Origin of the sequence: Bacillus sp. Root131, from assembly GCF_001429475.1 — a bacterium.
In the GTDB taxonomy this organism is placed as follows: Bacteria; Bacillota; Bacilli; order Bacillales; family Bacillaceae_G; genus Bacillus_A; species Bacillus_A thuringiensis_S.
In genome coordinates this window covers 57,266-111,631 of the sequence record NZ_LMJQ01000041.1, presented here as the reverse complement: position 1 = coordinate 111,631, position 54,366 = coordinate 57,266, and the positions used below count along the sequence as shown (strand labels likewise).

Below are 54,366 nucleotides of genomic sequence, written 5' to 3'. Positions count from 1 at the left end.
AAATCTGTCATTTTGAAGCCCCCTTCATTCTTTTAAGTAAATCTATTCTACCAGTAAGGATATTTAATCCATGATGGCTCAGATGTGGAATTACATCATGAAGAGTCATTAACATGATTTCCTCATATTTCGGATGATTAACAATTGTATCATCCATGTACGTCTTCTGTAACTCTTTTACAGCTTCCTCTTTTCTCTGTAACGAAAGAGAACCGCAGCACTGTCTGAATCCTGGGTTTCTATCACTTCCACAAACACACATACTAAGCTACCTCCTTTAAGGAATGTTGCTCCTTAATTTGTTCTGCAATAGCTGAAGCAACGGCTGCAACATGAATACATTCCATATATAAATTGTCTGCATCTGTATCTTTCACACTAGCTAATCCTAATTCACTTTGAGCGGCTTGGCATACTTCTCCAAACTCTTCTCCTAAGATAGATAGCCATGTACCAATAGGGTGTCGTTGAATACCCCACTTTTCATTTTGACGAAGACGTTCTTGATATACTTCTTCATTTACACTATCCATTAATTTTTCATTTTCAGTCACTTGAATCACCTTCCTCATAAAGAGCATCCAATAACTTACGGATCTTCTCCTCTAGCTCTTCACCTTCTTCATCAAACCACATATATCTTTTCCATTCTAATTCATCTAGGATTTCTTTCTTTGTTTGGAAAACATACTCGCCAATTACTATTGGCTCAGCATTTTTAAATACTGCAGTTACATCAAAACTAGAACCAATGTACCAATTCAATAGACTTACAACATCGTCGTTATATTCCTTTGTTCGAAAGATACTTATTGAATCATAACTTTTAAGAATAACTATGTAATAATCCATTTCCCTTCTCCCCTCTTATTACTCTTTTGGACAATTTCCGCATGTGCAGTTTCTTCTAGCATTCATGTAATTGTGCCATCGTTGCTCCGCCATTCCTGGTGGTGGTTGACCAAATAGATATTTCTTCGCTTCTACTACTAAACATTTCTTTTCAATTGGTCTTGTTTCCATATCTCTATTCCTTCTTTGTTTTGTCTATCGTAAGCACTTCATACGAAACGTCAATAGGTAAAATAAAAAGAGCCCCAAAAACAGGGCTCTCGTTCTACCAGAATATAGCGACTGCAGCAGCATCTACAAATCCCCAAAATAAGAAGAACATGATACCGATGAATTCAATAAAAGTTCGAATCCAGTTTCTATTCTCTAAATGGTAAACTGTAAATGCTAGGCTACCTACGAACCCAAAAGCTGCAACAACTAATAGGCACATGGCACTAATCAACATCATTGTGCACCTTGGTACAGGTCGATAATTTCTCCTAGCTGGCCAGAGTTATAACCAGTAGTACGCATGATTTCCTTGTCACCATCTTTTAGAATTACCACTGGAACAGAAAACAGTACGTCGTATTGAGCTGCTTTTTCAGGTTCTTCTTCTACATTAACAGATGTAAAATCTACACCCTCGTCTTTTAAAAATCTTTCAACTGTTACACAAGGGCCGCACCCATTTAAACCAAATTTAAGAATTTCCATTTTAAATACCGTCCTTTTTCTTGATGTTTTAATTAAGCTGCATATGATGGAAGGCCTTCAAACACAAAATCTTCGTCTCGTACTTCTTCAACGTTAATGGCTTTTACATATCCATTTCCTTTAACAGAGAAGAAATCATGTTGTTTCGTTTTTGTTTGTAGTCCATTTTGAACGATTGGATTTACATACTCATCATCAAAGTATTGGTCGTATCCTAAATTCATCATTGCTTTATTTGCGTTATAACGTAGGAACTTATTTACTTCTTCGATCATGTCTTTTCCAAGTGGAGCATACACATCATTCGTGTAATCTAATTCATTCGCGTATAACATTTCTAATAATTGAATTGCTTCTTTATCTACCTCTTGCTGTTCAGCTTCAGTAAGTTGGTTTTCATAAATCTCTTGAGCGAAGATACCACCTGTTACCCCGTGGATTGCCTCATCTCTTAAGATTAATGCAATGATTTCACCGGAAGCAGTTAGCTGTCCTTGTCCCGCTAAGAATAACGGATAGAAGAACCCGCTGTAGAATAAAAAGCTTTCTAAGAATACTGATGCTACTATAGCCATATATAATTCTTTTGGATCCACATCAGGTTTTAATAACTTACGATAATGACCTGTTATGATATCAGCTTTCTTTTGAAGGAATGGATTCTCTTCAACCCAGTCAAACACCGCATCTACTTCTTCATTTTCACAAAGAGTCATGAAAATATGAGAATACGATTTCGCATGGATATCCTCCATCATTGCCATGAAGTTGATAATTGCTTTCTTTTGAGGGTCTTCCATATGTAATGAGACAAGTGGCATACCCTCTCCACCCTGCTTTGTATCCAATAGCGTTAAACCGCCAAGAACTTTCTTGTATACTTCCTTCTGATCTTTCGGAAGCATATCCCAAACGTTCTTATCTTTTGATACAGGTATCTCATTTTCTAGCCAAAATTGTTGGCGCATTTGATTGTAAATGGACTCGATATACTCTGTATTGTATTTGGTCCAGTTAACAGCTTTATGTTTCTTTAAATCTACTGATCTAGTACTAATCACCACTACTACTCCTCTCTCTTATACTGCACAAGCAATACATTCTTCTATAGTTGAATTTGATGTACGTGTATAGTAAAGGCTCTTAAGCCCTTTCTTTTCTGCATAGATGTAATAACGAGCAAGATCTCTTGTCGAAGTACCATTTGTAACGTGCAGAATACATGAAATACCTTGGTCTACGTGAGGTTGGATTTCAGCAATTAAATCAATAACCTTCATTTGGTCCATCTCATAAGCAGACTTGTAAGAGAAGAATGTTTGTTTTGATAAGTAAGGCATTGGATAGTAAGTAGTCGCTTTATCAGTTGAACGAGTTTCTACTTTATCAACGATTGGCATTACGCTTGGTGTAGCGTTCTGTACATATCCTGAGCTTTGATTCGGAGCAATTGCAAGTCTGTAAGAGTGGTACAAACCATCACGTTGAACTTGCTTCATTAGACGTTCCCAATCCGCAGTTGTTGGAATTTGAATACCTTCAAATAGTTTCTTAACTTTTTCAGATTGAGGTAAGAATTCTGTTGTTAAATACTTCTCAAAATAAGTACCTTTTGCATACTCAGATTTCTCGAATCCTTCAAAAGATACTCCTCTTTCTTTAGCAATCTCTGTAGACTTTTCGATAGAGTGATAGTTCAGCATTGCAAAGAATACACGAGCAAAGTCTTTTGCATCTTCTGATTCGTATGGAATGAAGTTCTTAGCAAGGAATCCATGAAGGTTCATTGTTCCAAGACCTACTGAGTGTAATGTAGCATTCGCTTTCTTAACACCAGGAGCGTTTTCGATACAAGACTTATCTGTAACATCTGTTAACATTTCCATACCAGTATGTACAGCTTCTTTTACATCTTTGTTCTCCATTACATTTACAATGTTTAGTGAACCTAATACACAAGAAATATCATTCTTGATCCAGTCCGCGATATTGTAATCGTTAATTACGCTTGTCTCCATATACTGAAAAATCTCAGTACAAAGATTAGACATTTTAACGCCGCCTAAATCTTTTAATGGATGTTGTTCATTCGCGTTTGTTTTATTCATAAAATAAGGATAGCCAGATTCTAATTGAATCGTTGCGATCTTAACTAACATCTCACGAGCTGTAAGGTCTAACTTACGTTTACGAACCATAGGGTTTGCAACTAACTCGTCATATTTCTCATCTAAATCCATATCGTCTAGGTGAACTCCATAAGCTTTATAAACAGTAGCAGGTGCAAATAGATACATCTCTTTGTTTTGTTCAGCTAACTGGAAGAACTTTCTCGGTGTAACTAATCCAATAGATAAAGATTGAATACGTGTCTTCTCATCGGCATTTACTTTTTTTGAATCAAGGAATTCAATTAAGTCCCAATGGAAGATGTTTAAGTATGCAGCTCCGGCACCCGGTCGTTGTCCAAGTTGATTAATGTAAGAGAATGAATCCTCCATTAACTTCATTACCGGTAATACACCACTAGCAGCGTTCTCAATACCTTTAATAGCTTCAGTACGACCACGTAATTTACTTAAGTTAATCGCAATTCCTCCACCAATTTTAGATAACTGTTTTGCTACTGATAAGTTGTAGTTAATACTATTTAATGAGTCATCCATTTCTAATAGGAAGCAACTAACTAATTCCCCAGCACGAGCTTTACCAGAATTTAAATATGTTGGTGTAGCAGGTTGGTAATTTTGCTTCATGATTTGGTTCACATAACGTAGTGCTTTCTTTGTATTACCTGATGCTAAGTATAAAGCTACGATTGCAGCACGATCCTCATAATCTTCTAAGTAGATTTTCTTATCGTCTGAACGTAATGAGTAGTCCTTATAGAACTTTGTAGCAGCCATATAGGATTGGAATTCAAACTTATGAGTATAAGCAGCTTCATAAATACGTTGTACTTCTTCCTCCGTATACTCTCCAAACACATTGTAGTAATAATTGTGTTCGATTAGGTATTTGATTTTGTCTAATATCGAAGCAAATTCTAATTGCTTTGTTTTTACTTCGGCAAGGAATACCTCTAAGGCTTCTTTGTCTTTTGCAAGTTGATAGAATCCATCCTTTAAGATCCCAACTTCATTGTTTAATGCAACGTGAGACATAGTTCTTCTATCCTTTCTTTGGCTATTTGAATATCTTTTCTTGTTCCACTCAACTCAAATTGATGAATCAGCGGTACGTGATATTGCTCTGAAATAATTCTTCCTGCAGCTGCGAAGTGTTCACCCCAGTTACGGTTACCACTACTAGCAACTCCTTGTAAGAATGAGTTATTGGCTTGTAGAAATGACTGTGTAGTTTCTGGAACTTGACCAAATCCTGATGTGTAAGTAATCAATATAAAAGGCTGTTCCATAACTAAGTCGGGTGTAATTTGTACAGCTGGAATACCGAGCTTCTTAATGAATCTCTTTACGTTTCCAGTCTTGCTGTCAAATACAATCATGTTCATCACACCTTCTTTGAAACTTTTTAAAATACAACCATTTGATTTCTAAAAGTCAATTCGAGATATGGTCTATTTTTAGATTTTCATATGGGCATAGCCCCACATATAGATTTCTAAAAATCGAACATTCATTCTTGATAAAGGAAAAAATGAGATATAAAATAGAAGTGAGGTGAAAATAATGAGACTTGAACGCCAAAAGGATAGTGAGAAGCTAGAAAAACTACGTCCTTCGTTTCCTTACTATATTTCTGAATACATACAAGTGAGCTTAGATCAACTCACGCCTACAACAGTTCTCTCATATACAATAGATATCCAAGACTTTTTCGAATGGTTTTGGCATACTTTCGTACCGGAAAAACCGGGAATAAAAGAAATCTCCCTAGAAGACCTAGAGAGATTGATTGAGATTGATATATCGCATTACCGTTCACATTTAAAATATCGCGAGGATTCTCACAATATAGGTAATAGATATTACAAAACAAAAAATAAGGACACCACAATCAGCAGAAAGATTAGTGCCCTTAGAAGTTTGTTTGAATACTTAACTAAGAATACAAATCGTGAAACAGGTAGACCTTATCTTAGTAAGAATGTACTTGAGAATACAAAGGTGTTCTCTACTAAAGTTTCAGTTAGAGCTAAAGCTCAGAAACTTAAAAACAATATTATAAGACTTGAGGAACTAACTGAGTTCCAAGACTTTATCCTAGAGGGATATGGTAAAGAACAAATAAGCAACATGGAAAAAGCCTACTGGAAAATTAATCGACATAGAGATGCTGCAATCATCTCCCTTCTATTGACCAGTGGTATCCGTGTCGGTGAGTTATCTAGTCTTAGACTGAAAGATGTTATCTTTGATTCCCGCAAATTAGTCGTAGAAAGAAAACGAAGTAAAGAAGATGTTGTTTTCTTTTCTAAACAGACGTTAGAATATATAGTACAGTACCTTGAAGTTAGAGAGAGTCATTACAAAGCAGACGATAAACCGACCTCACCTTTATTTGTTACGAAATATGCGGGTAAGATAAACCCTATCAGTAAAAATACTGTTCAAAAAATGATAATGAAATATGCTAAAATCTATGGAAAGCCCGAACTGACAGCACACATACTGCGTCATAGTTTCGGGACGAATGTATTTAAAAAGACCAAGAACATTCGAGGAGTACAAGAAGCTCTTGGTCATTCATCAATTAATACGACTCAAATCTATACTCACATGTTCGAAGACGACGAACGTGAATTAATAGATGAAGTATTTGAGTAAAACAAAAAGGCCGGGGAATTAACCTCAGCCTTTTTGTTTTATTCTTTATTTTTATCTGAAGCCAAATCCCAAGTGTTTGTTCCAACATCAAGAATATGTTCTTTACTATTTTGTGCCAGGGGTGTACCAACAGGTATAATCACATAAGGATCTTCTTTTATGTAATCTTCTAAAGCTTTCTTATAAATGTCTAGATCATCTACATTTATCTCCTGTACCCCCTTGATATCAGAAGTAAATATCATCTCAGTTATCTCCTTGCTCTCATTGAGCGAAATATGTTTTACAAATTTGTTACCTACAGAAATAATAAACATGTATCCCCCTTATATTCTTAGCGAACTGGACCATAATGATCTTTGAGCGCCTTATCAAGCAATCCTTTGCAGCGTTCCAATTCTACTTTCATTTGTTGTTTGTATCTATTATACTCTTTTTTGCCTTCGTCAGTTAATTGATAAAGAATAATTTCTTGAAAATCTACTCCCTCTTCCCCTTTTATTCTTTTCTCCCGTTTTACATATCCATCCCGTGTTAATTCATGTAATGTTTTATATAGTTCTGTATGAGTTGGATGATAGCCTAAAAACTTAAACTCTTCTCTCAAGTCATTAAGATACTGTGAACCATATCCTTTATTACGATCAATTATTCTATAGATATATAACTTTAAGTATGAACGCTGTTTTAATAAGAACCCTCTATTTTGATATTCCTCCACCTATAACACCCCTTCTAAATGAAAAAACCATATTCTTATCTTTCAGTAGTTAAATTAATTATACAATTCATAGCAGATTTTGTAAGCTTATTTGCTACTGACTATGTATTTTAAATAACTATTGAATATTTGGAACATGGTTGGTGGTGAACATCTTATTCATTACCTTCTACTTTCCCTCATTTTATGACTACAGATTTCACATCTATAATCACTAACATAACAAGGACATTTAGGTTTCTTTCTTTCCCCAATTTCAGCAATTACAATGGGTACAATGGTAATAACTATAATAATAAAAAGGGTCGTCATACTATCACCTCGCTTATTAAACAGCGACTAACTTCTGTTCTCTTAATCGTTTTAAGCGTTTCTCTACGCCGTTTACTGATCTAGCCAATAATGTAGCTATTTCTTTTTGTGTCATCCCCTCTTGGTAATACATAGACCATAGCTGAGCATCCTGCTCTGGTGTCCAAGGCCTTCTACGATTAGCCCATTTATAGTAGTCAGTTTTTCTCCGTTCCTCTAACCACTCTGGTTCAGGCATTAAAGCATATTTTGGAACTTGATGCCAGTTAATTAGGTCCTTGTTTGCTTCAGCCCACTTCCAAAAATCTGTTACATCTATATAATAAAAAAGTCTTTTGCTTTTCTTTTTACCGTTTTCATCTACTTCTTTATTTTTTATCCTAAAATCTCTTTGCTTACCTGGGAGACCATGATTTGTGATAAGTCGTTTCACTGTTTTATCATCTAAACATAGGGCCTGCGCCATTTCATGCATAGTATAAAGACCGCTTGCAACTTTTGTATTTGCAATCCCTAATGATTCAGCTTTTTTCAGAACGGCTTTAGGAGTTTTGCCTAACTTTTTGGCAATCCTATCAAAATCCCAGACACCTATATTGGATTCTAAATAATCGACTTCCTCTTCAGTCCATCCACCTTTATATTGATTAGCCATAAAGCAGACTCACCTTTCTCGTTGATTTTTCTCATGATGTATAGTAATTCTGAAATAACATAAGCTATTCAGAAAAAAATTCAAGATGTAAATTTTAACAATAAAAAAGAGAGCCGAAGCCCTCCCTTTTTAACTAGTTTTCATTAATTCATGAATACTTACTAGTCCATTACCGAACATGTCATCAGTACCCTTTTGTCCAAGATCGACCGAATGTTCACGAATTAATTGCATGATTTGATCAGGAGTTAACTTCTTACCAATGTCTCGATAGCGAGCTAGAATAAGAGCAATTACACCCGCAACCATTGGAGTAGCCATAGACGTACCAGATAGTTTCGCATAACGACCTACAGGATATGTACTATAAATGTCTACACCTGGAGCAGCTATATCTGTCTCACTACCGAAGTTAGAGAAGTTAGCTCTATCAAGATTTTGATTAATTGCACCAACTGCAATTACTTCATCGTATGATGCTGGCCATCCAACATGAGTATTCTCATTACCAGTAGCAGCAACAATAATAATGCCTGCTTCATGAGCACGTTTAATAGCATTGTGCAGAACAGGACCAGGATCAGCTGAAGAACCTAGACTCATAGAAATGATATCTACTTGTTCAGAGATAGCCCAATCAATTCCTTTTACAATTGCTTCAACCGAACCAGAGCCATCGTCTACTAATACTTTTGCAATGTATAGTTCAGCTTTAGGAGCAACTCCAACAATACCGATTGAGTTATCGCAACCAGCAATAATACCTGCACAGTGCGTACCGTGTCCCTGTCTATCCATTATGTCAGTAAAGTTAGACGTAGTAAAGTTCATTCCTTTTTTGTAATTGGAAGCAAGATCCGGATGAGTAGCATCAATACCCGTATCTAATACAGCAACCTTAATACCCTCTCCTTTTGTGATTGACCACATTTCGGGAGCCTGAACAACATTAACACCCCAGTCAACTACTTGAATAGGTGACGCTGATTGAATCTCAATTACATTTGATTGGATTTTAAATTCCATTGGAAGACCTCCTATAATCATAATCGATACTAAAAGTAACCATTTGATTTAGAAGGCTCAATGAAAAAATATATTATCTCCCAACCACTTCACTACAAAATAAAAAGACGAGAACAAAGTCCCGTCTTTCTTTTCTTATTTGAAGATAGCGAAAACAATATCGAAGATTCCTTCAACAATAGCCCCTAAGAATTCAAAAAATACGGACCATCTTTTTGTTCTACGTCTAGACATTACGCGAATAATCCTACCACTGTTGCAGTTAAGATAGAAGCCATCGTAGCTACGAATAACATCTTAAATCCAAACTTAGCAACAGTACCTGCTTTTGCTCCATTGATAGCCTGCATAGAACCGCCAATGATACCAATTGAAGAGAAGTTAGCGAATGATACTAGGAAAGTAGAAACAATAGCAACTGTCTTATCAGATAGGTCAGCAATCATAGGTTTGAATTGAAGCATTGCTACGAATTCATTTGTTGCTAACTTAGTTCCCATAATAGAACCTGCAGTTACAATTTCACTTGATGGAACACCCATAACAAATGCAATAGGTGCAAATACATAACCAAGAATTGTAGTAAGATCCACTCCGAAGATACCAGCGAATGCAGCGTTGATTAATGCGATTAAGGCAATGTATGCAACTAACATAGCAGCTACGATTAGAGCAACCTTACCGCCATCAAGAGCACCTACTGAAATAGCTTCAAAGATTGATTTTGTTTGAGATACATCTTTGATATTAATCTCTTCATCTTCTTCTTTCTTAATCGGTGCAACAATTGTAGCAATGATTAGAGAAGATAAAGCATTTAAGATCATAGCAACTAAAACATATTTTGCTGGAATCATAGTCATGTATGCTCCCATAATAGCAGCAGATACAGAGGCCATTGCTGACGTACAAATGATGAATAATTTGTTGTCATTCATTTTATCTAGATGTGTTTTAACCGCTAATAATGATTCTGATTGACCGAAGAAAATCGAATTCACAGAGTTAAATGTGACAACTTTTGATAATCCAGTAACTTTAGAAAGTGCTCCACCAATACATTTAATTGCTAAAGGTAACACTTTGATATGAGTTAAGATTGATAATAAAGTTGAAGTAAAGATAATAATCATAAGAACGTTAATGAAGAATACTGTTACGCCCTCTGGAACTAGTCCACCTACGACGAAGTTAACACCTTCAACTCCATATGATAATACTTTATTTACGCCGTTAGAAACAGCTTCTACTACTTTTAAACCTGCAGTAGTTTTGAACATAACTAGTGTTACAATTACTTGCAGTACAAGTAAAACTAGAATTGCTCTGAAATTGATGTTCTTCTTGTCGTTTGACATTAAGAAGGCAACACCAAATGTAAGAATAATACCTAAAAGACCTATTAAAATACCTGTCATTGTAAAACTCCTTCTTGTTTGTTTTTTATTCGAAACAAAACATAAGCAGTTGACCTATTAAAAGTCAACTGCTTGAATGGACGTTTCATCTAGCCTTCATATAGCTATACCGTTTCACTTTTTTTAACGGCATTACTTGTTCACAAGTAAGGTATTCATGAGGGAAAATATCTCCACCTTGATTTGGGAATAGGTCAATCCCTGCTTCTTTTAAGATTTCATCTACTAGTTCTGTACAAACAAATTTGTTCTTTCTATCAAACTTGTCTATCAGTTTACTATTAGGAAATTTTGATTTCAAATATAGAGAAATTAATCGAAGCCAATCATAGCGAAAACCTTTTCTTTGATATGTAACTGCTGTAGAAATAATAGCATCTCGTTGTTCTTTCGTTAATTCTTCCTTATTTCTTAGCACTACACATTCTAGATCACTAGTAGAATATTTCTCTCTTACGATAGTGGATTTTGTATTCCAATCTATCTCTATGATATACCCTCCACCAACATACAAAGCTACATGAGTCCATTTAGAACCTGATACCTTTTGAATAATCTTTGAGATAAAAGACTTTCCACTTACAACAATAATATCTCCAACAACCATATTGCTAACCACCTTTCCAGTTTAAATAAAAAAGAGGGGCCTCTAATTAGAGACCCCCAAGAAGAGAGAGAAGTAAGAAGGAGAAAATAACATAACAAACACATAAGAGGATACATATCGTATGATGAACGCTACATTATATATATAAGCTGTTGCTATATATCTCTCAACCTTCTAAGCTACTATCTCTCGACTGGATAACGATGGTTTTATTTTAGTCTATTGTCTATCTCTACTAAAGTCTCAGTAATGTTATCGTAAATACGAACCGAAGCCATGTGGTCATACGGTGTATCGCTTTTAGTGATAATCATCACAGGAGCCTTACCAGGATAAACACTTTCCACAAGTGAATTAAACGGAAACACCTGTAGTGATGTTCCAAGTACAATCACTAAGTCAGTCTTTTTCATTTGTTCATTTGCTTGATGCCATGCGAGCGGAGGAAGTGTTTCGCCAAACAATACAACTTCTGGACGAACAACCCCTGTACATTCCCACTCTAAACCACAATTATCCTTATCTTCTTTTGTATACATCGAGTTGTCGTATTCCTTTGAACAAGTATCACAAACAAGATTCCGAAGGTGGCCATGCATTTCAATTACATTTTTACTACCTGCATCTTTATGGTAGCTGTCAATGTTCTGAGTAATAACAGACTTAACCTTCCCCTGCTCTTCCCATTTTGCTAGTATTTCATGTGCTTTATTGGGTTTGCAATTAGAAATATCATTCATACGATCTGCAAAGAATTTGACGAACTCAGGTTTGCCAACAGCTGAGAAATGAGATATTTCTTCTGGTTTCTTTCCATCCCATAACCCACCATTAGACCTATAATCAGGAAGGCCGCTATCCGTTGAGATACCAGCCCCTGTTAATACGACAATATGATTCGACTTCTTAATAAGTTCTGCTGCTCTATCTAACACGATAACAACCTGCCTTTTATTAATTAGCTACTTTAAGTAACTGCTCTTTCCAAGAGTTTGTAGTAACACCTGTTGAAGAAACACCAATAGCATCTTCAATTTTCATTAAACTGATTTCTGAACCAAATTCAAAACCAGCTGATTTTGGATGACCACCACCACCAGGAGCGATAGCTTCAGCGATATCTCCAAGATGGATATTGTCATGAATTGTACGCAAGCTAGCCTTACCGATATTTAAATCAAGAATAGCAATAAATAAAAGATGCGGATTTTCTTGGCTTAAAACATTTCCTAATGTTGAATGATATTGGTCACCGAATACTACGCCAACTTCCATGTTTTCACCATTTACGTTCCATGTACGAACACTCATTGTCTTAGAACGAGATTCAATATACTTCGCCTCTTTTTTGTTTTCAACATCAACAAAGAGTTTTTCGGTTTCGTTAAATGTGTATTTAACCGCCTCTGGATCATTTACATGTTCAGCAATTTTTGCAAATTGCATATGCATGAATTTACTTGGACCAAATGTATAAAGAAGAGAGTTTAACTCTTTTGCTTCTACATTGCCATTAGTATTCCAATCCCATGTATCATAAGCACGAACTTGTTCAACAAAGCTTGCGAAATATGGGGATTCCACAACATCAGTACTGAATAGTTCATTATCTTTTAAATAGATATAAAGTAGTTCAGTTCCACAAGTTTTTCGTCCATTAAATTCACTCTCAATAAAAGCCCACTCAGGATACTTTTTGCTAATCCAGTTAGCTTTCTCATGGTGGTCAAGAAGAACAATAGCAAGACCACGTTCAAATAAATTGTTTAAGCGGTCTACTAGTTCTTCTGATTTTGGAGTGATATCTGTAATTAAGATTGCATGCCCATCTAGAGCTTTAGCTTCCTCAAAGAAAGCAACCAGGTCTTCTAGCTTTTTCTCGAAGTTAGAATACCCACAATGGATAAACTCGGCTGTGTTTAGCTTAGAGACCTTTGATACGACTTGTGGAGCGTATCCATCCATATCATTATGTGACAAATGATGAACCACTTTATCGGTTAATGATGGTAAGTTAGCAAACATCCTCATACCTCCCGTGTAATTACGCTTCTGCGCGTTTATTCTTTTTGATAGCATGTACAACAAATGTCATACCAAAAGTAATGATTAATACTCCAAAGAACATCCAATGTGGAATATGGATTTCTTGCATTTGGTAAGCACTGTCAGTGAATGAAACAACAAAGTTAACCATGTAATGAACAGTACCTAATAACATCTTCACACCGATAATTGCAATAAGAACGAATGCTGTGTGTTCCATTTCTGGTACACGGTTGATTAACTTAATGAATACTCCTGCAACCGAACGCATCATAATGATTCCAAGAACTCCACCTAAAGCTAATACCCAAAACTTGTCGCTTAATGCTAATGCTGCTGTAATGCTGTCAATTGAGAATGCTAAATCCATAAATTCGATTGATACAACGATTGCCCAAAACTGTGATAAACGAACACCGAACTTACCTAAGATCTTGTGGAAAATTGTATTTTCATATTTATCTACATTCATTTCTTCTTCGCCTTGAGACTTGAAGTGGCTGATAGCTAAGTGTAATAAGTAAGCTGCACCTAAAACTTTAATAATCCAGAACTTAAGAATAATTGTTCCTAATAAAATAAAGATGGCACGAAATGCAACTGCCCCGACCATACCGTAGTACAATGCCTTCTTCTGCTTTACAGGGTCTTTGATTTTGCTTGCCATCATAGATAATACAAGTGCGTTATCTGCACTTAATAACCCTTCCATAAGTACCAAAATAAAAACGATATATAAATTTTCCAATTTAATTCCCTCTTCCAATGTTGTTTTTATGTAATAAATTAACGACGGTTCATAATTGCACGTTTAATATCTTCACCTGCGTAATCCCAAATGAAACATCCTGCAACTGCACCTAATAAGAAAATGAATAAACTCATTTTTTGTTTCCTCCTAAGAGTAGAATTGTAATAATAAATCCAAAAATGCCAAATAAAATATGCTGCCCAAAGGACAACATCATTGCACCGACCTTAGTGTAAGGGTGGAATAACAACTCCACCCTTACTAGGACTTTGCAAATAAAGAACATGACAACTTCTACCACTAATAGTAGAGTCATAAATTTAAAGTTATCTGCGATCTTCTTTGCTTTTTCTCTCATTCAATTAACCTACTTGTAATCCGTACTCAACGATAAATGCTTCAACGCCTTTATTGTAGCCTTTACCTTCAGCACCAAATCTCCAGTCACCATCTTTTAGGTAAAGCTTGAACAGAAGAATTGCTGTTTCAGTTGAGTAGTTTTCTTCTAAATCGTACTCGTACATTGGCTCGTTAGTTTCGTCATTAACAAGAACTACTTTCGCGTTACGAACGTCACCGAAGCGTACACCATCATTTGTGCTAGCAATGAAATGCATCTCAGTGATATGAGCTGGAACACGTGTGAAGTCAACAGAGATTACTTCATCAGCACCGTCTTTGCTTCCTGACATTTCATCACCACTATGAACGATTGCTCCACTTGGGTGGATAGCTAAGTTGTTTCCATTGTCGTCATAACCGAATGCCACAATGAAGTCACGATCTTCACGACATTTACCATTAGATTGAAGAGCTACTGCAAAGATATCTAAATCGTGTTTACCACCTGTATCGAATCGGTTTTCATCCCAAGAGATCTCAGCACGAAGTTTCTTCAGTCCCGGTTGTTCCTTACGTAAATTGATTCGTTGTCCGCCTACTACTTTTTGTAAATTAACTGCCATGATTAATTTCCTCCTGTTGTATGTTAGTTTTTTTGTTTGAGTTTGTTTTGATTAACCAATAATTGCTCTTTCAATTACATCAATAGAACCAGATTGAACACCTTGTCCTAAAGCTTTGAACTTCCAATCACCGCTATGCTTGTAAAGCTTACCAAGAACTACTCCACGCATTCCCTTGAATTCATCTAATTCGTAGCGTACTAACTCGTCGTTGTTTTCAGAATTCAAAAGACGTACATATGAACCTCTTAATCGTCGGTCATTAAAATCGTTAGCTCCTGAGAAGATGTTTGCAATAACATAAATCTCTTTAACAGCCGGATTAAGCTTTTGAAGATCTACATAGATTTCCTCATTATCTACTTCACCGAACTGATTGTTACCGCTGCGGTCATCACCTGCATGATAAACACCTTGAGCACTACGCATTGCATAGTAAACACGGTCTACCTTACGACCATTTCCATCTAGTAAAATAACTGCAGAGTCAACATCGACTGCTCCACCTGACATAAATGACTCACTAGAACTAGAACGACGACCGCCACCGAAGATTGCAGATAAAAGACTTACTTTTTCCTTTTTCTCTTCTTTCTTCTCAGTTAGTGCTCCCCATCGTAAACCTAACGTTACTTTACGTAGACCTGAATTTTCTTTTGCTAATACAACTGTTTGACCAGCTTTAATAAGATTGATAGCCATATCTATTCCCCCTAATTACTTCTTTTTAATGAATCTGTTGCGATATTCAATAGCAAACATAGGAACGATGAAAATCGCCATAACCATAAAAACAATATCTATCCAAATGTTTGTATGTGGCCCCATGATTACACGGCGAGCAGAATCAAAAAATATATACAACCAGCCCACGATGACAAAAACATTCATTACTTTAACGAACGTAATATTTTTAAAGAAATTCATGCGAATCTTCCTTTCTTTAATTCTCTGTATCTCTTTCGATAATCATCAAGTTCTTTTCGAGTAGTACTTAACTGTTTTCTTAATGAAGATACAATTGCAGGACTTGCGCTTTGGAAAAGCTTGTCCGACTCTCTTGATAATGATCGAATCAATGAATCTTTTAATACTTTCTCTTCCACTAATAGCTTTTGCTTTTTGGCTTTCTTAACACACATTCCGTTAACATAAACACCTACATGAGATGGGATTTCATCTTTAACCTTCTCAAATAATTCTTTAGGCATTACAAAGTAATTAAAATGTCCGCAAAAAGTTTTCTTTGCTTTACTTCTAAAATCAGCAAGTGAAACTTTAATTTCATAGCATCGCCAAATACCCTTAGTGTCGTAAGTCATATAATCGACTCGTTCATTTCCATTAAATCCAATAGTGACTTCAAAACAACCAAAGACACCCATCTTTTTTGTAGCAAAGTATATCTGTCTTTCTAATTGAGTTGTTAATGCTGTTTTAGCTATTTAGATCAACCCCTAATGTATTTCCATTAACAATAAACAAGTCTGCTATTTCAAGTAGGATAATTCATGTCTAAGCAGCTGAGCAGTTGTTTGGATTGTTGCGACGGAATTCTTCATGTTCCCTATTTCTTTCCTCGCTCTTCTTTCTAAGATTTTCTTTTTCTTCTTCCAGAGCAGCTTCTGTTTTTTGAGCCATTTCATCACTTAATGCTTTGAATAGAAGGTATCCGGCCTTCATATGTAAGTCCCAGTACTGACCAAGTACAGATCTATCTTCTTGAGATACTCGTTTACTAACAGTATCTTCTATAGTGAGCTTTCCATCTTTTTTGTATATAAAAAGCTCATACATAGGTGATTTATTGTCATTTGCAAAAGCTCTGCCAAGAAACACTACATCGCTATGATAAGATAGTGCAGTTTCAACTTCTGAATAAGAAAACTCTCTTGTTTTACTCTTTCGTTTCCTTACCACTCGTTGCGAATTTAAACTTACTAAATCTGTTTTTAGGCTGTCTAATTGTAAAGTTAAACTTGTTACTTTTTGATTTAATTTGGATACTTCTTTATCTTTTTCTTTTAACTGGTTTTTGTATTTGTCAGCAACTTGTTTCAGTGCATCTATTTCGCCTTTTGGATTGTACTCCATTTGCTCAAGACTTTCCCAACAAAAACTACTCTCATCAATTTCAATTGACATGATAGATGAATACTTCTTGCTTGAGTTGTATACTGGTTTCCATTTATTAATGAAGTACAGTTCTAATACACTCATATCTGACTCACTATCTAATTCGATACATTCTACTAAAGATACTTGCTCATAACATTCCTCCGGCAAATGACCGTTCTTTCCGAAATGTTGTCGCATCCTATTTTTTATGTTGTTGGTTTTGCCGACGTATATGATTTGGTTCTCAACGTCAAGAAACCTATAAACGTAAAAATCCATCAGTAAAACCTCTTTCTATGTTGCTAATAAATAAAGACCGAATCCTAGTCAGGAATTCAGTCTTTAAAATAGAACCATTTGTTTTCAATTTGTCAATAGGTCAAAAATTAAGCTGCTTGAAGTCGCGCACGAATTTCGCTTAATGATTCATCACGCATAAGCTTTCCATCGACAAATACATCTTGTAATAAATCTACATCTTTAAGCGCATTTGCTTGTTCTTTATTTAAACCATCCATGCCAATGATGCCAAAGTCATCATCTTCTGTTACTACTACGCGGCCACGTTGAGATTTCTTAGTTCCATCATCTGTTTTTGGATCCTTGAACAATAAACGTTCTTCTCCATTTACTACAGCATATGTAGCTTTCATAGCAAACCCTAGAGAATCGCGAGTCTGATATTGGAAAGTATAAGATCCCACGCCGAAAACAACGTTTGTTGAAGCAAAGCCTTTTTCTTCTAACTTCTCAACAATAGCTTTTGCACGCTCAAGAGTAATAGAGTCACCATAGATTGCACCAATATGAGTATCTAATAGTTTATAACCCTTCTCAGTAATTGTTCCACCAAAGATATCCCATAAAGCCTCAATTAGTCCTTTACGTTCAAGTTCTGTTTTTGCTTCTGGGTTACCAGTAAGAATAAGAACAGGGTCTCCACTATCAGGACGAATAACCATACGACCATCACGTTCCATGATTTCCTTCTTAAGACGAGGAAGAATTTCTCCTACTACTGCCCAGAAATCATACGTGTCTGAAACTACACTGAAGAAGCCTTTAGGATATACCTCAGTTATAAGACGCTTGTACATTTCGAATTCATCACGGCTATCTGCATCTGTGTTTGCTGACATAACTGAATGTTCAGTAGCTGGTATTGATGTTCCTACTAATTCCTTTTCAATGTTCGCATTGTAATAATGCTCAAGATAAGCAATAGCTGGAACCGTATCTGTTCCTACGAATGATAATAAGTGTCCTGCTCCACTCGCCATAGCAGACTCTAAGCTGCTCATTCCGCGCATAGAGAAATCGTGTGCTTGAAACGGTACATCGTTTGCATGACCTACTGTTTTCATAGCCATATCAATTAGTAACTTTCGGTACTGATAAGAAACAGTTGCACTTGTCATTGGTAACCAAATTTCATTCGACATGATTGTTTCAAGATAATTAGTAATCCAGAAAGTAGATACAAGATCTGGTCGTGTGTTCTCAACAGTTAAAACTGGCACCTTAATTGGAGCTAGAGTTCCTTCTGGTAGTGCTTTTACTTGTAACGGCATATAGCCTAACTTGTGAAGTTCAATGATGTGTGCAGCTTTTGGCTCTTCAATAAATAAAGTGTGTTTCATGTAACGAACATATTCTGCTACTACATCTTCAAGTGGTCGGCTAAAGAAATGCTCATCGAAGTAATCGACTAGATATTTCTTAACAAAAGATTGAATACCGAACACTACTACTTTGTCTGCATATGGCATGTAGCGATTGCTACGTGGAGTAAACGTAGAGTAAATTACTTCCGTACCTTCTGGGTATTGATCAATATGAGACGTTTTGTAATAGTCACAAAGTAACATTGGTAGACAAACCGGTTTCGCTTTAAATGATGTTAAATGTTTATCGTAAGTCATAATAAAATCCTCCTGGTGTAAGTTATTTAAGCAGCTTCTACTGCTCCCTCTTGTCGTTCTTCTTCATCTGAATCTAACCACTTACAGGCTTCTTCCACATTTTCAAATTCTTTTATACGGTTGTTTTTAATGTCATCAGAAGCTTCTTTTTCTCCTTCATCTTCATCTTCTTCTTCTCCGCTCCACATTGGGTAGATAATTTCTACCTTCTCGTGAGTTGATTCATCAATGATTGAATCGGAAGTGTAAACCTTTGTGATTAATTCTGATTCAGGAATCTTTCCTTTAAAGATGTTGTCTTCACAATGAGTAACAGCAAGGAAGATATCTCCTGCTCCTAGTTCTTTTAAAGCTTCCGCGCTCATCATGAACGTTCCACCAAACGAACTTAGGTCATCAAGAATTACAACTTTGTGACCTGGTTTGATGTCACCAATAATTTTTATGCTTTCGATTTTCCCTGTTTCAACGTTACGTTTCTTAAGCCCTACTAATTCATTAGTAATGCCTAGATTACTATAACGTTTTTGAGCACCAGCATCCGGGAATAGTACATAATCTTTTTCTTTATCAAACTTAATTTCTTCTGAAACAAGTCCAAATAAATGAGGACCATCTTCAACCGGAATACAGTTATTTAATAAAGCAACAGCGACGTCTGAATGAGATTCGTGGACGTAGATTTGACTAAAATTAAGTGAATTAATAAAGTCGCATACATATTTCAAGGTAAAAACATCGCTGCCCATACGTCGATCCATACGGCTATATGGCATATAGGTAATATCTAAAATCGTACCTTTGCTTGAAGACTCATCTAAGAATCGTTTAAGTATCATCAATTTAAAGAAGTCATCATCTGATTCATATTTGAACATGATGTAATTCTCAGTGAAAAAAGATAAGGCTTTTGTAATTTGTTCCCCATCTAATTTCGTTTCCTTATTCGGGAACTTCTTAAATTCAATTAATTGACCATTGAGTTTAATCATTGTTTTTCTCCTTTGTATAAAGCCCAGCTAAATAGCCAGGCCTCCCTTTTTGTTTTATGCAAAGTGCTTCTTGATTACTTCTTGTGCAAATGAACCATCGACTTTACCTTTGTTATCCTTCATAAGGATTCCAGTCACTTTACCAATGTGGCCACCTTTTTGAACACCTTTAGATGTTAGGAAAGAAACGATTTCTTCTTCCGTCATCATCTTTGGTAAGTAAGTTTCGATAATAACAATCTTTGCTTTTTCTGATTCAACAATATCCTCACGGTTTGCTTTCACAGCTTCAGCAAGAGCTTGTTTTGTTTGTTTAAGTTCACGTTGAACTACTGCTACTTCTTCTGCTTCAGTAAGTGGAGCACGCTTTTCTTTCTCTGCAGCAGCTAAACCTGCGCGAATTAAAGTGATGATGTTTTTCTTCATCACATATTTGTTTCGCATTGCATCTTTTAATTCATCCATTAAACGCTTATTTAAAGTTGTCATTGTATTTCCTCCTAGTTTTTATTAATAGCCTTGGGTTACATAATCTAAGTTAACCTCGGCTGTAAAGTCATCAAGTGTTTTGATACGCACTTCTGGTCCATTGAATCCATAAGAATCTTCCCAGTAATGTGCATATGTATCTCCTCGGTGTATTAACACTACTCGTCCCTTGGCAAAGGTTCCATTTTTCTTTCTTGGAATCTTGTCAAAGAAATCTTTCCAATCCCAAGGCATATATCTTAGGATGGCACGGAAACGATCTTCATCTTCTTGTCGTTCCTCTGCAGTCCATTTTTGATTAGTCCAAGGATCTTTGCTTACACAGTTAATCCCATATTCATCGTCATCAGGGTCTACATTGAATAATGGAGTTAACCTTTCAGTTAGGCGGTCGATATTACCATACAGGGTAAACTCACGCCCTTTTTCATCCTGCTCTCTATACAAAATGTTTTCCATAGTTACTCACTACTCCCTATTTCATTTTTCTCCCCAAAAGCTAACGGAAGAAGGAACATGATAATCGCTGCAGTAATACGAATAAATACATCGTAAGTGTCTATCTCTTCTAATTTGTAGGAATAGGCAGTAGCAATCACTCCGCCTATCGCCCATCCGAAAAAGAAATACCTCAATGTCCATAAAGGCTTCTTACAGCAATCAAGAGTTTCTCTTACTTCCCTTTTAATTGATTCAATTAATTTCTTCATGTCTTGATTCTTCCTCTCTATCCATTCACCATCTGAGCATAACGTTGAGCCCCTGCTTCGGGAACTTCCCTTGAGTAAGCCATTTCAGGTATGAATTCGAAGAACAGTCTCCCTTTGAAACTACTAAACTTATTTTTACCAATATGAACTTCATAAACTGGTTGTTTATTAGGGTTGTCGGGCCTCATCCAATGAACCGTTGATTGTTGACCGCGAAGGGAAACCTCGTTGTAGCAAAGCATTACAGCTTTTGCTTCATATAGAATCTTTACTGAATCACGTAAGTCATCAGGCGTTGGTCTTCTGTTACCATTTAGCTTTCTAAACTCTGCTGTACATACAATAGGACAGTCATATTTAGTAGCAATCTTCGTTAGTAAATCGGCAATATGGTCATATTTTTCTCCACCAGATTTAGCACGAAGTTTTTCATCACCAATCGTAATATCATGGAAGTTATCTATGAAGACAACTAATTGGTAGGTCGGATCTACTTTCTGTAGCTCGACATGATACGCTTCCATTGTTTCCTGAATGTATTCAATATCAGAGCCATTGTTTACGTCTTGCATGTTAATATAATCTGCAGACTGTTTTAAGGCGATTACACCTTGAGCACGTTTTGTCATGTAGGTAGCATTGTCTTGATACTTTTTAGGGAATCGAACAACGTTAATTGGAATACGTTGATCAATAGCAACTAAACGAGGTAATAACTCATTGTTGTTATCATCTAAAGAGAAATATAAGACGAACGCTTTTCTTGGTCTTTCTTTCGTGACTACTTGGTTTGACTGTGAAATCTGCCATGCTAATTGAAGCATGAATGATGATTTACCAATGTTGGATTGACCACCTATTAAATGAACTCCGGTATTCAATCCTTCAAAGGCTTTATTTAAACTATCAAATCCCCAGTCTAATCCACCCATCTCACCACGATTCCAGGAGTATTCCTCTACTGCATCAATCGTATTAAGCATCTTAGTTCGGAAGAACGGAACTACATCGCCCGCTACTTCTCGAACAAGATCTGGTGTGATTTCATTTGGATTCATTTCAAAACCTGGTGGGGTTGCTACTGTATTAAAAGGAACAACATTTTCTTTCGGCTTGTCTGCTTCTCCTGTATCTTCTGCTGTTGGCCAAAATAGTTCTTGTCCCGAAGTAGAAAACGGACTTGAAGCAACTTCTGGGTTTTCTGTTATTGGTTGGGCAAACATTGATTACAACTCCTTAGTCATGATGGTTAATTACTCTTGTAGAATTTACAGTCTTCTCTGCATGTAGCAGGACAAGACGCATAGGTTTTAATCGTGTTACAACCATAAACATAATGACCTTTGAAATTGGATCGAAACAGTGTTTGCAGTTCTCTTTCTGGCAAGCTGCCATTATTCCATTCGATTAACATATCCCACGCTTCTTGTTCGGAACGTCCTCTTTGTCTCCAAAATGCAACAAGCATACATGCTATGTGGTTTCTAGCACCTTTAACAGGACCGTTATCAATCATCTCTTCATAACAAGGCGGATCAAAATCGATTGTTTGTGCTTCACCCGATTTGCTAAATGTTTTCTTAAATCGCTGAACAAACTTGTGCTCAACTTCTTTAAAGTAACGAGCAGCCTCTTGAATAACTCTTGGCTTGTCGTACTTAATCCAAGAACCATAGTTTGGATTTTTACTTATTTGCTGAATATTTACTTCAGATAGAGCCAACAAATTCTTTAATTCCATTGGTACTTTATAAGAACCAGTAGAAGGATGCTGACTTCCTCTTAACCTAAACAAACGACGACGCTCATACACTTTCATATCCAGTGTTTGATTTGGTGCAAATGGCATTAATTCTTCTGCCATAATTCGATACATACGGTCTAAATGAGGATGCCATTCAACACCAAAACACTGGTATGGCACAGTAACATGAATCCCCTTCTTGCCGCTAAAGAAAACCTTAATCATATTTGCAGGGATTCTATAGTTAGGACTAATCGTAAGATGTTGAATGATACGAAGTGCATCTTCTTGTGCTTTCTTAATATCATCTTCATCATCAAAGTCTAAATAAAAATCTCCTCGCAAATCAGCCGTATAAGGATCGCTAGTGCTATATTGAAAAGCTGTTGCATACAAGCCCCATCCAGGATTCTTTTGTATATAATCAAAACAATGCTGATGGAAGTTCATCCAGTTCACTTCACGATACTCGTTACGGATAAACATATTGCCTTCCTTTGTTGGCTTATTACGACCAAATTCCACATAGAATGGTTTTGGTTGTACCATTGATTCAGGCATAGTCGGTGTCTTAACCTCTGCCGCTGCAGGGTGGTTAGCTAATTGCCCTTGGTAGAACACGGTCTAAACCCTCCTCATAACAAGTATTTTTTCTAGCTTCATGCACTAATAACGCTTCTGCTTCAAAGTGTTGAATATCAAGCGGAGATTTAGGCATTGGTTTTCCGTTATCTAAAGAACATGTAAATGCTTCATCTATTAAATAGAAGATAAAATCTACATCCCAAAAACGGAGCATATGATCAAAAGCACCTATGTCCCTTGACAATGTAGCTTCTGGAGTTGGTGCATTCGTTTTTGAATAAAAATATTCAACAAGATCTTTTTTCGTAATCTTATCTACTATCTCTAAATAAAACGGTTCATCATCATAAGAAGCTTCAATTGTTCCATCATCCGAAATCTTTAACATCGGAGGAGGTGGAGTTAATTGTAGTCTTGGGTGGAAATAAAATTGCCCCGGCACTAATAAGTTGTCAGGGTCCCTATATGGTTTCCTTACATATTGGATATTGTGAGCATCCAAGATACTATTTGGTTTATAGAAAAGACCTTTTTGAGGATTATCCTTTTCCTTATCAAATAGTTCATGGAATTGTTTAGCTGTAACAGATCCCCCTGCTAAGATTTCTCCAATATCATTAATAACTTCTTTTTTATAATTAGAGTCACAGTTGATTTTTCCGTGAGCATCTTTTTCAAACTCTTTAATTTCATCCATAAACCTTGAGGCAAGGACAATCATTTGATTATTCAAGTTGGTCTCCCCTTTCGTTTCTCTCACAGGAGCGTTTGTAACATAACCCCTTTTAGAAGAAAGTCAAGATAATAAAAAACAAGCGGACAATTACCCGCTTGCTGTTTCGTAAATATAGAATTATTCAGACTCAACTTCTTCTTGAATCTTTTCTTCCAATACTATCTCCTCTACCTTTTCTTCTGCTGGTTCTTTAACAACTGGTACTAAGGCAGTATTCGTTAAGATAGCTTTATACATTTCTAATTCTTCTTCATCGATATTGCGAAGTAAGTAATCAAAAACATATTCCTCTAGCTTTTTACCTTCTAACTTATCAGCAGCTTTAACAAAGCCAACATAATTGCTTAAACGTTTTTGACTATCGTTCTTAGCAACTGCTGCAGATAAAGTTAACTTAGGAAGATACAATGTTTTATTCTTTAAAAGAACTAACAATTTATCCGCAATCTCGTTGTCTTGGTTTGTTCCAAGAACAGTCGCTTTTGCTTTTTTTGTAGTCGCACTAGCTAAGTTTTTGAATAGCTCAATCGCTTCATCAATCTTCTTCATGTAATCCATTTTTAGCACCACCTTTCCGCAATAACTCATTACAACCTTTCCACAATTAAAAAATCAATCCTAATCATGAACAACAGTTAGGAATTGCCTAAACAAGAGTTTGACAATACCTACCACTAAAGGTTGTTGTATATCTGTAAGAGAGGTGACAAAAAAGTGACGAACCGAAGAAGAAAATACGAATTCGCGGAAAAGTGGGTAGAATGCCTTAACTGTTCCCAAGAATACGTGATTGAGTATGTAATTGACGAGCGAGATACAAAAGGTTGCCCGGTCTGCGGATCTCATGCTTATGAAGATCCCGCAAATGAATATAGCGATTGGGGCGATTAAACAATGATCGACTACATTGAAAACGACAACTCAGATAAGCCACCAGTTAATGTATATATCGGAGAAGAAGAATGGGCTAACTATTCTTTTCAAAACAAAGTTCGATTACTATATCGACTAAGAAACTCCGACAATGTACTAGCTAAAGAATTGGTAAAATCTATTTCATTACTAGTAGAAGAAGAACAAAAGATGAGAGAGATTGATTACGAAGCAACACTAAAACAATGTGAGGATGTGAGTGAATGGCCGGAATAAAAAACATGTACCAGCTTTACGGTGCAACCCCATTCGACACGATTAAAGGCGATACAATTATAGACCGCCACATGCAATCACAACTTCGTCAATATACCCCATACTGTAAGTTCTGCGGACGAGAAATTATTAACTCTAAACAGGACGAGCATATGCACAACGTAGACCCTGAGTGGGAAATACATTATCAAATGCATTACCGCTGCTATAGGGAAAACGTGAGATAAAGAAGGAGTTAGATAACATGACAAAAATCGAATTAAGTATGGATGATATTTATACGTTTATGCAGTGTCCATTGAAGTACAAGCTGACTAAGATTCATGAGATACCTTCTGAAGACGACTATAAAAGTGCAGTACTTTACTCAAAGGGCATTCATCAAACTATTTCCTACTTTTATTATGAAGTAATGCAAGGTAGACTCCCTACTCTCCGACAAATGAGAGATAAGTGGGCTAACTATTATTACTCCATTTTCGAAGAGGATAAACGTACAAAGGATAACTTCCTACTTGCACGAACAGGAACAGATCAACAACGAACGCAACAGATTTTAAACCGGGGCATGGAAGCTATCTACGCTTTCTATGCAGAGAACAAAGATAATCCCGGCACACCTATTGCCGTCAATTACCCTTTCCGTATTGCTGTTCAAGACGACCTAATCCTTACAGGCGAATTTGAACTGATTCGAGAGTACACCGATTCAAACAATAAGCGCATGATTGAGATTGTTGATTTCAAAACAAGCAATAACAAGACTGACGCTTCCTCTGGATTTTTCCTCAGACATGACCTACGAGCAACCGCTATGTTTTATGCCTTCCAGGAACTATTCCAATCTACACCAGACCGATTTGTATTTGATTACATCGGTACAGATAAACAGTTGTCTTTATACAGAGATGAGAATGAAATTAAGCGCCTTAAAAGCGTACTAAAAGGAGTCCGTAACGGAATAAAGCAGGAGGATTTTTATCCGAGACAAAGCTTCATGTGCAAATCTTGCCCAATGATGAACTACTGCGACAGATTACAATTTTAACTCCAGATAAGGAGGTAGTCGCTGTATGACACCAGATGAAATCGGTATTGTTGAAAAAATATTTACTAGCATCACTGAAGGTGATAAACCATTCATGGTTCTCTTTGCAATCATCATGCTCTTTGTTATCTTCATGTCCGTTAAGGTTATGGGATATGTTCGTAGCGTTAGTGATAGTCACAAAGAACAAATCACTGCTATGAACGACAACATGAAAGAGCAACGTGAAGACCACTATAAAATGATTGCTGAAGATCGTCTTCGTTCTGATAATCGCGAAAGAGAATTATTCGTAAACTTAGAGAAGAATACTCAGCAACTTGAGGGCATTGCAACAACACTTAAAGAAGTGCAATTCAATTTTACTAGTCTAGAAAACAAAGTTACACAAAACTTTGATTATCTTGAGAAAGAAATTGAAAGTGTTAAAGAAACAGTTAGTAAAAAATAAAACCACGAGATTATCTCGTGGTTTTTCTTATGTCTAAATTACCCTATTCTTACTTTAATAACTGAGGATACTTCTTCTTTCCATCCGATCCATTCTTCATTCTGCTCTCCGAATTTATCACCTAATGGTTTATATCCTTTTTCGAATGCATGTTTTAGCAACTTTAAATCTTCAATCGAGAACGTATTAGGATCTTCAAACCATAATACATTACATCCTCTCAAGTTCAATTTCCGACACCTCAATTTATACTTCCTTTTTGAAAAAGAAATCTTCTATTAATCGATAAGCAATAACAGTAGCAACAACAATCAAAATAGTTTTCATGAACTAAACCTCCCTATATTTCAAATGTTTTAATACCAAAGGATTTATGTTCGTCTATATTCCCTTCTGGCACTACATTCTTTTTAGGATAGTTAGAGTAATGATCTGGGTATCCAATTGCATTCATATGGAATTGAACTCCCGCTTTTTCAAACTCATCTTGAATATGGTCATGTCCACAAATCCAATGCTCTGCATTAATAAAAGGAACATCCGTCATATAACAAGTATTTGGTTCATACGGCGTAAAAGGATTATGTACTGGCGGAACATGAGAAACAAATACATCAACATGTGTATCTTCTAACGTGTCATACCAATCCATAGACTCTTTATGTAGTTTTCTTGGCACATCACTACCCGCATATCCATTGATTGATATATAACTAGAATCATTGGATACATTGCGAAGGAACTCCCAATCAGCTTGTGATTTAGGAAGGTACCACAACACATCTCCTGCGAATACTTTCCCTTTGTATGTATCTACATTTTTAACAAGAGGAACTACATTAGGAATTTCAGAAGCCTTTTCTATCAGTTCATTAATTCGACCTATAGAATCTTTATACTTCTTCTTTTGGCTTCCTGAAATAAGGTACATATCATGGTTTCCAACTGTAAAATATACTCTTTCATAATGCTTTGCTGCTTCATCTAATATCCATAAGGATTGTTGATTCCATTCACTAAAGTCACCAGGTAATATCAGAACTTCTCCATTACCATTTTCTATTAGCTTTCTTGTTAATTCTCTTGTTCTGCTTTCCCACTTCATTTGATTATTTGTCCAAAGCATCCAGTGGTTGGCGTGTAAATCTGAAGCATAATCAATTTTCATATGTGTCACTCCTATTGTTGCCTTAATAAGTTTGGAGTAGTTTTTCTGCTCTCTTTATTAGGTCATCTGTATCTTTCATAGTTTTTTCAAATCTTTCAGCTGAAGGTAAATGTCTCTCTAGTAAAAGAAAAGCAACAGCAACAAAATCATGTGGTAAATAACCTTCTTTGAATTTAAGCTTTTCTATTTTTTCAACCTCTTGCAAATACCCTTCTCTTTGATAATCATCCATATTACACCTCCAAATTCAAAAAAGGAGGAGGCGTTAGCCTCCCCATATTTTTATTTCACTGGTTTTAAATATGGCTTAATTGGTAGAGTAGCAAAATCATAACGAGCTACTTCATTCATATCTTCAAAGTACGCATGTAAGCTGTCAGTAATCATAAGGTTGATGATTTCTCCCTTTGGATTAAATAACAGTACAGGTTTTCCTAGAATATAAGCTGCGCCTAATTCCCAAGCAGTACCAGTGTCATCGTAGTTTTCGCCAATGATACCGAATACCATGTCTGCCCATTTGATATGTTCTAAGTCATTTTTAAATACGAAAGTACGCCATTCAAAAGAACCGAATTCTACTTCAGGTAACTGGTTCTCTCTCGGTGAAAATACAGTGTGTCCTAATGCACGCAATACCTGCTCTGCTTTTTCTACATGTTTTAATTCTTCTTCATTAAAAAATGGTGAAGCTAAATAAATGTTTGCCATAATATTTCCTCCTGATGTATAGGGGCTAACGCCCCATCCTAGTTTGTCTTTTTCTTCGGAACTACCAAGTAAGGTAGCCTCCTGTGTGATACTCATGCTTAGTTGGATGGTAAGCATCCTCCCCGAAGCCTCGTTGCTTATTCACTGCACGAATATGTGTCTGCCATTCTTTACGGTTATCTTTTGTTTCGACACCCCAGAACCATTTCAGTACACAACGCTTACGTGCTTTAAACAAACGCTCTCTCTTTGGATCGAACAAGCGAGTATTCTTAGTTGTACAATAACGACTGCTTTCTTTTTCTGCTTGTTCTTGCTCCCATAATTCGATTTCCTTTTGATTAAACATAATGTCCCTAGGAACAAACAGTAATATTTACGCTCGTCATATCGGCGCAGGCTGTCAATTTCCCAAGTTCATTAGTTTCGATGGTTCCATGTATCCGAAGTACATAAGTACTATCCTTTCTTACTTATTTCTTTAAAAATAGAAACAGTTGTTAACCCTGTATCTGCTAGAATTTTATTAACAGCAAATCTAACACCTTTAATATGATCACCGTTAAAACCATGATAAGGGGCATCATCCATAGATCGATCCAAGTGATAAATATTTTCCTTCAACTTATCCAGTGTTTCCTTCTCCCCCATTTAATGTTCACACCTTTCTGCTTTTCCAAGGATACTTGAGTTAAACACCAACAGCCGACAATCTTGTACCGGCTCTGTACGAAACCTGTATCTTTTCTGCATTTCTTGCGCGCTCTATAGCTAATTTCTTTCTTACCATCTCCTCTTGTTCCAGTGAAACTTTTAATTCAAAACGTTGCTTATCAGTAAGCTTATTCATATTTTCCATTATCCATATAGTTTGTTTGTTGGTTAAGGGGTGGAATAAACTTTTAAAAACATGACAACCATTACATCCTTCTTTTCCAGTCCAAGGGTATGTGCCGAATTTTAAAAACTCCCCTTTGGTTGCCATTTCGTTATAATCCATCGTGTAATTTACTTGGTACTTTTCAATAAGTTTTTTGGCCAGTTCGCCATGTTTTCCGTAATCACATTCATAAAAAATACCATCCGGTGCTAAATATCCAGATAAACCATAATTCATTTCTCTCATCGGCTCAGTCCCTCTTGTTCTGTTAATTTATAAATTTTCTCCATCAATTCACGAACGCATGTTCTTATTATATTAAAAATAATGGGAAAATCAACCTTTGTATGATATATTTTACCAACGAAACAAGGAATTATGAATTATATTAATCTATAAATTAATAAATCTACAGATTTCTTCTCTAGATAACCGCAATGTGTTCCCAAAAGGGGATACTCCGATAAAAATTGGCTTTCCTAATTCTTTGTGAAATTCGATTTTCTTCACAGTGCCAACCCTTTTGATTCCACAATGAGTGAAGTACTCAAACCCTTTACCTATGTATTTCATGGTTTCATCTCCAAATCAAGAACTCATTAACTTAACAAGTTTATCGAATTCTTTTTGAGCCATATTGTGAGGCATAAAATGTTCAAGAACATCTGAAAACGGCTTTAAGTAGTTGTCTAAAATATCTTCACCTTCTGCTCTCGATCTGATCGTACCGGTAGTGTTGTTCAAGTAATCCTCTCGTGTCATATTCCAGTGAGTCGGACAATCAACCACGCCTGAGAACCTGCAATACAGACCGTTGGGTTGCATTGATATAAAAGCGCCCATTATACACCCTCCTTATTCAGTATCTTCAATAGTTCCGCAACTGATAAATCACGCAACATCACATTAGATAAAGGCATCTCTCTTTTTCTTGATATTCCATAGTACTTATCACCCATTCTAAAATCCGAATCTTTTTCAGATAATGATTTTTCTAATGTCGATTCATCTTCTGTTAATACGATTGCTGAAGTTGAACAACCTGGCGTACTATAGAACACTTTGAATGCTTTCATTCTGACACGCCTCTCCTTCTTCTGTACAATCAGCGAACATTACTGTATTGAATTTCTTAAGTGGATACTCTACAAATTCAACTTCTGAGCTACTTCTACCCACATATATCTCTTTTACCGTTAGGACTTGTCCTTCTTTAAAAAGCTTTCTTGCTTGTTCTAATTCCATTGCGTATCCGTTTCTATTAAGGAAATACACTTTTCTTCCTTTTGGAGAAACCTCTTTTCCGTATCTTTTTCCGAGGCTATACATATCTATTCCACCTAGTAGGCTCATCGATTTCGCATACTTAAACATCCTTACTCCTCCTTATGGTTTTTCTTTATTTAGTTCTTTTTCGCACTCTTCTTTGGTTTTAAAGAAACCACCAAGATGTGCTTGCACATTACTAGAAGCCCTATATGACGTAGGTTCTATATACATCTTCACACTAAGTTGTTTCCCTTGTGCCCATGTATGGATATCTATTTCTTTAACTAATCCTTTTTCTGCGCTTTTTATTAGTTTGCTCCTACACCCAAAACCGTTACACTCCGGACACTTTACTTTTCTTTCCTCGCCCTGGATTTCTACAACAAGTTTTTTATCGCCTGAGCAAACCGTACATGTTTCTGAGTTGTATTGACTTCTAACAAACCAAGCTTCATCACCTAGCTTAAAGCCTCCAAGCATCTCTCTTTTTGCTTGGCCCGCACCTTCTTTTTTGAAAGTATTTTCAGCACCCTTTAATTCCATTTGTAATTTGTGCATCTGGTTTCTTAAGTCACTAATTGTTTTTTGTGAACTAGCATCTCGTTCTTTTGCTTGTTCATAATCCTTAACTTTTTCTGATACACGCTTCTCAACTTCTTGATTTAACAGTTCGTTAATAGCTGTATTGAATTGAAAGTTTGGATCCATCTCGAAATAATTTTCTTCAAATTCCTGATGTGGCATATATGGCATGATCATTTTCCTTTCTACTTGATGGTTATTCCCACCAGAATCGTTTCGTAAGTCGTTCCCAACCTTGTTTTTGCGAATCCTTGATGTAATCTTCTTCAAATAATTTAACAACTTCCATCTGAGCAGACCTGTAAGCTGTACACCATTCTTCCTTAAAGACTTCAGCAATCGCTGTTTTGTTATGTTCTAAAATAGCTGCTTCGATCTCTTCTTCTGTTCCAGTGTACCCGTAATGCATTTCTAGCCATTGCTCAAAAGTTAAGTCTTTTGATAATGTAGTAGTACTCATTTTTGCCACTCCTTTTATGTTTTTTTACCCGTTCGGTAATCTAATAGCTCTTTGCAGATTTCTTTTAGTGTAGCTTTGTTGATAATAACTGCTCCGCCACCATTCCAATCCAAGCATTGTCGTGGTAGTTTCTTAAGTTGCTCATCTGTTAATTTCATTTATCTCACCTTTTCAGTAATTTTATTTAGTACAAAAGTCTTACATGTAAAGAAAGAAGAAGCGCCACAAACATAGGCACTTCTCCCTCTCTTGTCAAATGGAATTTCCTGCAACGATAATAGGTTTTAATTCTTTAAGACGTAAGCGGTTTGTCCCACTTGCAGTGATATACACCTCTGTCTCTACACGAATTGCGTTCTTATTAGAATCAACATAGATTCGTGCTGGCTTCTCTTCAAAATATCCTTTAGAGAATGCAGTAGAATATGGCTTGTAGTCTTTCTTCAAAACCTTCTTTTCATGCAATAGCTGAAGCAATGATGGAATAGGATTATCTCTCATTTCTTCGGCTAATCCATCCCCATAGACAGCTACTAGGTCTTCTAAGAAACCTTTTAACGTTGTTCGATTCTGTCTATAGATGCAGCGAATATAACGCTTAGAGTCATGGCCAGCTTCCACTAACACAACATCTTTCTCTAGTCGCACCTTTAACAAGTTCTCTACTTTTTTAATCAGTAACTCCCGTTCTTGTCCTTTTAGTTCAATCTCTTCGGAGTTCTTAGTAAGACGTTCTGCTTTTTCTTCTTTCTCTTCCTTATGCTTTTGCATTACATTTGACTGCTTTTTCAGTAGTCGCTTCTGTTCTTTAAGAAAATCCGCTGCCATTAAAATATTTGTTCTTACATCATTTGTTGATTCCATTAATAGATTTTTCATTAAATCCGCTCCTTTTATTAAATAGAAAAAGCAGAGGATATCTCCCCTGCTGGTTAGTTATTAAAGATTAAAATGAGAGTCTAAAGAGTCACAAAGATAATCGAATCCTTGTTTTGTGATAAAGACTTGTCCTTTTAATAACTTTAAGATGTTTCGATTTACAAGTTGGCGGTGTGGCATATTACGATTACGTCCTTCTGAACCAATCATACGATTGTCACGCATGTATTGGAACAGTTGGTTACGGCCTAAGCTATAACGTGGAAACATAATACGGGCAAAATCATCAATGGTCATCAGAGCATCTTCAGATAAGAACTCTTTGTATTTCTTGGCATATGGTTGAAGTGCTTTAATTTGATTATCGACCACGCGGATCTCTTCTTCTAGTAGTTCAGTTTGCTCGCCTAAAGTCTCAATTTGAGAATTAAGTTGAGCAAGTTCTGCTTCTTGTTGAATAAGTACTTCGTCTAGTTTACTTAATAAGACAACTGTTTGTTGTTGAAGTGTTAGATTCTGTCTCAGAGTTACGCCAGAAACACGTAACTCTTTCATATGTGCCTTAACAACTTTCTTGCACTCTTTCGCTACAGGTTTACGAGACTGTAATAATACTTCATACATACCTTGTTCTGTAAGCATCCAAGATTCTTGAGCGCCACTTTGCGTCGGAACAATTTTCCGAACCTTTTCATCTTCATCTACATTTCTTAACATCTTATTAATTGATGAAACATCATACTCAATCCATTGAGCTACATCTTTAGCTAAGAACAATGGCTCCTCAAATGTTCCATAGATAGAAAAGGAACGTCCTTCAAAAACCATCTCAGAGATAGGCACTAAAACCTCAACACTTACTACTTCGTTTGTCATGTATTTTCCTCCAAATAAAAAAGCGCCGCAAATAAATGCGACACTCTTGTTAAGTATAGTTTATTTAGAGTGGAGTACATATCAAGGAGAATGGAGCTAAGACTCCTTATAACAAGACTCAGTAATACAGTGCTGGGACTTTTAAAGAGAATCACTTGATAACCAAGACTTCTCTCCCTAATAAGTACCCCTACTCTCCAAAAAATTTTCTGATGGCGCGAATCTCGCCTCCAACAGTATGTCGTTAATAACAAATCCTATATTGAATTTGTCTTCTTCTAAATCTAAATAGATGGGTTTAGCTTCTAACTCTTTTTTAATATACAGTTCATCCATATCTTCAATATTATCCTCTAAGAGTAAGTGCTTCCTATCTTTTTTAGGTTCTAAAATAGCTATACCTATAGACGGAAAATATAAAAGGATATCGATAGACCCCACTTTAACGTTCTCTTCAAACATCAAGTGTAAAAAAGAATTCTTAATAATTTCTATTGCCTCTTGCTTATTCATTATTAACTCCCTTCACAAGCAATCCTACCTACCTTTATACCATATTTACGAAAAAGCTAAAAGACACCTTTTTCTTACAGTTATTAAGTTAAGCTAACCCATCTGTAAATATTCGAGATAATTCTTTACAAGTAAAGTTCTAATGGTTCAAATACTTACAGACAAGTTAGTTCAAGGAGGAATTAATGTGCTTAAATTTATTAACAATCAAGGTAAAAAAGTCATGGAGATGACAGATAACGGCGATGTAACTATCTTAAATGAAGAACTTAAAAAGTCTTTCTCTGAAAACTCTCTACAAGAAACTAAGAAAGAGGAGAAAGAAAATGAATAAACCAACTGAACAAAAAGAAGTGTTAGGTATTTTCATTACTAAAAATGAAGTAGCTAACTTAAATATGGAACACATTCATGTAAGTGATTTCGCTATCCAAACAATCTTAAAAACAATTCGCCTTACTCCTGAAGTTCAGGCAGAGGTTATTGATAAGATGGTTGAACGTACTCCAGGTTACTTCCAACTGACTCCGGAAGAACAAGTAAATAAAATCAAAACAACTCTAACTATCGAAACAGTTGTTGAATACCTTCGTCTACATGAGTATATCCGTGAAGGTATTGACATGATTGAAGTTGGTATCGACCAAGAAGGTTCTGTTATTGTTTCTGCTTTTTATGTGGGACAAGATGAAACACTTGATAAGGTCTTCCGAAAAGAGTTAACTCCAGAAGAAATTGACCAGTTAGAAAAAGAAGTAAATATCTTAGATGGTCAGGTAAACATCTATGAAGAAGCTAAAAAGCGTTTAGATCAAATGAAAGCAGACAACGTTATCCCTTTTCAAAATCGTGCAGCTAGACGCCAAGCGAAAGCGAGGTTATCACACAAATGATTGAACAAGTAAAAGAGAATCTAGTATACGTAGTTGAAGAAGAAGAGGAAGAAACTATTACAGTTGACCTCGAAAATAAAACTATCTATCAAAAAGAAGAAGGACTTATTGTAAGTTCAGACGGTATCATTGACCCGAACATCTACAAGATGCCAAAAACATTTGATGAATTTGATGGAGATATGAGAACTATTGAGATAACTCCCCCAAAACCAACCTTCCAAAATGAACTTCAAGATTTACTACTAAATACAGTAACTTCAAAAGCGGTCGCTTCCCTACTATCAAAACATTCAGCTCTCGATACAGAGCTTGATATTTTAATGGAAAACAAACGAATGGGGCAACTTGGCTCTATTCTAGATAAAGAAATTGACGACATGATGACTAAGCGCCGTATGGAATTACGTTCTTGTTTCATAGGAGAACAAGTTCGCTATGAAAAGGTTCCAGACTGGGCAAAGAGTTATGTAAAAGAATACATCAAAAACATGATTCATGGTTTATCAATTTTAGTAGAAGACGGGGAATAATTTTCTAGGTTATTCCCCTAGATTCTGTTACAATATAGGAGAGGATACATATGTACTACTTAGGATTAGACCCCTCAACTAAATGCACAGGATACTGTGTAATGGACGAAAAACATGATATTATCGAAGCTGGCAAAATCGATATACCTTCTAAGGGTGATGAAGGAGATAAAATCATTTATCAAATCGAACGTATTGAAGCCCTTTTCGAAAAATATGATATTACTAAAATCCTTTGTGAAGATCAATTTAGCAAATTAAACATCGATACATTAAAGAAATTAACACGAGTATCGGGCACAATTCTTTATCTTGCAAAGAAACACAAGCTAGAGATTGAACTTATCTACCCTACTAGCTGGCGTAAAATCTTCCACGGCTCAGGTAAAGCCAAGAAAGAAGATACCTTCCATAAGGTTGTTGCTCTCTATGAATTTGAGAATCTAGAATTCAAAAAAGACAACGATTTAACAGATGCTATCGGCATTGCCTGGGCATGTGTAGACTTACATAAAGAAGGTGTAGCTGCTTGAAAATCTACCGTGGCAATATAGGTGTGGACTTGTCTCTTGAAGAGTTTTCTCAAATCATAGAAGATGAAGATAAAATTGATGACCTACTCAACATCATTTACGAATTGGAGATGGATGAAGTCATGAATTACAATAAAGAAGACATCTTAGCTTTTGAAGCAAACCTTTTTCAAGAGGTTGCAGAATATCAACGTAAACAAAATGCAAATGACGACACTGTAAAAATGGAACGTATCCTAGCCCACTTAGAAAAGTATGGACGATAAAACTCAACAATATGAACACATTGAGTCTTTAGTGTTCGAATATCAAGCAGGTTCCGAGAAGGCTGGGTTAGAAATAATCCAGTCTTTTGGTTATGATCCGGAAACAAAAGAACTATCTAAGTACCTCAACAAATACTTTGCCCTCTTACGCTTTGGCGTGATTAAATTTAACGACAGAGATACAAGGCAATTCCTCAGACAGTTTACCTCAGACGAAACCCTGCATAAGGCTCTTATCCCTAACTATCAATATGCTCATACGAAAAAAGCTACACGGAAGCTTGTTCAAATGATTAATTATCGAATGAGACATATTACAGATGAAGATTTAATAAACGATCTTTGCTTACTCTTATTAACTCAGGCTAGGAAGTATAAGAAGCAAGGAAAGAAAAAGAACTTTTGTGGATACCTATTCAATAGTTATCGCTACAAAGTTTATGCTCATTACAAATATCTCTTCAAAGACCAACTCTATTCACACCGTATAGAGATGCTAGAGGATTATAGAGATGAGAACAGTGAGATTCTGATAGAAGAAACTCTCCGCTCTGACCTTTACTTTCAAAATGAAAAAGAGAAAATAGGACTCAATTGGATACTAGGTAAAACAGCTGACTTCCCCTTTAACCAATTAAATAATTTTGAAAGAACTCTAATCTCCCTTTACGACTATAAAGGAATGACCTATGAAGAAGTTGGTGCTCAAATGGGATATCACCGTGATACTATTTGGAATAAGCGTAAACAAATTAAGAAAAAATTAGAAGAAATAATGAAGAATCCTCCCTGTGATTAACAAGGAGGATCTTTTTTATTGTAATACAGGAACCTTATTTAGTTGAGCTTCCAACTCTACAATTCGAGCATTTAAAGCATTCACTTCTTTATAATGCTCTAATATCTCCATAAGATGTGGTTTGATAGCTGTCTTAGCAGATAGGAAATAAGCAGAGTATCTTGGATAACGCTTCATAGCTTCCTTAAAGAATGGGAAGAAGTACTTCTCAGTCTCGATTGCTTGTCTTACTTTCTTTTCTGGTGTAGCATCACGTAATGTACTGAAATTGTGTTTTCTATCAGAAGCTTTAAGTAAACATGCCCCTGGATCTCTTAGCATTGGTTCAAGATACAATACCTTAAGGATCTCACCTTCTTTATAGTTTACAGACTTTTCTTTCGTAACAAGGTCAACCATTTTGGCTACTCTTTTGTTGAATTTGTCTTCAATCATTCTTAAAGTGATTCCCTCAACATCTTCAACAATATCATGAAGCAGAGCTGCTGTTAAGATATCCTCATCTCTTATACCATGATTAAATAGGTCCTGAGCTACATCTACACAATGGTTGTAATAGTTAGAACCATCATGACGAGCAAATCCTTTTGTAGCACACATCTCTTCCTTAACCATATCTAACGCGCGAAGAGTCATCTCCTGTCCCGCATCTGCCATACGTTGTTCAAATAACCTTACTCTGCTTTCACTCATATATATTCCTCCCTAATTTTATGCTGTAATAGAAACTACATTAAATCCTAAGTCCTTTGCTTTTTGCTCATCGAACTTTTCATCTAAATGCATACAGAAGACTTTATGTCTTGCCTCTTGTTTGATCGACTCATCTAATTTCCTTAAGGATAGATGAACATTCTTCTCGTAGTCTGCTATGCATGTGTCTTGATAAAAGTAGTCAAGCTCACCATACTCTAACATGTGTAAAATACTCATTGGGATATCATTAGAATCTCCACTATAGTAAATCGTATTATTGCGACCATCAATACAGATTTTAATAATATATCCGAAGCAAGGTAATTCATCTACATGGTTAACACAAATAGGTTTGAAGTTTAATATAAAATCATCATGATGACATCCTACACTTCCCCAGAACTGTACTAGTTCATATGTATTTCTTTCTACACCCATCGTTTTTAAGTGTTCAGCAATCTTTAAATCGTATGGAGCATACACGGTTATACTTGGTTCCATTAACTTTCCCATTGAATAATACCCATAGAAAATTAAATCGCCTAGTGAACCTACATGGTCAGGATGTAAATGAGTGAGTAGTACAGTTACTTGCTTCACTTCATCTAGTAATTTAGATTCAATTAAGCGGCCGAATGTTGAACTACCGCAATCAATTAAAAACAAATGATCATCCTTTTTAATATAAGCGCAGTTGTTTCCTTCTTTTGTGTTAAATGCACTACCTCTTCCAATAAAATTAAGCATTTGTTCTCCTTTTTAGAAAAAGCCCCCGTGTTAGGAGGCTTCTTTTTCATCTTTGAAATATAGTTCTAACCATTCTTCTTCAGAGATTGGTACATGACATAAATTACGGAAATCACAATAGCGACACATAATGTCTAATGCATTCCCTTCTTTCTCAGGTAACTCTCGACGATCTACATAATCAAGAATTTCTTTTATGTCCGCTTTAACTTGTTCAACCAACTCTTCATTGTAATAGACATGGAAAGACTTAGATTCTTGTGTATCTTTGTTCTCGTAATACACCATACCTCTTCTAATACCAGTTAGATAGAAATACAATTGCAACTGCATTTCATGTTTCTTGTCTGGCTTAGATTTCGGTAACTTAGCATAGTTCTTATTCTTAATTGACTTGAATTCGACAATAAGGATATGATTAGCTGGACCACGATAGACTTCTTTGTCTACCATCTTCGTCTTTTCTACGCCTTCTCTATCTTTATATTTCTCTGCAACTTTAGCTGTTAAGACGATATCATCTGCATCCTCTTCGTCATCTGACTTTAGATAGTTCCAGATGATAGCATCTGAACGCCCACTTATGCGTAATTCTTCATCTTTTAATGAGAGTTCGGGAGCAATCAGGATTCCCATCTTTTCAAAGATATCTTCCATTCGATTATGAAAACTTGTTCCATTCTCCATAATTAAAAGGTTTTGTCCTGGTATCGGTTTAGTTGGATAACCCAACATCTGATAAACCACAGCACGTTTACACCTTCCAATTGAAGACGGATAGAACTTACCTAATCGTCCTTGGTCGATACGCTTTTGTTGATTGGCAGCATTCTCTGTAGTGAGAAACTGATGGACCATATCTATGATGTCTAAATCCCCATATCGCTCTTTAATTTGTTTTATTTTTGACACTTCAACTTCTAGTTGAGCTGTTGACACTTTATCACCTCTTTTGAAAGGAGTTTTACAATGGAAAAAAAATATGAATTTATGGACACCGACAATATTTACGGACAACGTAAAGATGATGAAAAGAACTGGGAAGAGTTTGGTGAACTCGCCCAAGAGACCTTTAAGAACTGGACAAAATACAACGATGGAACTTCCGGTGTAAAAGCTAAGACATGGCAAGATGCTGGTCGTGGCTGTGTAAGATGTGGTGGTTCCCTAATGGTCTTTGAAGAAGGTGAAAACGGAAATGTTCTTTTAGAATGTAAGAGTTGTGGTTATCATCAGTGGAATGCTGACATAGCACCATACAGTCAAAAAGAACTGAAGCAAATGAACAAGGAAGCTAAACAAGCTGGTGCCACTGGTGCTCGCCATCTTCCCGATGAATTATACAGAACTATACCAGACTCTCTTATTATGCAATATGTAGAAATGAGAGAGAAAAGAGCGCAGGGGTATTAAACCCCTGCTTTTTCTTTTTTTGTATAACCAATCTTTTCTAATGCTTCGCCAACTAATGCAAGTACAGACTCTTTATCTTCTTCGTTGTTTGCAAAATCCAAATTATCTACATTGATTAAGATTTTTGGAGAATGATCATAGTCTTGGTACCATACGTCATACTTGTCATTTAGTCGTTCCCAATAAGCCATTTCTACTTCGCTTTCAATACCGCGACCACGATTATCAATTCGCTGCTTTGCAACTTCAGCACTACATTGTAGGTAGATTAATAGCTCAGGTGGTTGAGAATGCTCTAGGATTTGATCTAGTAACTTTTTATATGTACGATACTCTTCCCATGTCATACCTTCTCCGCCATCCTCAAGATCTTCAGCTAACATACTTGCAAAGATGTTGTCGCCGAAAATTGAGCGATCTAAAATCCCATGACCTTCTTCATGAACTTTCTTAATCATTTCCCATCGTTCGTTTGCAAAGAAAATTTGTGTTGTAAATGCCCAGCGAGTTTTCTTCGCATAGAATCGATTTAGTAATCGTTCTGCATCAGGATTTCCTAGTTCTTCAAAAATAGGAATGTTAAATCTTTCACTTATTAATTGCGCTAGAGTTGTTTTGCCAGCCCCAACGACTCCATCTACCAATAGAATGGTCATCGCCCCATCTCTCTTTTCTTAGTTGTTCTTTTTCTTTTTGATATAGAAAAAATATAGTATGGCCAAAGAACAAAACCAAAAAGAAATGTTAGGAGTTGATACTTACCTTCATTTGCTTTAAATATTTTGTACTCGGCCAGTAATTCTCCTTTTTCTACGTGTAAATTTTGCAGCTGCGCATAATACTCAGCTCCTTGAGGAGTTAACTCATACATAGATACCATCTCGCGCAAGAACGCTTCCTTGTCCCCTGCTTGTCTTATCATGGTATAAATACTAATCATATGTTGAAAGCCATAAACAATTCCGGCAACAACATAAAAGGATATAAGCAATACAATCCACATACCTATCTATACCCCTTTTCTTTGCAATATTCGATAAGGGCAGCTTCATCGCCCATTACAAACATTTCAACGTTGTCTTCAGTTTCTGTATGGATCTCAACCTTATAAACAAACACAACTTGAAAAGGGTTGTCTTCATTCATCCATGCTCCAACAGACACAGCAACAAAAGTTCCTGGGACGTCGTAAGCATCGATAAACTCATCTACCATTGCATTATTGATTTCATGTCCAAATAAATCCGCTAACATTTCCTGCGCCATTGGAATACCATGATTTAGTTTTTCGTTCCAACTATCAAGAATACGAAGTAGTCCTCCATAATTCTTATTCATGTAGTTGAACATTTTCTTTCGTAAGTGAAACTCAGAAATCAATACACCACCTCCAATACTCGGTCAGACTGTTCTTTCTCGTAATGTTTAATCTCTTCATCAGAGATGCATTCGATTTCAACTTTAGTAGTTCGGTAACCGTATCCTGGCACATCTTTTATTACGGCATACACTTCATACACCCCGTTACCCAATCCTGGGATAAACGAAACCATTTCATGTAACCTTTCTTGAGAACCAAATAAAAATATACGTCCCATCTCTACTTTTACAGCACCTAAACATATTCGCCCAGGTGTTAAGTCTTCTTCTTTAATATCGAAAGAGTAATTCAATGAGGTTACTCCCCTTTCATTCTCAGAATGTATCCATTTTATTTTTACTTTGCAACATAAAAATAAAAAAGACTCAGGATTATTCTCCTAAGTCTTCTACTCTTATAGCTTTTGGAAATCTTAATGTGAAAGATGTTTTATCATCCGTTGTACTTTGAGCAGTTATTTTACCTTTATATATGTTCATTACTTCTCTTGCGATGGTTAATCCTAATCCAGAGCCTTGTTTAGTATAATCTAAATTTTTACCACGATAATATCTATCGAAAAGGAAAGGAATTTCTTTTGGATCAAGAACAATACCTTTGTTAGTAACCGAAATACAAACCGTATTATCATTAGTTTTAGAAATTACGTTTATCTCAACATGATTTGAATCAACAGAATACTTAACTGCATTGTCGAGGATTGGGTTCATCATTAGGAAGAAATGATTTCGATCTACAAATATCTCGACACCATCTGCATCGTAAGAAATATCAAAAACAAAGTCTGGGTATGATTCCGCTTTAAATCGCAATAAGTAATTGATCAAGTCTTTTGCGTTATAGTAATTTGCACTATCAATATTTGATATTTGTTTTAAGCGAGCTAGTTCTAAGATTGTTGACATAATTGATGTAACCCTAGCAATATTGTCTTCTATAGCAAGTAATTTTTCATCAACTAAATCTTTATCCTCTTTACCATAAAACTTAATCATATCCACAGACTGTTTTATTGCAGTTAGGTATGTTTTTACTTCATGTGATACATCTTGCATAGAGTTTAGATTGTTCTGTACAAGCTCATTCATTCTATCTAGAACAGCATTGAAACGATTAACAACCTTAGATATTTCTTCCCCATACAAAGGATCTTCAATTTTCATTTGATAATTATTATCTACCACACCATCAAAACTTGTATCAATTGCCTTTTGTAATGGTCTAAATATAAATTTCAAACCCGCCAAAGCTGATATAACTAAAAAGAAAAGAAACCAAATAAACATATACAAAGCGCTCTCTAAACCGGCCATCATTTGCATTTTTAAATTCGTCGTTATATCTCTTTTTATAGTTACCATATCAAAATGATTTTCATGCTTGAAATAGTACGAAACGACACCGTATGCCTTGTTTTGTTCGTCAAAATAAAAATTGTATTCTGCATTGTCTGCAGAAGAGTCTAATGTTTTCATATGTGTTTTAATAGAATCAAAAAAAGTTGGAACAAATAAAGTTAAGAGTTGAGATCCAAACACATCAAAAGCATCATTTTGTTCAGCAGGAGAGAAGTAATTATATTCTCCAATCCCTGCTTGACCAATTTTAACTTTTATCGATTCACCGGGGTAACTCAAATACTCAAAAAAACCGTCATCAATCTGCTGCTTTCCTCCACCATCTTGTATCGATTCTAACTTTTGTTGTATTTTTTCTACCCTGGCAAACATTGCCTCATATTCTCTTTGAGTTGTTAGTTGTAATTCATTGTACATAGAAAATAAATTAACTGGTACTGCTGAAATAAAAATCAATGCGATAGTAAACAGAACCACTTGAACACGTAATTTGTCACGCTTTACAAAATTTCTGAGGAATTTCCTAATCTTGCTTCTCATTAGGCATCCCCCTCTCCTGATACAATAGGTATAACCAATGTAAATACAGTTCTTCCATCTGTATTACTTTCTACATTTATTTTACCATTGTATATATCCATCACTTTTTTAGATATGGTCAAACCTAGTCCAGATCCTTTTATTGAGTTATCAAGATTTTTTCCTCTGTAATACCTATTAAATAAAAATGGAATTTCTTCTTCTTTAATTTGATGTCCCCAACTAATTACATCTATGTATAAACAGCTTGGACATCCGACATCCTTAATATGAACAATAACTTCATTGCTATGCACTGAATACCTAACTGCATTCTCAATAATAGGATTTAAAGCTAATAAGAAATGTTGCTTGTTGATTCTTATGATAGGTTGTTCTACGTCACATTCACTGATAAAATCAAATTCCGGAAAAATCTTTCTCGTATAATCAAGATATTCATCAATTAACTTTTTTACGTTTTCTGTTTCTGTAGAAGAGAACTGAGTTCCTCGGTCTAACTTTGCCAAGTCAAGAATTATAGACATAACTTTTGTAATTTGCTCAATATTGTCATCTATTGATTTCAGTTTTTTCTCCACAGTTTGCTTATCATCTGTTCCAAAGAATCTTAGTATATCAACAGACTGCTTGATTGAGGTCAATTTATTGTTTACCTCATGAGAAACATCCTGCATTGATTCTATATTAACTTCAATAATTTTTTGCATTCGCTCCAAAATGTCGTTTATCTTATGTTTAACACCACGAATTTCTTTTCCATACACACCCGTAATTTTTATCCTAGTTTTGTAATCTGTTTCTTCTAGCTCAGAAAACGTCTTATCAAGAGCATTTCCAAGTAGACGAAACACCAAGCCAAGACCAAAATAGGAAAATATACTTGAACAGATAACAATATATAGTAAACTCAGACAAAATAATTGCTGATATTTTTCTACAGGTTTCACAACAGTTGGTGTAATGTTTCTTTTCACCAAAATTGTATCCGTGTGATTTATATGTTTAAAGGAATATTTATAATTCATGTAATGAAGTCCGCTTGTTTCGTCTTTATGAATTGATATATTTCCTACTTTTTTTATTTCATCTTTATATCTTCCAGCTAAAAATTCAATTAGAGAAGATGCGATTTTAGCATTTGTATCATTCACTAAATCCTCTTCCTCATTTTGTTTACTATAAAAAACACGCTTGGTACGATCATCTGTAGATGAAACTGTTATTTCTTCACCTTTAGCTACAACGCCGTCGAAAAATCCCGGAGGTACCTTACTGATTCCTCCGGATTCCCATACTTCATTTTCAATTTGAACAGCCCGATACTTCATACGATTATAAACTTCTTCCCCATCGTTTAAAATATCAAAAACGAGGAACCACAGTAAAATAGGCATTGTAAAAAAAGTGACAGCAGCTACTGCCATTACCGTCAATTTTGTACGCAACCTATTTTCTTTTGTTCTTCTAAGAATTAAAGACTTCAAGGACATAACCTTTACCTCGAACTGTTTTAATTATGTCAATGCCGATTGAGTTTCTCAATCTTCGAATATTTACTTCTAAGGTGTTTGTTTCTTGTAATTCTGAAGGATCATACCCCCAAATGTTTTTATACAATTCTTCCTTAGAAATAATCTTCCCTTTATGAGTGATAAAGTAGTGCAGCAGCTCAAAAAGTTGATTTGTTAAATGAACTTGTTTACCATCAACAGTTACCTTATGCGTTAATAAATTGATTTCAATATTTCCGCATTGTGTAACTCCCCCATTTGATGATTCCTTACTACTGGTTCTTCGTAAGACTGTTCGAATTCTTGCTAGTAAAACCGTTAGATCATATGGCTTAGTAATATAATCCTCTGCTCCCATATCTAACCCCTGCATAATATCCAGTGGTTCATTTCGTGACGTGAGAAGTAGATAAGGTACGGTCTTATTTTTATTCACTAACCTTGCAACCTCAAGACCATTTGAAATACGAGAATCTAATCCTGCTGCTGTTTGTTTTAACATAACATCTAATATCATCAAGTGATAGTTATTGGACAATGCCGCATTAACAGCTTCAACACCAGTAGTAAACCAATCTACATGGTAATTTTCGCTTTTTAGAATCATTTCAAGTGTGCTACCGATTTCATATTCATCTTCAAGTAATAATATTTTATACAAATTTATTACCTCCTACAGGATTTTTGTGTGCAACGTATTTTAGCGTAACATGAAAAATCCTGCAAGAAGAAAGAACTTAAATGGTAGTTGGATTTAATTTTCCATAAATTTTCTTTTTGTATGTAATGCAATCAATATCTGTAAAATATACTTCCTTATCATAACGTCCAACCTTGTATGTGCTATCCCAATGCCTTACGCTGTTTTCAACTTTTATAGTTGTACCATCTTTTTTAGTAATATTTACAGTAACTGCATTTGACAAATCCTCTTTTAGAATACGGAATAATTCTATGTTGCGCTTAATTTCTTCGCTTTTGTCATATTCGTTAAATTTCTGTTCAACAAACTCAAGAACCTCTGCATATTTGTCTATATTTATATTCTGCAAACCGTCTTTTATAATATCTTCTCCGCGAATATATTTAATCATGTATTTAAGTTTGCCCTCATTTGTAAATGCTTTAGTAAATGTTGTGTTTCTACAAATGAAATCAATAGGTTTCTTTCCATTCACATACCAATCCAGAACAGAGCTTTCATACTCATAACCTTTGTCTGGTTCGACACCTAGCATTCTTTTCATAGCAACTGCTTCTTTTAAACCTTGTTGAAGATGTTCCTCCATCTCCTCGTCTAATTCTTCTGCTGTATATATTTTCATATTATCAACCAACGGCCTAATTTCTTTTGAGCGATAATCAGAAACAAATATAATAGCATCCTTATCTATCAGGTAAACACCATCAACTTCTAAATAATTATTAAATCTGCCAAAGCTCTTAGCTGTGTAAACATCCTTATTGTATCTGATAACAATAAAAGGAATTGCTTTAGCATCTTTTACAGCAAGCTTTAGGATTGCTACTTCCTCTAACCTATCGGATGAGTATGTTGACGTAACCTGACATTCCCATACAGACTCTTTATCTTTTGTAATGAAGTCCCTGAAATTTTGTTCAGTAAATATAGGATACAATGATTTCTCTCTTAATGCCTTACTCATTTTTTTCCACCTCTCCCATTATTTTTATAAAACAAAAAAAAGAGAGGGTGTTAACCCTCTCCTTGTCTTATTAAGCAGCTTTTGCAATTGGTTTCTTTTTAATAGAAGCAATTAATCCATTCATCATGCTTCGCTCAGATTGGTTGCGTTCAATAACAGCTACACCAAGCTTACGTTTTTCTTCTAATGTTTCTTGGATTTTTTCATCAATCGTTCCCATTGTTACCAAGCTAATAATATCAACTACGTTGTGTGTAGAACCAATACGGTGTACACGCCCCGCCCGTTGTTCAAATGTGGCTGGATTCCACGGAGAATCATAATTAATAAGTGTATTAGCAAATTGGATATTCAAACCGTAGTTCCCTGCATCTGTTAGTACAAAGAATTTATACTCAGGATCTGCCTTGAACGTTTCTAACTGCTCTTGTCGTTGAGCAGAAGACATTGATCCATTTAGTAACGCTACCTTACCTAGTGTACTCAGCTCTTCATCTATAAGGGTTTGCATTTTAGCAAATTGAGTAAAGATAACAATTTTATTTATGCCTGCTTCTATACGCTCTTTGCATATATCCACTAGCTCTGTCAGTTTCGGAGATTTAACGTTTTCCGGAATATGTTCTAGGTAATGCTTAGACATACCACTTTGCCCCATCTGGAGCAAAGCAGGGTGGTCTGATGAAGCAACCATCATGTACAAGTATCCTAGCACTTGATCTTCCTTCTTACGCTTCTCTTCAACCCAATTGCCTTCTTGGTCATATTGACCATTTACTTGTTGGGAAGACAACTCTTCTAATAGAGTTAGGAAATCTTCCTGAATCTTGTTGTATAGATTGGCTTGAGCATTATTCATTTCAACATCTCGACGATGGAAAATCATTGGCGGTAAGTCTTGTGCAACGTCTTTCTTTAATCGACGTAACATGTAAGGAGAAATAGAACGACGAAGTTCACCCAGTCGCTTGTTCCCAATTGGAACAAAACGTCTACCAAACTTAGAAGCATACACAATGTATTTCTTTCTGAATTCGGTAACCTTACCTAGTAGTCCCGGCTGCACCCATTCAACTAAAGCATATAGTTCTTCTACGTTGTTTTGAAGTGGTGTGCCAGTACTTGCGAATCGATATGTAGAAGGTAATGCATTAACAGCTTTATAGGTGATAGAACCCCTATTTTTTAATCGATGGGCTTCATCGGCAATAATTACATCATAATGAAATTCCTTCATCATATCACTCATGCTTCTGACTAATTCATAATTGACGATACCAAATAAGTAATCACCATTAATGAATTTAAGGAAAGCTTTATTTTTCTCTTTTGTATTTTTACCATCAATAACGATATTAGTATGTCCAAGGAATTTTTCAATTTCTGAAGACCACTGATATTTTAATGAAGACGGACAAATAACGAGAACCTTTTTTACTTTTCTTTGTTTCCATAGCATATGAGCAGCGCCCATCGTTTGCACCGTTTTTCCCAATCCCATGTCATCTCCGATAATACCGCTTTTGACATGAGTTAAGAAGGAAATACCTTGTTGCTGAAACTCATATGGCTGTAATTTAAAGTCCGAAAAATCATCTAGCATCGGGAACTCAGGAAGTAAAACTTCTTGAATCCCCTTAATACTTTCAATAGTTGTGTGCCAAGCGGTTATATCCTCGTAGCGTTCAACAAAGGCGTCTACATGACGTTTTGGAACCATCCACTTATATTCCTGCTCAATATAATATGCACCCGGTAGTGACCTCATGAAATCTGTATATTCGCGGAACATTTGAGTAGATAGTTTCGTTTCAATACGAATGTCTAATTGGTCACCCTGTAAACGGAGTGAAAACAATAGCGGGACCCTCCTATTCGATTGTTAGTTAAGAAACTCTATCTTTATATCTCTTCTTCCGAAGTCATACATTCTGTCAGCATCTGTCATGTAAATGTCTACTATGTTACCTTTGATAGCCCCACCACGATCTTCAACTGTATAAATACCGTTGATAGATGGATAAGATTCACATGTGATTCTTACTTTTGTACCAAATGGAACTGAACGGTCCATAGCGATCATTCCCGGTTGTACTTTCTTACCTGAAGCAGTAAGACCTGTTACTCCTGGTTCGTTTATCATATAAGCAGTACCAACGCCCATAATTGTTTTAGAAACACCAGCATTGTCACTAGTATCCTTAGTAGGAGATGGGGTTGGAGCAGCACTAGGAGTTGGATTGGAAACAGGTTTTACGTTGTCTGACTTTGGCTTATCAGACTTTACTGGCCTGGCAGACTCCTTCGCTTCGCGCACTTGCTTAGCTAATTCTGCATTCTCTGCTTGAAGTTTTTGATTATCTTCTAGAGACTTCTGCTTTTCTTGCTCAATAGCTTCCTTGCTATGTTTTAAATCTTCCAGTTCAACTGAAAGCTGTTCTGTAGCAGATTGAATTTTTTTCTTCTGCTCTTCTAGCGTTTTGTTGTTTTCATTAGCGACTTTCAATTCTTGGACAGTTTGTTTGTGATTCTTTTCTAAGGCTGTTACTTCTTTGTTTAGTTCTTGAATCTCGTGAAATTGAAATCCTACGCCGCTAGCCACTACGATCGCTGCTGTTGCTTTCAAACAGTTTTGTATTACTTTGCCCTTTGTGATTTTTTGTTTCATGTTGAATCAAATCCTCTCATCGTTGTATTTCTGCTGTAATAGTTGTGAGAAGATTACTAGTTTATTGGTATGGAGAAATAAAAAAAGAGCCCTCTAAAAAAAGATTGGACTCTTTATATGTTGGCTTTCTTATTCTTTTACTTCAGGAAATTCCTTTTTTTCGAACCATTGGTGACGACAAGCACGCTTTAAGCATGTGTACTTAATTCTTGTCTTCCACTCATCTTTATAAGAACGAGGATTTTGGCACTCAGGGCATGTATTCTCGACGTAACGATCTTTGTATGTATTACCCTTGGTCTTATGTCCTCTTGATTGTGCATTGTATGATACGATTTGTTTGTTCTCCATATAAACTACCTCACCTCTACGCAATGTTTACAACAGTTGTTTCTACCTTAAAAACCATTTAAATTACAATATAAAATGTCCAAGTAGAAACATAAGCACTTACACATCGATTTGGCAAGTGCTTATTGTTATCTATTTTTATTTTTTCTTGTTGTAATGCTCTAACAGGTCATAGAGAAGTGATAAACGCTTTTCTTCGAAGACTTGCATGAGTTTGAAGTCCTTCTTTACTGCTTCTACATGGTCGATGTCACCAGCAACTAAATGCTCAATGTCTTCCATAATTGTGACTAGTTCTTTATGGGCAGTACCAAATTTATCTTCAAAATCTTTTGCAAAGAGAATAGGGAATGAAGCATAAATACGGTTAAATTCATTTATCATATGACGATGAATATATAACATGTACTCCTTCATTTTTCGAATCTCTTGTAAGCCAATAGATACGGCTCTTGATTCTTGTTCTCTATTAATAGGAGGTAAAGGCACTCTGCCCACAAATTGCTCCCACTGCTCATCTCCAATAGAAAGAGGAATATAGTTTTCAGCTGCTTTCTCCACTTCTTCATGAGAAAGCGTTTGATTTTCTTCTGCTCCGAATAGAACATCTTCTAATTTTTCTTTAGGTTGATGAACTACAGTATCAGGCTCTTTCTTGTTACCGTCTAATAGCCCACCAAAAGTTTCTTGAAATACATCTGATTTTTTTTCTGATTTTTCATTGTTTGACATTATATTTACTCCCTTGTTATATGAATGAGTTTATTGCAATTTGAACATGTGTAACGGATCTCGTTTTTTTCAGGGAGTTCATTAAAACCTACTACTTTTTCAGCCGAATCTTTTTCATAGTTTGCAAGAACGCAAATCTCTTTTTTCAGATACGCACTACCACATTCGCACCTTGTAAATTCTTCGTGAAATCTCATTTTAAAACCCTTCCTTGCATATCATAGCTGACTGATGTTAATTCTGACATATTCATCAATAATATACCAATTAAAATAGAATTAACGTTCGATGACATTTTATTTATTTACATATAAGTCTGATTATTCACTCATATATAAACAAAAAAAGAAAGCTGCAATCATAAAGATTAGAGCTTTCTTTTTTTGTTACTCCCACCACCAAGAGATACCGCTTGTAATAGCTTCTGCTTGTTGTGTATAAGTAGTATCTGCTTTCACAACTGTCTCCTTAGAATCGTTCGAAATTGTAATGATCGTAGCTAAAGCTACAGCTGTTGAAAGACATACAATTATTTTCTTAAGCATTGGTTTCTACCTCCGTAATTTTTTTGGTATATTTTATTTCTGTCTCTGTCTTTTCTTTTTTTATCGCAAATACTAGAAGGATTATGAATAATATAGAAGAGCTAATAGCTAAGAATGTTAGATTCAAATCAATACCTCTTACATGCGACATAAAGAATGACGCCGGCAAATAGACTGCCCCAAAAAGAGAAATTGCTATTACGAAATGCTTTTCTCGCTTAAAACGTATTCTTTCAAAATTAAAGTTGAAAGTCCAGTCTTGAGAATAAAGAATGAATGCCATTACACCATAGATAAAACCAGAGGTGATATCCATTGCGTAATTTCTCCAAATATGTGCCTTTAACTCAAGAGGGCTGAAGAATCCAAATGAACAATATATAATTGCAATTTGAATAATCAGCGGAATAATCACACCTCCTGCAACTGTCACTACAAGTGACCAAATTACAGGAACCTTCTCTACAGCTGCTAGATAAAGAAAAGATATAACCATCCCTATAATCGGTACTAGATAACCAAGTCCATCATGCTGCTTATTAAAGTAGATTGAGTAGTTGATCACACTAGTTAAAAATGAAATTACCGAAATTATAGTAATGTGTCGATGGAATCTTAAACGGAATATGGCACACATAATTGCATAGTTACCAATCCCTAAAATAGTCTGAGATAAAACAAACCATCCTAAGTTTGCAGAATTCAAGTACTTCACCCCTAACCCCTTTGAATAAGTATAAGTTCTATTACTTTATTTATTCTGCCATACTCCGCATTAATATACCAATTAACTTTACATAAACGTTCCATGACATCTTTGTCATTTTTCTAAGTATTCTTTTCAATCTGCCTTTTAAGTTTCTCATTTTCTTCTCTTAGGATTCTCATTTGTTGGTACATCTCGATCTCTTGATCAAATGACTTTACTAAATAAATAGAGTCGTCATTCTTGTATCGAAATGGGATCACCCAGTAAGGGCGATTCTCTTGAAAAGCTTCGAGTTCTTGTTTTAAAAGCCAGTCTTTCGGAATACTTATTGATTTTTCTCCTCGTGCGTTGATAGTACCTCGTTCTTTGCATTCCATTAAGTAGTCTTGGGTTTTAATGTCTCCTTTTGCATACCACAAAGCTCCGCTGTTCGCTTGACGTCTTGCGTCTACGATTGGTTTATTCTTCATTGTTGGTGTGGCACCCATTGACGATAATATAATAGAAGGAACTGGTTTTTCTATTGGCTTAGGAGGTTCTTCCTTTACCGGTTCATTAACTTGTATACGAGGCTTTTGAATCTTTGTTTTTTTAGTACCCTGCTTAAACAAATCAGTTTGTTTATTTACTTTATTGAAAGCATCGTTCCACTTTTTCGTTACATCTTTTTCAAAAGCCATGCCCTCTTTCTTCTCACTTTTATAAGTTCGGAAAGCAGCATTACGCTCAGCTTGTTTATTTGCTTCTCTTGCTTCTAGTTTCCGTTCTCTCTCCTCTTTACTGTTCTTGTAAAGACGAACCCCATCACATAAATGACAGAGAGCTGAGTTTTCACACTTGTTATGTGTTTCTTCATTACACTTATGCAACAAGACTCAACTCCTCATCGCAACTAGATGTTTGCTTGAAATTAGAAGCATCTTCATTTAATCCTGTGATAGTAACTACTCTGTGCTTATAACAAACAGCTTGATATCTAGATGTGACTAGAATGTAATGATCTTTAACTTTAGATTTCTTTTTGTATTTCACATCACGAGCAAGATCTCGATTTATTTGCATCACAACACGTTTTTTAGAAGCTGTTCTTTTCCCTACACGTTGTTTATACCTCCTGACAGCGTGTTCCGTAATCGTCATCGTAAGTTTCTCCTTTCCTTAGTTTTATGATGCTCTACCTAAAGAAGAGAAAGATTCTTGTGAAACCATTAAATCCTTATCTAATTTAAGTAAGCCATTGATTGTTATTAGACGATTTTGCTTGTTAATAAGAACATCTAAAATTCCTTTAATAAACATGTATCGTTCTGTTGATTCTCGCTGCATATCATACAAAGTTAATCCTTCTTGTGTGGTAATTTTTCTTACTTCCATAACAGCGTTACGCTTTCTTTCATCTTCATTTTTTCCAGTCAAACCAACACGTTCAATTTCTTTTACCATTAAATCGATTCTCTCTTTGGATGATTCTAAATCCGAGAATTGAATGCGAAGGGTTGAATAGATACTGTCTATTCTTGAAAGGATGCTAATAGCCATCGCTGGGTTTACATCCGTTGGGATATGAATAGATTGTGTGTTTTGATTTAACTCTCTACGATAAGCTGCCCATTGTTCTGCGGTCATGTCAACAATCGGATTCATGCACTATTCCCCCTTACTTTCTGTTAATAGAGATAATGTGCGCTCCAGGATTTGTTGATGCAATTCTTCGACGGCTAATGTACCATCTAAAATCATTGCATTCCCATCTTCCTCTTCTAACTTCATATAACGAAGATACAGATCACGAGCTCTTGTTAATAATTCTTTATCGCTTTCGTACTTATCGTTTTCGCCATGCTTTCCTTTTCTCTTCATTGATTCTTCTGGTTCAATATCTAAAAAGATTTGGAAGTTAGGCTCTGGCATACGGTCCAGTAAATTAGCTGTAAAATCGATATCAACACCATTTGCTGTACTGTAAACAAGTTGACTTACTAAGTATCGATCTAAGATAAGAACATCTAACTTCTCTGCTAATTCTTCGAACCAATTAAGCTGAGCATACTTATCCGCTGCCATAATACACTCAATCGCAAGTTGCCCTGGGTTATATTCTCCATCAAGAAACTGACGAATCAACCCACCAGTTGGTGTATCATAACGATGAAATTCAGATTGTTCTACATTGTAGCCACGTTCGTACAAAGCTTCGTGTAGTTTATCTGCCTGCGACTTCTTACCTGACTTATCTAAACCTTCAAGTGCTATAATAATCATGCTGCGCTCACCCCACCTGTGCTACCAAATCCACCAGTGCGAAGTTCTGAAGCATAATCATCATCAGCAGTAAGATAAGGAAGGAAAATACCTTGAGCGATACGATCTCCATGATTCACAACAAATGGTTCTGTTCCTTCATTGCGAAGTAGAATTCGAATGTGGTTGCCATAAAAATCAGCATCGATAACGCCAGTTGCATTTTGTAAGGTTAAATCCTTCCCATACGCTAAGCCGCTTCTTACAAATAAAGCTAACCACTCATCTTCTTTCATATAAGCAGTTAAACCTGTATTAATAATAGCCTTTGAGTTCGGTGGAATAACATAATCACCGACTGCAGCAATATCATAACCTGCTGCGTTAAGTGTCTTACGAGTTGGCTTTAAGACCGAAAAGTTTTCGAAGTGCTCTTTAAAATCGTTTAACACTTCAAAGCCTCTAACTTTTTTGTTTTTAAATAGTTTTAAAATATTCATGTTGGATGTTACCTCCTGGAGAATAACGACTTAAGCCGTTTGTATCATGACCGTTTTATAGTTGTCTGGAATCTCTCCCAAGAACGGACTAGGTTTTTGTCTAATCGGTTTCTGGGAACCATACTCATACTTAAAGGCAGAATGAGTTAGGTACAG

General features: G+C 35.8%; 84 protein-coding genes (2 of these 84 only partly in view). 11 read left to right on the top strand and 73 right to left on the bottom strand.

The window, feature by feature from the left end; genetic code table 11:
* From ASE54_RS29030 to nrdI, 10 genes are all read right to left on the bottom strand, one after another.
* Positions 1-11 carry the 5' portion of a nucleotidyltransferase domain-containing protein gene (locus tag ASE54_RS29030; RefSeq protein ID WP_000130747.1) on the bottom strand. It extends 751 nt beyond the left edge of the window, so only the first 11 of its 762 coding nucleotides appear in the window; it begins with the start codon at positions 9-11; its stop codon lies off the left edge, out of view.
* A complete protein-coding gene (locus tag ASE54_RS29025; protein ID WP_000337749.1) occupies positions 8-262 on the bottom strand; it encodes a hypothetical protein in 255 nt (84 codons plus the stop codon). The genes ASE54_RS29030 and ASE54_RS29025 overlap by 4 nt, the downstream gene beginning before the upstream one ends.
* A gap of 1 nt (position 263) precedes the next feature.
* Positions 264-554 (bottom strand): hypothetical protein, encoded by a 291-nt coding sequence (locus ASE54_RS29020; RefSeq protein ID WP_000138198.1) that lies wholly within the window; start codon positions 552-554, stop codon positions 264-266.
* Entirely contained in the window at positions 547-852 is a 306-nt protein-coding gene (locus ASE54_RS29015) for a hypothetical protein (protein WP_000386879.1), read from the bottom strand. The genes ASE54_RS29020 and ASE54_RS29015 overlap by 8 nt, the downstream gene beginning before the upstream one ends.
* 18 nt (positions 853-870) lie before the next feature.
* On the bottom strand, positions 871-1,023 hold the full coding sequence (locus tag ASE54_RS36600) for a hypothetical protein (RefSeq protein WP_000450054.1): 153 nt from the start codon (positions 1,021-1,023) through the stop codon (positions 871-873).
* A 94-nt stretch (positions 1,024-1,117) separates the two neighbouring features.
* Positions 1,118-1,300 (bottom strand): hypothetical protein, encoded by a 183-nt coding sequence (locus ASE54_RS29010; protein WP_014895379.1) that lies wholly within the window; start codon positions 1,298-1,300, stop codon positions 1,118-1,120.
* The gene (locus ASE54_RS29005; protein WP_000404326.1) at positions 1,300-1,551 is read right to left on the bottom strand and encodes a thioredoxin family protein; all 252 of its coding nucleotides are present in this window, start codon (positions 1,549-1,551) and stop codon (positions 1,300-1,302) included. Before ASE54_RS29005 ends, ASE54_RS29010 begins: the two co-directional genes overlap by 1 nt.
* Positions 1,552-1,583: 32 nt before the next feature.
* On the bottom strand, positions 1,584-2,612 hold the full coding sequence (gene nrdF, locus ASE54_RS29000) for a class 1b ribonucleoside-diphosphate reductase subunit beta (RefSeq protein ID WP_000626116.1): 1,029 nt from the start codon (positions 2,610-2,612) through the stop codon (positions 1,584-1,586).
* Between the two features lie 18 nt (positions 2,613-2,630).
* On the bottom strand, positions 2,631-4,715 hold the full coding sequence (gene nrdE / locus ASE54_RS28995) for a class 1b ribonucleoside-diphosphate reductase subunit alpha (protein ID WP_000019971.1): 2,085 nt from the start codon (positions 4,713-4,715) through the stop codon (positions 2,631-2,633).
* A complete protein-coding gene (gene nrdI / locus ASE54_RS28990; protein ID WP_000634706.1) occupies positions 4,697-5,059 on the bottom strand; it encodes a class Ib ribonucleoside-diphosphate reductase assembly flavoprotein NrdI in 363 nt (120 codons plus the stop codon). Before nrdI ends, nrdE begins: the two co-directional genes overlap by 19 nt.
* A gap of 184 nt (positions 5,060-5,243) precedes the next feature.
* On the opposite strand from nrdI, the gene xerS reads away from it, so the two are divergent.
* Positions 5,244-6,341: a tyrosine recombinase XerS gene (gene xerS, locus ASE54_RS28985; protein WP_001235407.1), complete on the top strand. Its 1,098-nt coding sequence runs from the start codon at positions 5,244-5,246 to the stop codon at positions 6,339-6,341.
* A 38-nt stretch (positions 6,342-6,379) separates the two neighbouring features.
* On the opposite strand, the gene ASE54_RS28980 is transcribed toward xerS, so the two are convergent.
* The 24 genes from ASE54_RS28980 to ASE54_RS28865 form a co-directional block, all read right to left on the bottom strand.
* On the bottom strand, positions 6,380-6,658 hold the full coding sequence (locus ASE54_RS28980) for a hypothetical protein (protein WP_000469986.1): 279 nt from the start codon (positions 6,656-6,658) through the stop codon (positions 6,380-6,382).
* Positions 6,659-6,675: 17 nt separating this feature from the next.
* The gene (locus ASE54_RS28975; RefSeq protein ID WP_000393454.1) at positions 6,676-7,062 is read right to left on the bottom strand and encodes a helix-turn-helix transcriptional regulator; all 387 of its coding nucleotides are present in this window, start codon (positions 7,060-7,062) and stop codon (positions 6,676-6,678) included.
* Between the two features lie 328 nt (positions 7,063-7,390).
* Positions 7,391-8,029, bottom strand: coding sequence for a sigma factor-like helix-turn-helix DNA-binding protein (locus ASE54_RS28970; RefSeq protein ID WP_000013355.1), 639 nt, complete (start codon positions 8,027-8,029; stop codon positions 7,391-7,393).
* Positions 8,030-8,158: 129 nt separating this feature from the next.
* Positions 8,159-9,055 carry a S8 family peptidase gene (locus ASE54_RS28965; RefSeq protein WP_000394584.1) on the bottom strand — a complete coding sequence of 299 codons (897 nt, stop codon included), beginning with the start codon at positions 9,053-9,055 and terminating at the stop codon, positions 8,159-8,161.
* A gap of 233 nt (positions 9,056-9,288) precedes the next feature.
* A complete protein-coding gene (locus tag ASE54_RS28960) occupies positions 9,289-10,473 on the bottom strand; it encodes a nucleoside transporter C-terminal domain-containing protein (protein WP_000145790.1) in 1,185 nt (394 codons plus the stop codon).
* An 85-nt stretch (positions 10,474-10,558) separates the two neighbouring features.
* A complete protein-coding gene (locus ASE54_RS28955; RefSeq protein WP_000260123.1) occupies positions 10,559-11,080 on the bottom strand; it encodes a hypothetical protein in 522 nt (173 codons plus the stop codon).
* 209 nt (positions 11,081-11,289) lie between these two features.
* A complete protein-coding gene (locus tag ASE54_RS28950) occupies positions 11,290-12,015 on the bottom strand; it encodes an NAD-dependent protein deacylase (RefSeq protein WP_000886924.1) in 726 nt (241 codons plus the stop codon).
* A gap of 19 nt (positions 12,016-12,034) precedes the next feature.
* Positions 12,035-13,105 carry a phosphoesterase gene (locus tag ASE54_RS28945; RefSeq protein WP_003310334.1) on the bottom strand — a complete coding sequence of 357 codons (1,071 nt, stop codon included), beginning with the start codon at positions 13,103-13,105 and terminating at the stop codon, positions 12,035-12,037.
* A 19-nt stretch (positions 13,106-13,124) separates the two neighbouring features.
* Positions 13,125-13,874, bottom strand: coding sequence for a hypothetical protein (locus tag ASE54_RS28940; RefSeq protein ID WP_000429546.1), 750 nt, complete (start codon positions 13,872-13,874; stop codon positions 13,125-13,127).
* A gap of 133 nt (positions 13,875-14,007) precedes the next feature.
* Positions 14,008-14,235 carry a hypothetical protein gene (locus ASE54_RS28935; RefSeq protein WP_001207091.1) on the bottom strand — a complete coding sequence of 76 codons (228 nt, stop codon included), beginning with the start codon at positions 14,233-14,235 and terminating at the stop codon, positions 14,008-14,010.
* A gap of 4 nt (positions 14,236-14,239) precedes the next feature.
* Complete coding sequence (locus ASE54_RS28930; RefSeq protein WP_000290289.1) at positions 14,240-14,842, bottom strand: TerD family protein; 603 nt, start codon at positions 14,840-14,842, stop codon at positions 14,240-14,242.
* 51 nt (positions 14,843-14,893) lie between these two features.
* The gene (locus ASE54_RS28925; protein ID WP_000996769.1) at positions 14,894-15,544 is read right to left on the bottom strand and encodes a TerD family protein; all 651 of its coding nucleotides are present in this window, start codon (positions 15,542-15,544) and stop codon (positions 14,894-14,896) included.
* Positions 15,545-15,559: 15 nt separating this feature from the next.
* Positions 15,560-15,769, bottom strand: coding sequence for a hypothetical protein (locus ASE54_RS28920; RefSeq protein WP_001008937.1), 210 nt, complete (start codon positions 15,767-15,769; stop codon positions 15,560-15,562).
* On the bottom strand, positions 15,766-16,164 hold the full coding sequence (locus ASE54_RS28915) for a hypothetical protein (protein ID WP_000220526.1): 399 nt from the start codon (positions 16,162-16,164) through the stop codon (positions 15,766-15,768). Before ASE54_RS28915 ends, ASE54_RS28920 begins: the two co-directional genes overlap by 4 nt.
* 193 nt (positions 16,165-16,357) lie before the next feature.
* The gene (locus tag ASE54_RS28910; protein WP_014895378.1) at positions 16,358-17,239 is read right to left on the bottom strand and encodes a nucleotide excision repair endonuclease; all 882 of its coding nucleotides are present in this window, start codon (positions 17,237-17,239) and stop codon (positions 16,358-16,360) included.
* Between the two features lie 107 nt (positions 17,240-17,346).
* Complete coding sequence (locus tag ASE54_RS28905) at positions 17,347-18,882, bottom strand: nicotinate phosphoribosyltransferase (RefSeq protein ID WP_000220506.1); 1,536 nt, start codon at positions 18,880-18,882, stop codon at positions 17,347-17,349.
* Between the two features lie 26 nt (positions 18,883-18,908).
* Positions 18,909-19,874, bottom strand: coding sequence for a ribose-phosphate pyrophosphokinase (locus ASE54_RS28900; RefSeq protein WP_000593824.1), 966 nt, complete (start codon positions 19,872-19,874; stop codon positions 18,909-18,911).
* Positions 19,875-19,928: 54 nt separating this feature from the next.
* Positions 19,929-20,363, bottom strand: coding sequence for a GatB/YqeY domain-containing protein (locus ASE54_RS28895; RefSeq protein WP_000209660.1), 435 nt, complete (start codon positions 20,361-20,363; stop codon positions 19,929-19,931).
* A 21-nt stretch (positions 20,364-20,384) separates the two neighbouring features.
* The gene (locus tag ASE54_RS28890) at positions 20,385-20,822 is read right to left on the bottom strand and encodes a hypothetical protein (RefSeq protein ID WP_000427813.1); all 438 of its coding nucleotides are present in this window, start codon (positions 20,820-20,822) and stop codon (positions 20,385-20,387) included.
* Positions 20,823-20,824: 2 nt separating this feature from the next.
* Positions 20,825-21,073: a hypothetical protein gene (locus ASE54_RS28885; protein ID WP_000733263.1), complete on the bottom strand. Its 249-nt coding sequence runs from the start codon at positions 21,071-21,073 to the stop codon at positions 20,825-20,827.
* A gap of 17 nt (positions 21,074-21,090) precedes the next feature.
* Complete coding sequence (locus tag ASE54_RS28880; RefSeq protein ID WP_003310329.1) at positions 21,091-22,296, bottom strand: DnaB-like helicase C-terminal domain-containing protein; 1,206 nt, start codon at positions 22,294-22,296, stop codon at positions 21,091-21,093.
* 26 nt (positions 22,297-22,322) lie between these two features.
* Positions 22,323-23,438 carry a hypothetical protein gene (locus ASE54_RS28875; protein WP_000499887.1) on the bottom strand — a complete coding sequence of 372 codons (1,116 nt, stop codon included), beginning with the start codon at positions 23,436-23,438 and terminating at the stop codon, positions 22,323-22,325.
* On the bottom strand, positions 23,413-24,135 hold the full coding sequence (locus ASE54_RS28870) for a hypothetical protein (protein ID WP_001064689.1): 723 nt from the start codon (positions 24,133-24,135) through the stop codon (positions 23,413-23,415). Before ASE54_RS28870 ends, ASE54_RS28875 begins: the two co-directional genes overlap by 26 nt.
* Positions 24,136-24,255: 120 nt before the next feature.
* The gene (locus ASE54_RS28865; protein WP_000386129.1) at positions 24,256-24,696 is read right to left on the bottom strand and encodes a hypothetical protein; all 441 of its coding nucleotides are present in this window, start codon (positions 24,694-24,696) and stop codon (positions 24,256-24,258) included.
* A 336-nt stretch (positions 24,697-25,032) separates the two neighbouring features.
* Between ASE54_RS28865 and ASE54_RS28860 the strand changes: the two genes are divergently transcribed.
* From ASE54_RS28860 to ASE54_RS28850, 3 genes are all read left to right on the top strand, one after another.
* Positions 25,033-25,287 carry a hypothetical protein gene (locus ASE54_RS28860; RefSeq protein ID WP_000568325.1) on the top strand — a complete coding sequence of 85 codons (255 nt, stop codon included), beginning with the start codon at positions 25,033-25,035 and terminating at the stop codon, positions 25,285-25,287.
* 244 nt (positions 25,288-25,531) lie between these two features.
* Positions 25,532-26,335, top strand: coding sequence for a PD-(D/E)XK nuclease family protein (locus ASE54_RS28855; RefSeq protein ID WP_000161131.1), 804 nt, complete (start codon positions 25,532-25,534; stop codon positions 26,333-26,335).
* Positions 26,336-26,360: 25 nt separating this feature from the next.
* Positions 26,361-26,786 (top strand): hypothetical protein, encoded by a 426-nt coding sequence (locus tag ASE54_RS28850; protein WP_000186693.1) that lies wholly within the window; start codon positions 26,361-26,363, stop codon positions 26,784-26,786.
* A 38-nt stretch (positions 26,787-26,824) separates the two neighbouring features.
* Here ASE54_RS28850 and ASE54_RS28845 read toward each other — a convergent pair whose 3' ends face one another.
* The 16 genes from ASE54_RS28845 to ASE54_RS28770 form a co-directional block, all read right to left on the bottom strand.
* Complete coding sequence (locus ASE54_RS28845) at positions 26,825-27,016, bottom strand: hypothetical protein (protein WP_001053438.1); 192 nt, start codon at positions 27,014-27,016, stop codon at positions 26,825-26,827.
* 110 nt (positions 27,017-27,126) lie between these two features.
* Entirely contained in the window at positions 27,127-27,954 is an 828-nt protein-coding gene (locus tag ASE54_RS28840) for a metallophosphoesterase (RefSeq protein WP_000687311.1), read from the bottom strand.
* Positions 27,955-27,976: 22 nt separating this feature from the next.
* Positions 27,977-28,186 carry a hypothetical protein gene (locus ASE54_RS28835; protein WP_000342987.1) on the bottom strand — a complete coding sequence of 70 codons (210 nt, stop codon included), beginning with the start codon at positions 28,184-28,186 and terminating at the stop codon, positions 27,977-27,979.
* A gap of 50 nt (positions 28,187-28,236) precedes the next feature.
* Positions 28,237-28,665: a nucleoside 2-deoxyribosyltransferase gene (locus ASE54_RS28830; RefSeq protein ID WP_001284343.1), complete on the bottom strand. Its 429-nt coding sequence runs from the start codon at positions 28,663-28,665 to the stop codon at positions 28,237-28,239.
* A gap of 61 nt (positions 28,666-28,726) precedes the next feature.
* A complete protein-coding gene (locus ASE54_RS28825; protein WP_000483063.1) occupies positions 28,727-29,014 on the bottom strand; it encodes a hypothetical protein in 288 nt (95 codons plus the stop codon).
* 110 nt (positions 29,015-29,124) lie between these two features.
* On the bottom strand, positions 29,125-29,316 hold the full coding sequence (locus ASE54_RS28820) for a hypothetical protein (protein ID WP_000504037.1): 192 nt from the start codon (positions 29,314-29,316) through the stop codon (positions 29,125-29,127).
* Between the two features lie 40 nt (positions 29,317-29,356).
* The gene (locus ASE54_RS28815; protein ID WP_001208820.1) at positions 29,357-29,791 is read right to left on the bottom strand and encodes a hypothetical protein; all 435 of its coding nucleotides are present in this window, start codon (positions 29,789-29,791) and stop codon (positions 29,357-29,359) included.
* Between the two features lie 342 nt (positions 29,792-30,133).
* Complete coding sequence (locus ASE54_RS28805; RefSeq protein WP_000500661.1) at positions 30,134-30,388, bottom strand: hypothetical protein; 255 nt, start codon at positions 30,386-30,388, stop codon at positions 30,134-30,136.
* Complete coding sequence (locus tag ASE54_RS28800; protein ID WP_000642957.1) at positions 30,388-30,621, bottom strand: hypothetical protein; 234 nt, start codon at positions 30,619-30,621, stop codon at positions 30,388-30,390. Before ASE54_RS28800 ends, ASE54_RS28805 begins: the two co-directional genes overlap by 1 nt.
* Positions 30,596-30,919, bottom strand: a complete 324-nt coding sequence (locus ASE54_RS28795) for a hypothetical protein (RefSeq protein ID WP_000477626.1) — start codon at positions 30,917-30,919, stop codon at positions 30,596-30,598. Before ASE54_RS28795 ends, ASE54_RS28800 begins: the two co-directional genes overlap by 26 nt.
* A 12-nt stretch (positions 30,920-30,931) precedes the next feature.
* Positions 30,932-31,567 (bottom strand): hypothetical protein, encoded by a 636-nt coding sequence (locus ASE54_RS28790; RefSeq protein ID WP_001146641.1) that lies wholly within the window; start codon positions 31,565-31,567, stop codon positions 30,932-30,934.
* A gap of 25 nt (positions 31,568-31,592) precedes the next feature.
* On the bottom strand, positions 31,593-31,856 hold the full coding sequence (locus tag ASE54_RS28785) for a hypothetical protein (RefSeq protein WP_000108401.1): 264 nt from the start codon (positions 31,854-31,856) through the stop codon (positions 31,593-31,595).
* A 14-nt stretch (positions 31,857-31,870) separates the two neighbouring features.
* Positions 31,871-32,014, bottom strand: coding sequence for a hypothetical protein (locus ASE54_RS36030; protein ID WP_003310322.1), 144 nt, complete (start codon positions 32,012-32,014; stop codon positions 31,871-31,873).
* A 94-nt stretch (positions 32,015-32,108) separates the two neighbouring features.
* On the bottom strand, positions 32,109-32,735 hold the full coding sequence (locus ASE54_RS28780) for a hypothetical protein (RefSeq protein WP_000793383.1): 627 nt from the start codon (positions 32,733-32,735) through the stop codon (positions 32,109-32,111).
* A 60-nt stretch (positions 32,736-32,795) separates the two neighbouring features.
* A complete protein-coding gene (locus tag ASE54_RS28775) occupies positions 32,796-33,611 on the bottom strand; it encodes a phage repressor protein/antirepressor Ant (protein WP_000180796.1) in 816 nt (271 codons plus the stop codon).
* Positions 33,612-33,788: 177 nt separating this feature from the next.
* Positions 33,789-34,124, bottom strand: a complete 336-nt coding sequence (locus tag ASE54_RS28770) for a hypothetical protein (protein WP_001041140.1) — start codon at positions 34,122-34,124, stop codon at positions 33,789-33,791.
* Positions 34,125-34,311: 187 nt separating this feature from the next.
* Between ASE54_RS28770 and ASE54_RS28765 the strand changes: the two genes are divergently transcribed.
* From ASE54_RS28765 to ASE54_RS28740, 6 genes are read left to right on the top strand one after another with little or no spacing between them, the layout of a single operon-like run.
* Entirely contained in the window at positions 34,312-34,458 is a 147-nt protein-coding gene (locus ASE54_RS28765) for a hypothetical protein (RefSeq protein WP_000911126.1), read from the top strand.
* A complete protein-coding gene (locus ASE54_RS28760) occupies positions 34,451-35,017 on the top strand; it encodes a hypothetical protein (RefSeq protein WP_001039980.1) in 567 nt (188 codons plus the stop codon). Before ASE54_RS28765 ends, ASE54_RS28760 begins: the two co-directional genes overlap by 8 nt.
* Positions 35,014-35,550, top strand: coding sequence for a hypothetical protein (locus tag ASE54_RS28755; RefSeq protein WP_000572582.1), 537 nt, complete (start codon positions 35,014-35,016; stop codon positions 35,548-35,550). Before ASE54_RS28760 ends, ASE54_RS28755 begins: the two co-directional genes overlap by 4 nt.
* Before the next feature lie 50 nt (positions 35,551-35,600).
* Positions 35,601-36,083, top strand: coding sequence for a crossover junction endodeoxyribonuclease RuvC (locus ASE54_RS28750; RefSeq protein WP_000291520.1), 483 nt, complete (start codon positions 35,601-35,603; stop codon positions 36,081-36,083).
* The gene (locus ASE54_RS28745) at positions 36,080-36,349 is read left to right on the top strand and encodes a hypothetical protein (protein ID WP_000708631.1); all 270 of its coding nucleotides are present in this window, start codon (positions 36,080-36,082) and stop codon (positions 36,347-36,349) included. Before ASE54_RS28750 ends, ASE54_RS28745 begins: the two co-directional genes overlap by 4 nt.
* Positions 36,339-37,148, top strand: a complete 810-nt coding sequence (locus tag ASE54_RS28740; RefSeq protein WP_000342211.1) for a hypothetical protein — start codon at positions 36,339-36,341, stop codon at positions 37,146-37,148. Before ASE54_RS28745 ends, ASE54_RS28740 begins: the two co-directional genes overlap by 11 nt.
* A 15-nt stretch (positions 37,149-37,163) precedes the next feature.
* Here ASE54_RS28740 and ASE54_RS28735 read toward each other — a convergent pair whose 3' ends face one another.
* Genes ASE54_RS28735 through ASE54_RS28725 form a run of 3 tightly spaced genes read right to left on the bottom strand, consistent with a single transcriptional unit; the run spans position 37,164 to position 39,530 of the window.
* A complete protein-coding gene (locus ASE54_RS28735) occupies positions 37,164-37,841 on the bottom strand; it encodes an HD domain-containing protein (protein WP_000004567.1) in 678 nt (225 codons plus the stop codon).
* A gap of 18 nt (positions 37,842-37,859) precedes the next feature.
* Positions 37,860-38,591, bottom strand: a complete 732-nt coding sequence (locus ASE54_RS28730; protein ID WP_000931496.1) for an MBL fold metallo-hydrolase — start codon at positions 38,589-38,591, stop codon at positions 37,860-37,862.
* 30 nt (positions 38,592-38,621) lie between these two features.
* Positions 38,622-39,530: a PD-(D/E)XK nuclease family protein gene (locus ASE54_RS28725; protein WP_000100980.1), complete on the bottom strand. Its 909-nt coding sequence runs from the start codon at positions 39,528-39,530 to the stop codon at positions 38,622-38,624.
* Between the two features lie 30 nt (positions 39,531-39,560).
* On the opposite strand from ASE54_RS28725, the gene ASE54_RS36025 reads away from it, so the two are divergent.
* Positions 39,561-40,004: a hypothetical protein gene (locus tag ASE54_RS36025; protein WP_000412864.1), complete on the top strand. Its 444-nt coding sequence runs from the start codon at positions 39,561-39,563 to the stop codon at positions 40,002-40,004.
* On the opposite strand, the gene ASE54_RS28715 is transcribed toward ASE54_RS36025, so the two are convergent.
* The 20 genes from ASE54_RS28715 to ASE54_RS28620 all read right to left on the bottom strand — a co-directional run.
* Positions 40,001-40,660 (bottom strand): deoxynucleoside kinase, encoded by a 660-nt coding sequence (locus ASE54_RS28715; RefSeq protein WP_000153877.1) that lies wholly within the window; start codon positions 40,658-40,660, stop codon positions 40,001-40,003. The two genes, ASE54_RS36025 and ASE54_RS28715, sit on opposite strands and share 4 nt — an antisense overlap.
* Positions 40,657-41,007, bottom strand: coding sequence for a hypothetical protein (locus ASE54_RS28710; RefSeq protein WP_000265263.1), 351 nt, complete (start codon positions 41,005-41,007; stop codon positions 40,657-40,659). Before ASE54_RS28710 ends, ASE54_RS28715 begins: the two co-directional genes overlap by 4 nt.
* A gap of 2 nt (positions 41,008-41,009) precedes the next feature.
* Positions 41,010-41,384: a hypothetical protein gene (locus ASE54_RS28705; RefSeq protein ID WP_000622533.1), complete on the bottom strand. Its 375-nt coding sequence runs from the start codon at positions 41,382-41,384 to the stop codon at positions 41,010-41,012.
* Positions 41,381-41,677 (bottom strand): hypothetical protein, encoded by a 297-nt coding sequence (locus tag ASE54_RS28700; protein WP_001109586.1) that lies wholly within the window; start codon positions 41,675-41,677, stop codon positions 41,381-41,383. The genes ASE54_RS28705 and ASE54_RS28700 overlap by 4 nt, the downstream gene beginning before the upstream one ends.
* Before the next feature lie 79 nt (positions 41,678-41,756).
* On the bottom strand, positions 41,757-43,283 hold the full coding sequence (locus ASE54_RS28695; RefSeq protein ID WP_001256703.1) for a HAMP domain-containing sensor histidine kinase: 1,527 nt from the start codon (positions 43,281-43,283) through the stop codon (positions 41,757-41,759).
* Entirely contained in the window at positions 43,283-44,776 is a 1,494-nt protein-coding gene (locus ASE54_RS28690; protein ID WP_000054107.1) for a HAMP domain-containing sensor histidine kinase, read from the bottom strand. Before ASE54_RS28690 ends, ASE54_RS28695 begins: the two co-directional genes overlap by 1 nt.
* Complete coding sequence (locus ASE54_RS28685) at positions 44,751-45,458, bottom strand: response regulator transcription factor (RefSeq protein WP_000276745.1); 708 nt, start codon at positions 45,456-45,458, stop codon at positions 44,751-44,753. Before ASE54_RS28685 ends, ASE54_RS28690 begins: the two co-directional genes overlap by 26 nt.
* Before the next feature lie 76 nt (positions 45,459-45,534).
* Positions 45,535-46,464, bottom strand: a complete 930-nt coding sequence (locus ASE54_RS28680) for a hypothetical protein (RefSeq protein ID WP_000030416.1) — start codon at positions 46,462-46,464, stop codon at positions 45,535-45,537.
* Between the two features lie 70 nt (positions 46,465-46,534).
* The gene (locus ASE54_RS28675) at positions 46,535-48,322 is read right to left on the bottom strand and encodes a DEAD/DEAH box helicase (RefSeq protein WP_003254300.1); all 1,788 of its coding nucleotides are present in this window, start codon (positions 48,320-48,322) and stop codon (positions 46,535-46,537) included.
* A gap of 24 nt (positions 48,323-48,346) precedes the next feature.
* Positions 48,347-49,132: a 3D domain-containing protein gene (locus ASE54_RS28670; protein ID WP_000810531.1), complete on the bottom strand. Its 786-nt coding sequence runs from the start codon at positions 49,130-49,132 to the stop codon at positions 48,347-48,349.
* Positions 49,133-49,261: 129 nt separating this feature from the next.
* Positions 49,262-49,483 (bottom strand): hypothetical protein, encoded by a 222-nt coding sequence (locus tag ASE54_RS28665; RefSeq protein WP_000428644.1) that lies wholly within the window; start codon positions 49,481-49,483, stop codon positions 49,262-49,264.
* Between the two features lie 138 nt (positions 49,484-49,621).
* The gene (locus ASE54_RS28660) at positions 49,622-50,215 is read right to left on the bottom strand and encodes a hypothetical protein (RefSeq protein WP_000069271.1); all 594 of its coding nucleotides are present in this window, start codon (positions 50,213-50,215) and stop codon (positions 49,622-49,624) included.
* A gap of 386 nt (positions 50,216-50,601) precedes the next feature.
* Positions 50,602-50,760 (bottom strand): hypothetical protein, encoded by a 159-nt coding sequence (locus ASE54_RS36020; protein ID WP_153587192.1) that lies wholly within the window; start codon positions 50,758-50,760, stop codon positions 50,602-50,604.
* Complete coding sequence (locus ASE54_RS28650; RefSeq protein ID WP_003254302.1) at positions 50,753-51,475, bottom strand: hypothetical protein; 723 nt, start codon at positions 51,473-51,475, stop codon at positions 50,753-50,755. Before ASE54_RS28650 ends, ASE54_RS36020 begins: the two co-directional genes overlap by 8 nt.
* A 113-nt stretch (positions 51,476-51,588) precedes the next feature.
* Complete coding sequence (locus ASE54_RS28645) at positions 51,589-52,338, bottom strand: hypothetical protein (protein WP_000548555.1); 750 nt, start codon at positions 52,336-52,338, stop codon at positions 51,589-51,591.
* Complete coding sequence (locus tag ASE54_RS28640; protein WP_000156298.1) at positions 52,331-52,609, bottom strand: hypothetical protein; 279 nt, start codon at positions 52,607-52,609, stop codon at positions 52,331-52,333. The genes ASE54_RS28645 and ASE54_RS28640 overlap by 8 nt, the downstream gene beginning before the upstream one ends.
* A 24-nt stretch (positions 52,610-52,633) precedes the next feature.
* Positions 52,634-53,113 (bottom strand): hypothetical protein, encoded by a 480-nt coding sequence (locus tag ASE54_RS28635; RefSeq protein WP_001068334.1) that lies wholly within the window; start codon positions 53,111-53,113, stop codon positions 52,634-52,636.
* Positions 53,114-53,116: 3 nt separating this feature from the next.
* Positions 53,117-53,731: a dTMP kinase gene (gene tmk, locus ASE54_RS28630; RefSeq protein WP_000583728.1), complete on the bottom strand. Its 615-nt coding sequence runs from the start codon at positions 53,729-53,731 to the stop codon at positions 53,117-53,119.
* Positions 53,728-54,210: a dUTP diphosphatase gene (locus ASE54_RS28625; protein ID WP_001023489.1), complete on the bottom strand. Its 483-nt coding sequence runs from the start codon at positions 54,208-54,210 to the stop codon at positions 53,728-53,730. Before ASE54_RS28625 ends, tmk begins: the two co-directional genes overlap by 4 nt.
* 30 nt (positions 54,211-54,240) lie before the next feature.
* Positions 54,241-54,366, bottom strand: the 3' end of a protein-coding gene (locus ASE54_RS28620) for an ATP-dependent helicase (protein ID WP_000881565.1). The gene runs 1,836 nt beyond the window's last position; only the last 126 of its 1,962 coding nucleotides appear in the window; its start codon lies beyond the right edge, outside the window; its stop codon occupies positions 54,241-54,243.

Bases quoted from the DNA above. Each gene is read 5' to 3' on its own strand.
- ASE54_RS29025 (WP_000337749.1), bottom strand. From the start codon at position 262: ATGTGTGTTTGTGGAAGTGATAGAAACCCAGGATTCAGACAGTGCTGC.
- ASE54_RS29015 (WP_000386879.1), bottom strand. From the start codon at position 852: ATGGATTATTACATAGTTATTCTTAAAAGTTATGATTCAATAAGTATC.
- ASE54_RS36600 (WP_000450054.1), bottom strand. From the start codon at position 1,023: ATGGAAACAAGACCAATTGAAAAGAAATGTTTAGTAGTAGAAGCGAAG.
- ASE54_RS29010 (WP_014895379.1), bottom strand. From the start codon at position 1,300: ATGTTGATTAGTGCCATGTGCCTATTAGTTGTTGCAGCTTTTGGGTTC.
- ASE54_RS29005 (WP_000404326.1), bottom strand. From the start codon at position 1,551: ATGGAAATTCTTAAATTTGGTTTAAATGGGTGCGGCCCTTGTGTAACA.
- nrdE (WP_000019971.1), bottom strand. From the start codon at position 4,715: ATGTCTCACGTTGCATTAAACAATGAAGTTGGGATCTTAAAGGATGGA.
- nrdI (WP_000634706.1), bottom strand. From the start codon at position 5,059: ATGATTGTATTTGACAGCAAGACTGGAAACGTAAAGAGATTCATTAAG.
- xerS (WP_001235407.1), top strand. From the start codon at position 5,244: ATGAGACTTGAACGCCAAAAGGATAGTGAGAAGCTAGAAAAACTACGT.
- ASE54_RS28980 (WP_000469986.1), bottom strand. From the start codon at position 6,658: ATGTTTATTATTTCTGTAGGTAACAAATTTGTAAAACATATTTCGCTC.
- ASE54_RS28970 (WP_000013355.1), bottom strand. From the start codon at position 8,029: ATGGCTAATCAATATAAAGGTGGATGGACTGAAGAGGAAGTCGATTAT.
- ASE54_RS28965 (WP_000394584.1), bottom strand. From the start codon at position 9,055: ATGGAATTTAAAATCCAATCAAATGTAATTGAGATTCAATCAGCGTCA.
- ASE54_RS28960 (WP_000145790.1), bottom strand. From the start codon at position 10,473: ATGACAGGTATTTTAATAGGTCTTTTAGGTATTATTCTTACATTTGGT.
- ASE54_RS28955 (WP_000260123.1), bottom strand. From the start codon at position 11,080: ATGGTTGTTGGAGATATTATTGTTGTAAGTGGAAAGTCTTTTATCTCA.
- ASE54_RS28945 (WP_003310334.1), bottom strand. From the start codon at position 13,105: ATGTTTGCTAACTTACCATCATTAACCGATAAAGTGGTTCATCATTTG.
- ASE54_RS28935 (WP_001207091.1), bottom strand. From the start codon at position 14,235: ATGAGAGAAAAAGCAAAGAAGATCGCAGATAACTTTAAATTTATGACT.
- ASE54_RS28930 (WP_000290289.1), bottom strand. From the start codon at position 14,842: ATGGCAGTTAATTTACAAAAAGTAGTAGGCGGACAACGAATCAATTTA.
- ASE54_RS28925 (WP_000996769.1), bottom strand. From the start codon at position 15,544: ATGGCTATCAATCTTATTAAAGCTGGTCAAACAGTTGTATTAGCAAAA.
- ASE54_RS28920 (WP_001008937.1), bottom strand. From the start codon at position 15,769: ATGAATTTCTTTAAAAATATTACGTTCGTTAAAGTAATGAATGTTTTT.
- ASE54_RS28915 (WP_000220526.1), bottom strand. From the start codon at position 16,164: ATGACTTACGACACTAAGGGTATTTGGCGATGCTATGAAATTAAAGTT.
- ASE54_RS28910 (WP_014895378.1), bottom strand. From the start codon at position 17,239: ATGGATTTTTACGTTTATAGGTTTCTTGACGTTGAGAACCAAATCATA.
- ASE54_RS28905 (WP_000220506.1), bottom strand. From the start codon at position 18,882: ATGACTTACGATAAACATTTAACATCATTTAAAGCGAAACCGGTTTGT.
- ASE54_RS28900 (WP_000593824.1), bottom strand. From the start codon at position 19,874: ATGATTAAACTCAATGGTCAATTAATTGAATTTAAGAAGTTCCCGAAT.
- ASE54_RS28895 (WP_000209660.1), bottom strand. From the start codon at position 20,363: ATGACAACTTTAAATAAGCGTTTAATGGATGAATTAAAAGATGCAATG.
- ASE54_RS28890 (WP_000427813.1), bottom strand. From the start codon at position 20,822: ATGGAAAACATTTTGTATAGAGAGCAGGATGAAAAAGGGCGTGAGTTT.
- ASE54_RS28885 (WP_000733263.1), bottom strand. From the start codon at position 21,073: ATGAAGAAATTAATTGAATCAATTAAAAGGGAAGTAAGAGAAACTCTT.
- ASE54_RS28880 (WP_003310329.1), bottom strand. From the start codon at position 22,296: ATGTTTGCCCAACCAATAACAGAAAACCCAGAAGTTGCTTCAAGTCCG.
- ASE54_RS28865 (WP_000386129.1), bottom strand. From the start codon at position 24,696: ATGGATTACATGAAGAAGATTGATGAAGCGATTGAGCTATTCAAAAAC.
- ASE54_RS28860 (WP_000568325.1), top strand. From the start codon at position 25,033: ATGATCGACTACATTGAAAACGACAACTCAGATAAGCCACCAGTTAAT.
- ASE54_RS28855 (WP_000161131.1), top strand. From the start codon at position 25,532: ATGACAAAAATCGAATTAAGTATGGATGATATTTATACGTTTATGCAG.
- ASE54_RS28850 (WP_000186693.1), top strand. From the start codon at position 26,361: ATGACACCAGATGAAATCGGTATTGTTGAAAAAATATTTACTAGCATC.
- ASE54_RS28840 (WP_000687311.1), bottom strand. From the start codon at position 27,954: ATGAAAATTGATTATGCTTCAGATTTACACGCCAACCACTGGATGCTT.
- ASE54_RS28835 (WP_000342987.1), bottom strand. From the start codon at position 28,186: ATGGATGATTATCAAAGAGAAGGGTATTTGCAAGAGGTTGAAAAAATA.
- ASE54_RS28830 (WP_001284343.1), bottom strand. From the start codon at position 28,665: ATGGCAAACATTTATTTAGCTTCACCATTTTTTAATGAAGAAGAATTA.
- ASE54_RS28825 (WP_000483063.1), bottom strand. From the start codon at position 29,014: ATGTTTAATCAAAAGGAAATCGAATTATGGGAGCAAGAACAAGCAGAA.
- ASE54_RS28820 (WP_000504037.1), bottom strand. From the start codon at position 29,316: ATGGGGGAGAAGGAAACACTGGATAAGTTGAAGGAAAATATTTATCAC.
- ASE54_RS28815 (WP_001208820.1), bottom strand. From the start codon at position 29,791: ATGAGAGAAATGAATTATGGTTTATCTGGATATTTAGCACCGGATGGT.
- ASE54_RS28805 (WP_000500661.1), bottom strand. From the start codon at position 30,388: ATGGGCGCTTTTATATCAATGCAACCCAACGGTCTGTATTGCAGGTTC.
- ASE54_RS28800 (WP_000642957.1), bottom strand. From the start codon at position 30,621: ATGAAAGCATTCAAAGTGTTCTATAGTACGCCAGGTTGTTCAACTTCA.
- ASE54_RS28795 (WP_000477626.1), bottom strand. From the start codon at position 30,919: ATGTTTAAGTATGCGAAATCGATGAGCCTACTAGGTGGAATAGATATG.
- ASE54_RS28790 (WP_001146641.1), bottom strand. From the start codon at position 31,567: ATGCCATATATGCCACATCAGGAATTTGAAGAAAATTATTTCGAGATG.
- ASE54_RS28785 (WP_000108401.1), bottom strand. From the start codon at position 31,856: ATGAGTACTACTACATTATCAAAAGACTTAACTTTTGAGCAATGGCTA.
- ASE54_RS36030 (WP_003310322.1), bottom strand. From the start codon at position 32,014: ATGAAATTAACAGATGAGCAACTTAAGAAACTACCACGACAATGCTTG.
- ASE54_RS28780 (WP_000793383.1), bottom strand. From the start codon at position 32,735: ATGAAAAATCTATTAATGGAATCAACAAATGATGTAAGAACAAATATT.
- ASE54_RS28775 (WP_000180796.1), bottom strand. From the start codon at position 33,611: ATGACAAACGAAGTAGTAAGTGTTGAGGTTTTAGTGCCTATCTCTGAG.
- ASE54_RS28770 (WP_001041140.1), bottom strand. From the start codon at position 34,124: ATGAATAAGCAAGAGGCAATAGAAATTATTAAGAATTCTTTTTTACAC.
- ASE54_RS28760 (WP_001039980.1), top strand. From the start codon at position 34,451: ATGAATAAACCAACTGAACAAAAAGAAGTGTTAGGTATTTTCATTACT.
- ASE54_RS28755 (WP_000572582.1), top strand. From the start codon at position 35,014: ATGATTGAACAAGTAAAAGAGAATCTAGTATACGTAGTTGAAGAAGAA.
- ASE54_RS28750 (WP_000291520.1), top strand. From the start codon at position 35,601: ATGTACTACTTAGGATTAGACCCCTCAACTAAATGCACAGGATACTGT.
- ASE54_RS28740 (WP_000342211.1), top strand. From the start codon at position 36,339: ATGGACGATAAAACTCAACAATATGAACACATTGAGTCTTTAGTGTTC.
- ASE54_RS28735 (WP_000004567.1), bottom strand. From the start codon at position 37,841: ATGAGTGAAAGCAGAGTAAGGTTATTTGAACAACGTATGGCAGATGCG.
- ASE54_RS28730 (WP_000931496.1), bottom strand. From the start codon at position 38,591: ATGCTTAATTTTATTGGAAGAGGTAGTGCATTTAACACAAAAGAAGGA.
- ASE54_RS36025 (WP_000412864.1), top strand. From the start codon at position 39,561: ATGGAAAAAAAATATGAATTTATGGACACCGACAATATTTACGGACAA.
- ASE54_RS28715 (WP_000153877.1), bottom strand. From the start codon at position 40,660: ATGACCATTCTATTGGTAGATGGAGTCGTTGGGGCTGGCAAAACAACT.
- ASE54_RS28710 (WP_000265263.1), bottom strand. From the start codon at position 41,007: ATGTGGATTGTATTGCTTATATCCTTTTATGTTGTTGCCGGAATTGTT.
- ASE54_RS28695 (WP_001256703.1), bottom strand. From the start codon at position 43,283: ATGAGAAGCAAGATTAGGAAATTCCTCAGAAATTTTGTAAAGCGTGAC.
- ASE54_RS28690 (WP_000054107.1), bottom strand. From the start codon at position 44,776: ATGTCCTTGAAGTCTTTAATTCTTAGAAGAACAAAAGAAAATAGGTTG.
- ASE54_RS28680 (WP_000030416.1), bottom strand. From the start codon at position 46,464: ATGAGTAAGGCATTAAGAGAGAAATCATTGTATCCTATATTTACTGAA.
- ASE54_RS28670 (WP_000810531.1), bottom strand. From the start codon at position 49,132: ATGAAACAAAAAATCACAAAGGGCAAAGTAATACAAAACTGTTTGAAA.
- ASE54_RS28665 (WP_000428644.1), bottom strand. From the start codon at position 49,483: ATGGAGAACAAACAAATCGTATCATACAATGCACAATCAAGAGGACAT.
- ASE54_RS28660 (WP_000069271.1), bottom strand. From the start codon at position 50,215: ATGTCAAACAATGAAAAATCAGAAAAAAAATCAGATGTATTTCAAGAA.
- ASE54_RS36020 (WP_153587192.1), bottom strand. From the start codon at position 50,760: ATGCTTAAGAAAATAATTGTATGTCTTTCAACAGCTGTAGCTTTAGCT.
- ASE54_RS28640 (WP_000156298.1), bottom strand. From the start codon at position 52,609: ATGACGATTACGGAACACGCTGTCAGGAGGTATAAACAACGTGTAGGG.
- ASE54_RS28635 (WP_001068334.1), bottom strand. From the start codon at position 53,113: ATGAATCCGATTGTTGACATGACCGCAGAACAATGGGCAGCTTATCGT.
- tmk (WP_000583728.1), bottom strand. From the start codon at position 53,731: ATGATTATTATAGCACTTGAAGGTTTAGATAAGTCAGGTAAGAAGTCG.
- ASE54_RS28625 (WP_001023489.1), bottom strand. From the start codon at position 54,210: ATGAATATTTTAAAACTATTTAAAAACAAAAAAGTTAGAGGCTTTGAA.